Consider the following 56,695-nt stretch of genomic DNA (forward strand, 5'->3'; position numbering starts at 1 on the left):
CCGGACAGTACAACCGGAAGACAGCCCAGCAGGGCGTCAGTCAGACCCTGAGCCACGGCCACCGGAACCTCAGTATCAGCATCAATGTCAGACCCCCGCCGTAGCGTTTTCCATGTGGCCGGCACAGCGGGTGCCGACCTGGAGGGGAGACGTCTGTGTACCGGCAGGGCGATGTGCTGATCATGGCGCTGGAGGAGTCCGAGGTGCCCCCGAACCTCCTGGACGCGCCGGGCGAACTGCGCGACGGGCGGGGCCGGCTGGTGCTCGCGCTCGGTGAGGTCACCGGACACGCACACGCGGTGCCGGGGCCGGGACGGCTGATCCGGGAGGGCGGGGTGTTCGGCCCGATGCTGCTCCACCTGCCCGACGGCGGACGTGTGGTGCACGAGGAACACGCGGTGATCCCGCTGCCGCAGGGCTGGTTCCGCGTGGTGCGCCAGCGGGAGTACGCACCGGGGGCGGTCCGCATCGTGGCGGACTGAACGGCCCGGCCGGCCGGGCTTCCGGTGCCGGGCACGGGCAGCGAAGAGTGATCCGAGAACGCGGAAATCAGGGAACAGGGGACGGGGAGACGATGCAGTACGTGGACTCATGGCGGGCCGTGGCGGCGGAGACCGGCGCGGCGGACCGGGCGGCAGCGCAGGACGGGGTGCGGCTCGCCTACCGCAGCGCGGGGCTGGCCGAGCCGGAGGAGTTCGTCTGGGCCGACTCGCCCAGGGAGGCCGTCGGGCTCGTGAAGCAGCTGGCCGACGCCGGCCGCTCGGTCCGGGAGGAGGTGAGGACCCGGCCCTGGGCGGAGGAACGGCGCCGGATGTACGACGAGTTGGGTCCGGCCGGCTGGTCCGCGCTCTGGTCCGCCACCGGTGCCCAGCTGTGGGAGAGCACGGCGGCGCTCGCCGACCGGATACGGGCGGGGGTCGTCGCCGGACTCGCCGAGCGGCCCGAGGACGAGCCGGAGGTGCGGCTGCTCCTCCTCGACGCGGTCCTGGGCCAGCACGACGCGGCGTGGCTCGCCGCGTTCGACGGGCGGGGCGACCGGCTCGACGGACTGTCGGCCGTGGCCAGGAACGCGGGCTGGTGGTGGCCCTACGAGCGCGCCGTGGTGATCAGCGAGCGCCCGGAGGTGCTGCACCGCGACGAGGCGGGCAGGCTCGACCGCGGCGACGGGCCCGCCCTCTCCTACCGGGACGGGTTCGGGCTGTACGCCTGGCGCGGCATGCCGGTGCCCGCTGGATTCCTGGCGGAGCTGACCGCGCTCACCCCCGAACGGATCCGGGCCGAGGAGAACGCCGAACTGCGGCGCGTGATGCTGGAGTTCTACGGATACGACCGCTACCTCACCGAGTCCGGCGCGGAACCTGTCCACCGGGACGAGACGGGCATCCTCTGGCGGATCGCGCTCGACGGCGACGAGGACGTGGTCATGGTCGAGGTGGTCAACTCCACCCCGGAGCCGGACGGGACGCGTCGCACGTACTGGCTGCGGGTGCCGCCCGCGACCCGGACCGCGAAGGACGGCGTCGCCTGGACGTTCGGACTGCGGGGCGAGTCCTACATACCCCTGCGCCAGACCTGACGGGCCCGCCGGAGGGCGCTGCCGGGTCCGGCGGTCAGGCCGTCAGCATCGCGTGGTCGATGCCGAGTTCACGGGCGAGTGCCTGTTCGGTCCACTCCAGCATCGTGGCCCGGGAGAGCGGACCCGCGTACGAGGTCATCTGCACCGCCAGGCCGTCCAGCAGGGCGGTCAGCCGCCAGGCCACGGACATCGGGTCGTCGCAGTGGAACTCGCCCGCGGCCGCGCCTTCCTCGATGACCTCGGCCAGCTCCGCCTTCCACTGCTGGTCGAGATCGCCTGCCACATTGCGCAGCGCGGGGTCGCGGAGCGAGGCCGCCCAGCCCTCGATCCACAGCCGCCAGCCCTTGGCCTGGCCCGTCGGGGCGTACCAGCGGACGGCGGCGCGCAGCCTGCGCACCGCCGTGGTCCGGCGGGTCAACAGCTTGCGCAGCTGGGTGAGATCGGCCTCGGCCGCGTGCGCGAAGGCGGCGGCGACCAGTTTCTCCTTGGTCGAGAAGTGGTAGAGGACGAGTGCGTTGCTCACGCCGAGGACGGAGGCCACATCGGCGATCCGCACCGCCGCGACACCTCGCACCTCGATCTGCTCGACGGCAGCGCGCAGCAGCTCCTCGCGTCGCTCCGCCACACTCAACCGCACTCTTGCCACGGCGTCACCCTAACCAATGCCCGCCCCCGGGCAGGCCGGGGGCATCGGGGTCCGGTCAGCGGTACCAGCCGAAGCGTTCCGTCATCACCGGCAGCCGGTCGGCGACGACGGCGTGGGCCGCCGCCCGCGGGGTGCAGCCGTCCGCCGCGGCCCGGGTCAGCACGAGGTCGACGAGAGCGCGCATCGAACTCCGGGTGTGCGCGAACGCCTCGTCGGCGTCGGCTCCGATGTCGCCGAACAGCGTCCACCACCACCAGGCGTTGGTGCCGGAGTTGACGACGACGTCGGGCAGGACCGTGATCCCGCGCTCCGCGAGCAGCGCCTCGGCCTCGGGCAGCACCGGCATATTGGCCGCCTCGACCACCCAACGGGCCTTGATCCGGGCCTGGTTCGCCGCGTCGACGGCGTAGGAGACGGCCGCGGGTACGAGCACCTCCACGTCCTGGTCCAGCCAGGCCCCGGCGGGCAGCTCACGGTCCGCGGCGCGCAGCGCGCCGCGGTCCACCGTCCCGTGGGCGTCCCGGGCGGACAGCAGGGCCTCGATGTCGAGGCCGGCCGGGTTGGCGATCGTGCTCTGGACATCGGCGACGGCGACCACCCGCAATCCGGCCCGTGACAGGAACCGGGCCGTCGCGCCGCCCATGGTGCCCAGCCCCTGCACGGCGACCCGCGCCCCGTCGTACGCGACCCCGTCCCGGTCCAGCGCGGCGAGGGCCGACTCGGCGACCCCGCAGCCACCGACCAGCTCGTCCAGGCCGATGCCGTCCACCTCGACGGCGAAGGCGTCGGCCAGTCGCTGCCGGGCCGCGGTCTCGTCGTCGAGCAGCGGATAGACGGCCTCGATGGAGGAGACGAGCCCGGCCTCCGCCGCCGCCCGGTCGACCAGGTCCTGGCTGAGCCCCAGATCCTCGCCGGTCGTCCAGATGTTCTCGATGTAGGGACGCACCGCCCGCAGATAGCGCACCAGGACGCCGTAGGCGGCCGGGTCGCGGGGATCGCAGTCGATGCCGCCCTTGGCACCGCCGAGCGGTACGTAGCGGGCCCCGGTGCGGTCCGCGTCGAAGTGGAGGGCTTCCTTCATCGTCATGCCGCGGGCCAGTCCGGTCACCTCGTCGAGCGTGCAGCCCGCCCGCATCCGCAACCCGCCGCTGGACACCCCGCGCACCAGCCGGTCGACGACCAGGTGCCCCTGGCGTCCGGTGACGTGGTCCGTCCAGGTCAGGGAGATCAGCGGGGCGGGCGGGGACACCGGAGGCGTCGTCATCGGGAGTTCTCCTCGGTCACTGCGATCGGGGCGGGCCCGGGGACGATGCCGCGGAACCCGGACCGCGCCGGCCCGGATTCCGCGCGGCCGCGATCTGTTACTGAATCGCGAGTCAGTATCGGGAGGTGGGGCGCCGCTGTCAATGCGGCCAGGCGCCGAACCACCGCCCCGCGGCCGGATGCGTCCCGGCGGGGCGGTGCGGCGGATACCGGATGCCGGATGCGGAATCCTGCGCACGGTCCGGACGTTGGATTCGGCATGACGGGATTCGACGCACAGCAGGATGCGCTTCTTCGGTTGTTCTCCGAAGGCAACAGCGGCGTACTGGTTACGCTCAAGCGGGACGGCAGGCCCCAGCTGTCCAATGTCAACCACTTCTACTACCCCGAAGAGCGCATCGTCAGGGTCTCGGTCACCGAGGACCGTGCGAAGACCCGGAACCTGCGCAGGGACCCGCGGGCGAGCTACCACGTCACCAGCGATGACCGCTGGGCCTGGACCGTCGCGGACGGCACCGCGGACCTCACCCCGGTGGCCGCCGACCCCGAGGACGCCACCGTGGCGGAGCTGGTCGCGCTCTACCGCGACGTCCAGGGAGAACACCCGGACTGGGACGACTACCGCCGGGCCATGGTCAGGGACCGCCGGGTCGTACTGCGGCTCCATGTCGAGCACGTGTACGGGCAGCCGCGTGGCTGAGGCAGACCCTGCCGGCCGCCATCCCGTTGGGTGTTCTGCTCTCGCACTGTCGTACCGCCCGACCATAATGAGACGACACCGACTCCCTCAGGAGATCTTGTGACCGGCGCTGACTCCAGACTTACGCTCCGCACCAGGCTGCGTGCGCTGCGGCCCGCCGACTTCGGGGCCGACCCGGGCGGCACCCGTATGGAGCGCATTCGTCGTTCCCCCAACTTCGCCGACGGAGTGTTCCAGAACCCGGTGGGGGCACGGACCAGGCCGTCGGGGTCCGCTCTGGAGTTCGCGAAGACCTACTTCCGCAAGGAGGAGCGGGCGCTCAGATCGCCGACCGGTGATGTGCCGGTCCACGCCACCACCCTGGCCGATCTCGCCACGCCCCCCGTCTCCGGGCTGCGGCTCACCTGGATGGGGCATTCCAGTGTGCTCGCCGAGATCGACGGCAGGCGGGTGCTGTTCGACCCGGTCTGGGGTGACCGCTGTTCGCCCTTCGCGTTCGCGGGGCCCAAGCGGCTGCATCCCGCTCCGCTGCCGCTCGCCGTGCTCGGCCCGGTCGATGTGGTGGTGATCTCGCACGACCACTACGACCACCTCGACCTTCCGACGATCCGGGCGCTGGCCGGTACGGGCACGGTCTTCGCGGTGCCGCTCGGGGTCGGAGCGCACCTGGAGCGCTGGGGTGTGCCCCTGGAGCGGATCCGTGAGCTCGACTGGAACGAGACCACGGAGGTCGCCGGGATCAGCCTCACGGCCACCCCCGCCAGGCACTTCTGCGGCCGTGGCCTTCGCAACCAGCAGCACACCCTCTGGGCCTCGTGGGTCGTCGCGGGACCCGGGCACCGGATCTACCACAGCGGCGACACCGGATATTTCCCCGGCTTCAAGGAGATCGGCGCCGAGCACGGGCCGTTCGACGCCACCATGATCCAGATCGGTGCGTACAGCCAGTACTGGCCCAAGGACCACTCGAACGGCAAGCCGGAACCCGGTGCCTGGCCGGACATCCACATGAGCCCCGACGAGGGCGTCCAGGCCCATCTGGACCTTCAGGGCGGCGACCCGGCGGCGGGCGTCATGCTGCCGATCCACTGGGGGACGTTCAACCTCGCACTGCATCCGTGGGCCGAGCCGGCCGAGTGGTCGATGCGCGCCGCCCAGTTCGTGGGGGCGATCATGGTGGCTCCGCATCCGGGCCTGCCGTTCGAGCCCGCCGATCCTCCGGCGGTCGAACCGTGGTGGCGTTCCGTGGCGGCGGAGCCCGCGGCGGGATGGGGCAACTGGCCCCCGGTCCACGTACAGCTCCCCGGCGGTGCCATGACACCCGACCCCGGCCGTGACCGCGACCGGGCCGCCCAGGCCTGACGGGCGCGATGGCCGTGCGGCGCCCTCGCTCGGTGCGCACGCCCACGGGCACTCTCCCTCCGGGGCGGCCGGCCGGGTTCACGCCGGGGGGTGGAGGTGGGTGCACTGCCCGTCGCGGTCGAGGATGCACAGGACCTCGGCCGGTCCTCCGTGCGCCTTGATGGCGTGCGGGATCATGGTGGAGAACTCGGCCGCCTGGCCCGTTTCGACCCGGATGGCGCGCTCGCCGAGGATCAACATGATGGTTCCCGACAGGACCGTGAACCAGTCCTTGCCGGGGTGCACACCGAGCTGGTCGGCCCCCGGGCCCCGGGACTCGTCGGTGATGCGCATCTTGGCGACGGTGCTGCCGGGCGGGCCGGACCCGCGGTTCAGTACCCAGGTGGTCAGCCCGCGCTGCTCGTCGCGCTGCGGCCTGATCACGACATCGTCGTCGTTGACGGTTTCCACCAGCTGGTCGAGCGAGGTCCCCAGGGCGCGGGCCAGTGCCGTGAGCTGGTCCAGGCTGATGCGCCGGTGACCGGTCTCGATGCGGCTCAGGGTGGAGGGGCTCAGGAAGGCGCGTTCGGCGAGGCTGTCGAGCGACCAGCCGCGCGCCTTCCGCAGGCTCCTGATGCGCATGCGGACCGTGCTGTCCACATCGCTTTCTTGCGTCATACGCAAGACTGTACGCGTTGTGCGCAACCCAGGGCTACGGTCGAAGCATGAACACCGCAGACATGAACGCGCCTCATCCGAAACGCACCGGGGCCGACGCCGGAACAGCCGCCATGGCCGAGATGCTGGAGCTCGACGCCGAGGTCCTGCGGACCTTTCTGACCGGGCTGACCACCTGGCTGGGTGAACTGTCCGACCGGGAACCCGGCCGCGTCGTCGACCTGGGCAGCGGCACCGGGACCGGTGCCGTCGCCCTGGCCCGGCGCTTCCCGCGGGCCGAGGTCTCTGCGGTGGATGTCTCCCCGCAGATGCTCCACCGGCTGTCGGCGAAGGTGTCCGCGCTCGGACTCACCGACCGGGTCCGCGGCGTCCTGGCGGATCTGGACGAGGGCCGGCCGGCCCTCGACACCCCTGACCTGGTCTGGGCGGCCGCTTCGCTGCACCACATGGGCGACCCCGACCGGGTGCTGTCCCATGTGTTCGACGCCCTGCGGCCGGGCGGCCTCCTGGCCGTCACCGAGATGGACTTCTTCCCCCGCTTCCTGCCCGAGGACGTCGGGGTGGGCCGGCCGGGCATGGAGGCCCGTCTCCATGCCGCCCTGAACGGGGGACCCGCCGCGGACTGGACGGACCACCTGGTCCGCGCGGGCTTCGTCCTGGAGGCCGAGCGCCCCTTCGTGATCGACCTGCCCGCCCCGCTGCCGGCCGCCACCGCCCGCTACGCCCAGGTGTGTCTGCGCAAGCTGCGCTCCCACCTCGACGGCCGGTTCCCCGCCGAGGACCTGGCCGCACTCGACGCCGTCACCGATGACGAAGGCCCGTACAGCGTCCTGCGGCGCGACGACCTCACGGTCCGGACCACCCGGACCACCTGGGTGGGCCGCCGCCCCTGACCGCCCGAGGGGCGGAGGTGCCACGTCCGGGAGATGGCGGTGCCTGTACGGCCGGGCGGCGGCCGAACGGCGGTACGCTGCCCGCGGGAAGCGGGTGCGGTGCGGTGCTGCGGCTTCCCGGTGCACCCCCTTCCACCGGCTCGCTGATCCGCCGGGCGCGGCCGTGGCCGGCATCGGTGCACCTTCACCTTCGAGGGAGCGACCACAGGGGGCGGCCATGCTGCGGGTGTACTTCACCTCCGAGGACCTGGCGCGGGTCCGGGTGGCCCCAGGGCCGGACTTCCTCTGGGAGATCAGCAACAGCGTGCAGACCCTGCAACGGCGCGACGGCGAGAGGGTGTTCGGCGCGTGGCGCCGCTGGGTACGGCCCCGGCTCTCCGCGAGTCCCCGGCTGCTTTCCTCCCTGCTGCCCCCGCGCGGGTACTCGCCGGACTTCCTCACCCCCACCACCGGCGACCGGGCCACTCTGCAGGCGGCCGTCGACACCCTGATGAGCACCCCGCGCCCACGCCTGCGAACCGATCTGACGCAACTGGCCGCCACACTCCAACTGCCTGGCTGGGTAAGCTTATTGGCCGGGGGAGACGCCGAAACCCTCCGGCAGCTCGGCGAGGCGCTGCGCACCTATCAGCTGGAGGCGCTCGCACCGTACTGGCAGCGCGTCCACGCCCACATAGACGCCGACCGCGCCCTGCGGCTGCGCAGTCTCCTGGACGGCGGCACCGAGGGGCTGCTGGCCGGGCTCGGGCCGCAGTTCCGCTGGCGCCCGCCCGTGCTGGAGGTGACGTACCCCGTCGACCAGCAACTCAGGCTGCGGGGACGGGGACTTGTGCTGCAACCGTCGTTCTTCTGCTGGCCCACCCCGATCACCCTGGCCGACGGGGACCTGCCGCCCGTTCTCGTCTACCCCATCCACCACAGCACGGACTGGGCCGGCCCCGCCCCCGCCCGGCCCTCGGAGGGAGCCGGACCGCTGGGCCCGCTGCTCGGTCACACCCGGGCGGGCCTCCTGCGCGCGACGCGTACCGGATGCACCACGGTCGAGGCCGCCCGGCTCCTGGACGTGACCCACCCCGCCGTCAGCCAGCACCTGAACGTGCTCCGTGCGGCGGGCCTGGTCGCCACCGTGCGCAAGGCCGGACGGTCCTTCCACGTCGCGACGGCGGAAGGGCGGGCCCTGCTGGCCGCCGAGGAGCGGACACGGCGATAGCCGGAGTACCCGGACCCGCTCGACTCCACCGGTAAGCCTGAACTTTCATTCCTTGCGCCCTTCGCGGGCGAGGAACCACGCTGACTCCTGCCGTCGCACCCGACCGTGCCGCGCGGAGCCGTGGCGCTCATCGGCCGGGCGCTTCCGCTGAACGCGTTTCTTCCCGCAAGGCCCGTCCCCCCACCCTCAGGAGCCTTCATGCGCAGGAGACTTGTGTCCTCCGCGATCGCCGTCGCCGCCGTCGGTGTTCTCCTCCACCCCGGCACGGCCCAGGCGTCGCCCGCACCGCACACCCCGGCCGTGTCCGTACTCGCCCACGGAACGAAGGCCGGTACGGCCGTCGTCAGCGGGCACAACCGGCCCGGCACCCGGCTGGAGGTCGACTCCGGCCGCACCCTCAGCGCGCACTGGCTGGCGATCGACTACCAGGTTCAGGAGACCGGGTACTGGTGCGGTCCGGCCGCCACCCGCATCGCGCTCTCGGCCCGGATCGCCCCGCCCAGCCAGGGAGTTCTGGCCGGGCAGCTCGGCACGACCCAGGCCGGCACCGACTACATCGGCCAGGTCACCGGCGTACTCAACGCCAACCTCGGCGGGGGCTGGTACGAGACCAAGAACATGCCGAACGACCCGCCCACCCAGGGCCAGCGGGACCTGCTGTGGAACGACATCGTCTTCGACATCGACCGCAACTACCCGCTGGTGACCAACATCGTCGCCCCGCCCGGCAACCAGCCGCCCGGCTACCCGTCGGACCAGACGATCTATCACTACTTCACCGTCTTCGGCTACGACGAGGTGGACCGCACCGTCCTCATAGCCGACCCCGCGTCATTCAGTGGCAACCAGATCTACTGGATCTCCTTCGATCTGCTCGCCACGCTGATCCCGCCGAAGGGCTACTCGGCGTGACGTGTTCCTTTCCCACCAGGAGGCCGTGTTGAGCAGCTACCGTCCCACCCGCAGAAACGTCATCAAGGCCGCCGGCGGAATCACCGCCGCGATGGCTCTGGGCACCGGGGGCATCCTCGCGGCCGCGTCCCCGGCCAGTGCGGCGGGCGACGGCTTCGGTCTGCGCATCGTGGAGCGCAACGAGGCCGATCCGCGCATGTGGTACTACCGGTTCGCCACCGACGCCATCGGCTGGAACCCGGGCGTCAACATCCTGCTGCCCGACGACTACCACACCGCCGGACGTACCTACCCGGTCCTCTACCTCTTCCACGGGGGCGGTACCGACCAGGACTTCGTCACCTTCGACCGCGCGGGCATCCGGGACTGGACGGCCGGAAAGCCGGTCATCGTCGTGATGCCCGACGGCGGACACGCGGGCTGGTACTCCAACCCGGTCAGCTCCAACACCGGCCCCCGTAACTGGGAGACCTTCCACATCGACCAGCTCCTTCCCTGGGTCGACGCGAACTTCCGTACCTACGCCGAGTACGACGGCCGTGCCGTCGCCGGGTTCTCGATGGGCGGCTTCGGCGCTCTGAAGTACGCGGCCAAGTACTACGGTCACTTCGCCTCGGTGAGTGCCCACTCGGGGCCGGCCAGTCTGCGCCGGGACTCCGGACTGGTCGCCCACTGGGCCAACGCGTCCTCGGCCGCCCTGGACCTGGGCGGCGGAACGATCTACGGCATACCGCTGTGGGACGAGGCCAGGGTCAGCGCCGACAACCCGGTCGAGCGGATCGAGAGCTACCGGAACAAGCGGATCTTCCTGGTGGCCGGCACCAGCCCCGACCCGGTCAACTGGTTCGACACGGCCAACGAGACCCAGGTGCTGGCCGGCCAGCGGGAGTTCCGGGCCCGCCTCGGCGACGCCGGAATCGCGCACGAGTGGTACGAGGAGCCGGGCGGACACATGATCCGCGACTACATGGTCCGCCGCGACCTCGACGGCATCGTCGCCCGGCTCCGCAAGGCGTAAGGCCCGCACGGACACCCGGGCTCACCATCGCCCCCCCGTACGGCCTGGCTCGGCGGACAGGCCGTACGGGGGAGCGGGACATCGCTCCCCCGTACGCCAGGACAAGCCCCCTCGATACCCATCGAGGGGGCTTGTCGCGTGCGGCGCCGGATCCCCGCCACCGGTCCGGTAGTAATCGGTCGCTCGTGCGAGAGGTCATACCAGAGCGGGACGGATGGCGGGCAAGTTCCACAACTGCCCGTCGCACCCTCGCCTCGGGCGACTACCGTGTGTGTCCGGTGATCAACGGTGGGCTCATATTCCCAGGGCCTGCCCGGCCGATGATCCGAGAATGACCGACCACCGTAGATGCCACCACATGAATACCGATTCCCGGGGCCCCACGTACCAAGGACGCTGATGTCTCAACTTCGCGCACCCGACGCGCGACCGGAACGCCGAGAGGGCGGGCGGCACGGCCGACCGGGTGCCCGTTCCCACTCGGCCGCGGCCAGGCCGCGCGCTGCCCAGCCGTCCCCCGAGGCGCGTATACGCCCCCAACTCCTGCGCACCGCGGTGCTGCCGGCCCTGGCCGTCATGCTGACCGGCGCCGCGGCCGTCATCCTCACGGTCCGCTCCACCGGCGCCGCGCCGTCCACGGAGCTCTGGACCGCGTTCGGCGCCGCCGCGGCGCTGGCGGTCGCCGCCGTGGCGGCGGCCTTCCTCGCCGCCAACCGCGTCGCCACCACCGTCCTCGGCCGCTGCTTCGCCCTGCGCCGGGCCAGCGCGCAGGGCCAGGCCGAACTGCAACAGGTGGTGGAACAGCTCCGCAACGGCGAACCCGTACCCACGCGCCGGCCGCCGCAGCCCACCGCCCCCGGCAGCGACGCCTTCGAACTGCTGGCGCAGGAGCTCGGCCGGCAGCAGGAAGGGGCCGTCGCCGCCGTCGTGCAGGCGTCCCGGCTCTCGGAGCACAGCGGCGAGGACCAGAAGGTCGAGGTGTTCGTCAACCTCGCCCGCCGGCTCCAGTCGCTCGTGCACCGCGAGATCCAGCTGCTCGACGAGCTGGAGCACGAGGTCGAGGACCCCGATCTGCTCAAGGGCCTCTTCCACGTCGACCACCTGGCCACCCGGATCCGCCGCCACGCGGAGAACCTCGCCGTCCTCGGCGGCGCCGTCTCCCGGCGGCAGTGGAGCAACCCGGTCACCATGACCGAGGTGCTGCGCTCGGCGATCGCGGAGGTCGAACAGTATCCACGCGTCAAGTTGGTGCCCCCGATCGACGGCACCCTCCGCGGGCACGCCGTGGCCGACGTGATCCACCTCCTGGCCGAACTGGTCGAGAACGCCACGGTGTTCTCCGCCCCGCAGACCCAAGTGCTGCTGCGCGCCCAGCACGTCACCGCGGGTCTCGCGCTGGAGGTCGAGGACCGGGGCCTCGGCATGCCGGGCAGCGAGCAGAAGCGGATGAACGCCCTGCTCGCCGACCCCGACCAGGTCAATGTCGCCCGGCTGCTCCAGGACGGCCGGATCGGACTGTTCGTGGTGGCCTCGCTGGCCCGCAGACACGGCATCGCCGTACGGCTGCAGAGCAATATCTACGGGGGCACGCAAGCCGTGCTCGTGCTTCCGCAGTCCCTGCTCGGCGCCGAGGACGACGCCTCCGCCGGAGCCGGCGGCGCACCGGCCCCGCCCCCCGGCCCCGTGCACCGCCCACCGCCGCTGGACGAGGCCGCCGCACACCGGGACCTCGGTCCGGGCCCGGCGCCCGCTCCCGAGCCGGAGCGCCGGCCGTACGTGCCGAACCAGCAGCTGCGGATGCACCAGCCGCCGCAGCAGACCCGGCGCCAGGGCGAGGGCCCGCCGCTCCCGCTGCGCGCCGAGCGCCTCGACCGGCCCGTCCCCGCCGAGGCCGGCCCCGGCATCCGGCCGACGGAGGAGGCGGCACCGGCGCTCTCCGCGGAGCCCGGAGTCGTACGCGGCACGATGGGCCGGCCGCAGCTTCCCAGGCGTGCCAACCAGGAACATCTGGTCCCTCAGCTCAGGGACGCCCCCGTCCCGCGCACCGAGGACGAACCCACCCTGCACGACCCGGGCCTGGTGGCGGCCTTCCGGCGCGGCATCGACCTCGCCGAGGCCCGTGCCGAATCGGAGCCCGAACCGGCTTCCGGCTCCGGAGCGGAGGCCGGGTTCGGGACGGCTCCGGGCCCGGTGACAGCGGCCGCGGCACCACTCGATCCGCTTCCGGTCCGCGGCGCCGCGGCGCCCGGGGAACTCCTCCGGGCCGGCCCCCACCACAGCGATCAAGACCCACTCGAAGCGAACACTTCCAAGGAGTAGATGCACCATGGCGACCGATATGCCGTCCGGTCAGGTCTCGGACCTCGACTGGCTGCTGGGCGGGCTGGTCCAGCGCGTGCCGTACACCCGCAGCGCGGTCCTGCTCTCCGCCGACGGGCTGGTGAAATCCCTCCACGGCATGGACGCCGACAGCGCCGACCACATGGCGGCGCTGGCCGCCGGCCTGTACTCGCTCGGCCGCAGCGCCGGGGCGAGGTTCGGGGACAACGGAGAGGTCCGCCAGGTGGTGGTGGAGCTCGACTCGACGTTGCTCTTCGTCGCCACCGCCGGTTCCGGTACCTGTCTGGCCGTGCTCGCCGGGCGGAGCGCCGATGCCGCCGTGCTGGGGTACGAGATGACCATGCTGGTCAAGAGCGTCAGGCCCTATCTGATGACCCCGACCAGACATGCGGCCGGGGTGCCGGGCGCCACGGGGCTGTGAGCGTGTCGGCCACCCAGGACGCGCCGTTGCTCGACGATGCGGCAGGCCGCCTCATCCGCCCGTACACGGTGAGCGGCGGCCGCACCCGTCCCACCACCGTGCTCGACCTGCTCTCCCTGGTCATGGCCACCGGGACCGTTCCGCAGGACCACCTCGGCCCCGAGCACTCCGTGGCGCTGGGACTGTGCGGCGGCCCCACCTCGGTGGCCGAGATCGCCGCGCATCTGCGGCTCCCCGCGGTCGTCACCAAGGTGCTCCTCTCCGACCTGGTCGACTGCGGAGCGGTCACCGCGCACCCACCCGCCTTCCATGACATGCCCACTGACCGATCCCTGCTGGAGGCAGTGCTCGATGGCTTACGACGACAGCTCTGACGGTTTCGACAGCTCCGCCCCGTACCCGGGGACCGGGGGCCCCGGAAACGTCGGCTACGCGGACGGCCCCGGGAGCGCTGGTCACGCCGAGGTCCCAGGGCACGTGGGGTACGCGGACGCCCCCGGACCCATCGGCCACGCGGAAGCCCCCAGCAGCCCCGAGGGGTTTCCCGTCGCGCTCAAGGTGCTGGTGGCGGGCGGTTTCGGTGTCGGCAAGACGACCTTCGTCGGCGCGGTCAGCGAGATCGCGCCGCTGAGCACGGAGGAGCTGCTGACCCAGGTCAGCGCGGCGACCGACAGCCTCGAAGGCATCGAGTCCAAGACCTCCACCACGGTCGCCATGGACTTCGGCCGCATCACACTGGACGAGCAGCATGTGCTCTACCTCTTCGGCACACCCGGCCAGGAGCGCTTCTGGTTCATGTGGGACGAGCTCTCCCAGGGCGCACTCGGAGCGGTGGTCATCGCGGACACCCGCAGACTGGAGGAGTGCTTCGCGGCCGTCGACTTCTTCGAGCGGCGCGGTATCGGATTCATCGTCGCCGTCAACGAGTTCGACGATGCCTTCCGCTACGGCCCGGAGGAGGTGCGGGCCGCGCTCGACCTGGCACCCGCGGTACCGGTCGTCCTGTGCGACGCGCGGATCGCCAGCTCGGGAACCGGCGCGCTGGTCACCCTCGTCCAGCACCTCATCAACGCCACCATCGAGCCGGCCCCGCTCTCCGGCCACGGCAGTTTCGGAGTCCGTACGTGATCCCGCACGCCATCGGGCGGATGCTGCTGACCCCCGTCGACAGCGACGCCCCCGTCCGGACCCAGCGGCTGCGCAGCCTCGGCCTGGGTGAGCGGTCCGACGCCTCGTTCGACAACTTCGACGCCTTCGCCGACCGGGTGGCCGAAGTGACCGAAGTGCCCTTCTCGATAGTCAACTTCATCGACGGCAACCGGCAGTTCTACGCCGGGCTGCACACCCCGGCGGGCACCCGCAAGGGCGCCGACCTGGGAGCCACGGCAGCGGGCAGCGGCCGCAGCGGCCGCTATGTGGCCCTCGACCACGGCTACTGCCCGCACGTCGTGGTGCGGCGAAGGGCGCTGGTCCTGGAGGACGTCTGCGACTATCCGCGGTTCGCCGGGAACCCGGTCGTCGACGACATAGGCATCCGCTCCTACCTGGGGGCGCCGCTCATCGACCGTACGGGGATCGCCCTGGGCGCCGTCTGTGCCGTGGACACCGTGCCCCGCCCGTGGGGGCGGGCCGGGCTCGACACGATCAAGTCCCTGGCGCAGGAGCTGATCGGGCACATCCACCGCCGGGAGGACAACAGCATCGGAATCTGACCCCGGTCCGCCGCCGGTCAGACCTCGACCCGGCTCCCGTCCAGGAAGGTCATGACCACCGCGTCGCCGTCCACCCGCACACGAACCGCCGTACGGAGCGCCTCCGGATGGACACGGTCGCGGGAGAGCACGACGAGCGACACATGAACGCTCCGGCCGCCCGGACGGGGCGCGCTGCGCAGGTACGGGACCGCCGAGTGCGGTCCGTACGCGTTGGACTCGACATCGCGCGCCACCGCGGCCCCGTCGGCGCCGCCGTCCCACCCGTACAGGGCGACCACCGCGCTGGTCAGCCCCTCGGCCGTGCGGGCGAGTGCCCAGTCCGGCCCCGACGAGGCGAACGGGCCCGTCCGGTCGGCGACCGCGTGACCGCCCTCCCGGACCACCGCCCCCTCGGGCGACTCGACCCGGTGCACCCGGATCTCCCACGGGCCGTGCAGCACGCTCGTCGTCCCGATCCGGTACGCGCGCTCGTCACCCGGCAGCCGCGCCGCCGACCAGGAGGCGGCGACGCGGCCCTCGCAGCGCAGCGGATGGATCCGGCGGCGCCGGGACGGGGTGCCGTCCGGGGCGACCAGGGCCAGGTGGCCGTCGACATTGCGGACCAGGGCGTGCGGCGCGGACTGCGGCGCGGTCGCCGTCGAGTACCCGAGCTTCGCGTAGTGCGGGTCGTCCTCGCCCGCGCCCCGGTCCGGATCGGCGTCCGGACCGGCGCCGGGGGCGGGCGGGTTGTGGTCGCTGCCGTGGTTGACCAGCCGGACGATCCCGTCGTGCCGGGTGCCGTGCAGCAGCCAGCCCGGCGCGGGCAGCGCGGTGTACGTGTCGGACTCCTCGACGGGCAGCGGGAGTTCACGCGCCGTCCACACCGCGTGGTCCGCCGGGAGCAGCAGCCCGAGGAAGCCCTTGCTCGCCCAGTACGGGGAGGCCGGACCCGAGTAGGGCTGGGTGGACGGCAGGAAGGTGTCGTACCAGCCGAGCGTCAGCAGCCCCCGCTCGTCCGGCACCCCGCGCTCCGCGAAGTGCCGCAGTACGCCCGAGGCGAGCCGGCGGGTCAGTCCGGGCGCCAGGGGCGTGCAGTCGCCGAGCGCGCCCATCCACACCGGGGCGAGCGCGGCGAAACGGTAGGTGAGGGAACGGCCCTGGTGGACCGGGGCGCCGTCCGAGCCGAAGAAGTGCTGGTAGTCCTCCAGGAACCGGCTGAGCCGCTCCCGGTACACCGCGACCCGGCCGCCGTCGCCGTCCGGCCCGGCGATCCGCGCCCACAGCAGCGGGTACAGATGCATGGCCCAGCCGGCGTAGTAGTCGAAATTGCGGCCGTCCCCATCGGTGTACCAGCCGTCACCGACGTACCAGTCCTCGATCCTGTCCAGTCCGCCCTCGATGTCGGACCGGCTGTACGGGGCGCCGACCGAGGCGAGGAACTGCTCGGACACCACCTGGAAGAGCCGCCAGTTGTTGTCCCAGGTGCGGCCGCCGACGAACCCGGAGAACCAGTCGACCACCCGCTCCTGGACCCCGGCGTCCAGCCGGTCCCAGATCCACGGGCGGGTCTCGTGCAGCGCGACCGCGATCGACGCCGCCTCCACCATCTGCTGCGAACAGTCCGTCAGGCGCGGCCACGCCTCCCCGCTGCCCGGATCGGTGCCGGCCGCGAGACCGGCCGCGTAGCGCTCGGTCAGCGGGGGGTCGACCGCCCCGCCCGCGCCCGCGATCCGGCAGGCGGCGAGCAGGAACGACCGGGCGAATCCCTCAAGTCCGTCCGAGACGACCCCCGACCAGCTGCCGCGGCCGGGCAGCCGGTACTGCGCGAAGCCGGGAGTGGCGTACGGCGTCAGTGCGTCCAGCATCCGGTCGGCGGTCGCCTCCCAGTGCGCCCGGGTCCAGCCGGTACGTGACGACAGGACCCGGTCGGTCGGCGGCAGTTGCAGGTGCGGGGCGACGGACATGGTGGCGCTGCTCCTCGGGATGGGTGTTCAGAGGGTGGGTTACTGGACGAGTTCGGCGTGGTGGGTGTGGCCGCGGGAGCCGCCGGTCTCGACGGTGAGGACGGTCCCGCGTCCGGGAACGACGCTCACGGTGGCATCGGACTGCGCCACCGACCGCACACGGAAGGGGAGTTCGACCGTGAGGGAGGTCTGTGTCCGGCCCGGGTCGGCGACCGCGACGGACACCCGCGCGCCCCTTCGCCGCACGAGCACCGACGCCGGGCCGGACGAGGTGATCCCGGCCGCGGACCCGGCGCCCCAGAAGTGCACGGCGGTCAGTCCGGCCCGGCGGTCCTCCACCGCTTGCGTGACCGCGTCGTTGGCGACGATCCGGACCGGCCGGGAGTGCGACCAGACCGCCGTGGCGGCGGCCGGGACACCGGGCAGCAGCACATAGGCGTAGCCGTCGTCGGTGGGCGAGATCCCGTGGTCCAGCCCGAGTGTGAGGTAGCGGCGGGTGACGGGATCGGCGCTGCCACCCGTGTCCGCTCCCGTGTCGATGTCCCGCCAGGTGCCGGTGCGCTCCTCGCGCAGGGCGTGCAGCGCGGCGCCCTCGGGGAAGACATAGCCGCCGACCCCGTCGAGATGCGCCCACCGGGCCCGGCCGAACTCGGCGGACCGGCCCTGCTCCACGGGCTGCGGGACACCGTCGACCACCAGCCGGTTGCGGCCCCGCGCGCCGAGGTTGCGGTTCTCGACGATCGTCTCGACCGCCCGGCCGTCGCTCGCGGTGATGCCCGCGCCGAGTGCGACCACCGCGTTGTCCAGCAGGAACCAGGCCTTCCTGGTCCGAAGCGTGCTGCCCGGGGCGCCGATCACCTCCATCGCGGCCACCGTGTACCGGCTGTCCAGGTCGGCCCCGCCCGCGACGGTATTCGTCGGCCGGTAGGTGGACGTACCGGCGCCGGTACCGAGATTCTCGCGCCGGCGGGTGTCGACCGTGGTGCCGGGGAGCCGGTACGGATCGACGGTCGGCCAGAAGCCGTCGTTGTACTGCCCGAGGTCGTCGCCGTCGTACAGATAGGTCATGCCGTCGCCGGTGTACCAGCCGTGCAGGTTCTCGCCGTTGCCCGCCTCGTACGCGGAGATCCGCTTCGACGACAGCGACAGTGCGCAGGCCCAGCCGGGGCGGCGGTGCACCACGCGGTCCATGTCGGCGAGGACGAAACTGCCCGTCGTGCGTGCCCCGGCGTGGATGTCCCGGTCGTCGAGCACGGCCCTGGCCAGGGCCAGTTGGGGCAGTGTGGCGAGATCGGCGAACGGGGTGGTGCGGTTGCGGGTCAGCCAGCCCTTGGCCAGTGCCCGCCAGCGGTCCGCGTAGGAGGCGGGTGCTCCGGACGCGAGCAGCAGGATCGCCGCGACGGCCGCGGCGCCGTCCCGGTGGTCACCCGCGCGCTCCCGTGAGACGGCCCGCCCGCGCACCGCGTCCATCATCAGCCCGTCGAAGACCACCGGTGCGAAGCTCCGCTCCACGGCCTCGTACATCACCGATACCTTCGGGTCGGCGACGGCCCACGGCGAATCCGCCAGGAGCGAGATCAGCCAGGCCGCGCCGCCGAGCAGCACGGTGCCGTACGAGCCGGTGTAGGCGACCACGTCGTGCTGGACGAACGAGCCGTCCTCGTAGAACCCGTCACCCGAACTCGTGTACCGGAAAAGGCTGTTGCGGCCCGAGTCGCGCACGTCGGAGAGCGCGTCACGGGCGGACGCCACCTTGTCCCCGTCCTTGCCGAGCAGTCCGCGCAGCGCCACGATCACGGCCTTGTCGGTGCGGTTGGCACCTGTCTCGGACAGCGTGGGGGAGTCGGTCCGGCGGTCCGCGTCGGGGCAGAACCGGTCGACGACGCTCAGATAGTCCGTGAGATCACCGGTGGACAGCAGCCCGCGCAGCAGGACGCAGCAGTCCATCAGCGCACGGGGAGCGCCGATCTCCCAGAACCACCAGTTGCCGCTCTCGCCCGCCTGCGGATGGTAGGCGGTGTCGAAGGTGAAGCGCAGCGCGCCGAGCAGGGCGTCCGCGGTCTCGCTGTCACCCGCCGGTGCGGCGCCGGGCGTGGCCCACGCGGTGGCGAGGGTGCGCAGCCGGGTGTAGGTCTGCCCGAAGTTGCCCGGATCGGTGACGGGCGAGAGGTCGGCCCACAGCGCGGTGCGTCCGGTGCTGCGGTCCAGGGTGTCCCACAGCTCCCGCGCCTCGCTCTTCAGGGCCGCGAGGGCGGCGGCGAGGCCGGGGTCGGACGGGTCGAACCGGCCTCCGGTGATCAGGGTCTCCGCCCGCAGGAGAAGCCCGTCGAAGTCCTGGTCCGCATCCGGTGCGCTGTCCGGTGCCGTGCCTGCCGCCGGCTCCGCGGCCGCTGCCTGTGCGGCGCCCGCCGCGGGGGCGAGTGCCGCTCCGACGGCCGTGGCGCCACTCGTGGCGAGAAGGGTCCTTCTGCTCAGTCGCACGATGACTCCCTGTCCTGTGCGTGCTCTGCTTTCACTGTGTCCGCTGCGTTTCGCTGCGTTCAGTCGGAGAGCGTGCTCGGGTCGACGGGCGGCTGGGGCAGGTGCAGGGCGGCGAGTTCGGCCCGCCCGGCGGCGTCGATCGGGAAGGCCCAGGTGTTGACGAAGAAGTCCGTGAGGTCGTGGCCCGCGACGCGGCTGGAGTAGGTGGCCAGTGCCCGGTAGCGTTTGTCGTTCTCCGTGGAGTCGGACTGCGGGTTCTCCTCGCGCACCAGCTTGTGCAGGCGGGGCCAGAAGTCGTCCCCGAAGGCCAGCTCCAGCTGACGCAGCGGCACGAGCTTCTCGTACGCGCCGAAGGACTTCTCGTACGTCAGCCCGGTCGTGCCGAACTTGGCCCGTGAGGTCTGGAAGGCGGTGAGGCCGGTCGCCGGATCGACCGTGAGCAGGTTGGACGGCTGCTCAAGGGTGCGCTGCGCCGCCAGCGAGTAGATGTTCACCGTGACCTCGGTCAGACCGCCCGGCTTGTAGGCCATCTGCTGATGCAGGTGACCGAGTTCGTGGTAGAGCCCCCAGCCGCGGGTCCGCAGCCCCTCGACGGTCGTGGCCCGGTCGAGGTAGGCGCGTGGGAAGCCGTTGTAGCCGTGCGTGGCGTACGCGCCGACCCCGGTCGGCACCTTGCTGACCTCGGTGAAGTGGTACGGCCCCGCCTTGCGCCGGTGCACCGGCCGGGAGCCGTCCAGCCCGCTGATCCGGGCGTGCGAGTCGATGATCGTGCCGACCAGCCGGAGCAGAGCGGCGTGGTCCTCGCCCCGGTACTGGAGCGCGCCGTCACGGGTCAGCGTCATGATCGTGTCCGGGCCGTGGAGTTCGACCCAGGGCGATGCGGTCAGCGTGTCGAGCTGCCGCTGGAAGTCGGCCTCGGCGGTGCGGCCCAGCGTGAAGACCGGCATGGGGACGGCCCCGGAGCGGATGAGCACCTGCGCCCGCTCGCCGTGCCCGGCGAGCGTCAGGTAGACCGGGCCGCCGTGCGGGTCGGTCACCGTGTTGGCGCCGGCGGTCAGCGGGTAGGAGCGCGGTTCGGTGATCTCGCCGTAGTAGTCCCAGGCGCCGATCCAGAGCGTGGGCAGCAGGCCGTCGTGGGGCCTGACGGTCAGCGAGAGGGGGGCGCCGGCGGGAACGTGGAGGCCGGTCGGCTGGAACTCCGAGCCGCGCAGGGCCTGTGCGAGCCGCAGCCGCTCGGCCTCGGCGGCGGGACGGGCGGTGAGGGTCAGGGCGACCGGGCGGGCGAGCGGCCGGCCGGGGGCGGCCTGCGCCGAGGGGACGGGTCCGCCGAGCGCGGCCACCGCCCCGGCGCCGGCCGCGGCGGCGAGGACGGAGCGGCGGCCGACCGGGGTGGAGGACATGGCGGAGGGGCTGTGCTGACGCATGCGGAACTCTCCCTGCAGAAACGAACGAGGGGCGGAAGCGTGCGGAACGGGGTGAGGCGTGCCGTCAGCATGTAAGCGGTTGCTGTCGAGCCGCAAGAGGAGTCGGGAAGTTACTGTGATTTTCTATGGCCAACTGCGGATTTCTAAGGCCAACTGCGGACAGGCGGGAAGTAACCGGTCACTTGCGCGACGGTCGGCCGGCCCGGGGCCCGACGGAATCGCGTACCACGATGTGGGTGCCGAGCCGCAGCGCACCCGTGGTCGGCTCCCGCCAGTCGTCCTCGTCGCCGCCGGAGACGGCCAGCCGCACCGCCTGGCGCCCCATCTCCTCCAGTGGCACATGGACCGTGGTCAGCCGGGGACGCAGCTCCTGGGCGACCGGGATGTCGTCGTACCCCACCAGTGAGACGTCCTTCGGCACCCGCAGCCCGGCCTCCTCCAGCGCCTGCGCCGCACCGGCGGCGACCACGTCGTTGGCCCCGAAGACGGCGGTGAACTCCAGTCCGTCCCGGATCAGTTCGCTCATCCGCCGGTAGCCGAAGTTACGGCTGAAGGCGCCCGGCTGCACCAGTTCGGGATCTGCGGGCAGTCCGCGCAGCTCCAGGGCCCGCCGGTGCCCGGCCAGCCGGTCGCGGGTGGTGGAGAGCTTGGGCGGGCCGCCGAGGTAGAGGATGCGTTCGTGGCCCTGCATCAGCAGGTGGTCGGTGATGGCGAAGGCGCCGCCCTCGTTGTCGTACTCGACCGCCACGGTCGGGGCCGCCTCGCCCAGCGGCGGCCTGCCGCACAGCACCAGCTTGGAGCCGCCCGCGTCCAGCTCACGTGCCCGGCGGGCCAGTTCGGAGGTGTAGCCGCGGTCGGCGATGGAGCCGCCGACCACCACCACCGCGTCGGCCCTGCGCTCGTGCATCAGGTCGATGAAGGCCAGCTCGCGCTGAGGGTCGCCCTGGGTGCAGCACACCAGGCAGAGCCGTCCGCCGAGCGCGGCCTCGCGCTCCACACCCCGCGCGATATAGGCGTAGAAGGGGTCGATGACCTCGTTGACGATGATGCCGACGGTGCGGTTGGAGACCCCGGCCAGCGCGCGGGCGTGCGCGTTGACCACGTAGCCCAGCTCGCGCATGGCCGACTCGACGCGTTCCCTGGTCGCTTCTGCGACGGGGTAGTTGCGGTTCAGTACGCGGGAGACGGTGGCCGTCGAGACGCTTGCGCGCCGCGCGACATCGGTGACCGTCGCCCGTCGCTGTCCGTCCGCGGCCGTGCTCTGCCGGCCCATCCGGCTCACCCCCTGGTGGCTGTTGTGTGACGCTGAGCCTAGAGCCTGTGGCGGGACCTGGTTCATGCGATTCTCCCCAGGTCGGCCCGGTGCACCGGGTGGCCGAAGGGCTCGCCCCGCGCGTACCGGGCCAGCTCGTCGACGGCGAGCTCGCCCAGCCGGCCCACCTCGTTGCCCTGGGCGCCCGCGAGATGCGGGGTCAGGAAGACGTTGGGCAGGTCCCACAGCGGGTGGCCGGCCGGCAGCGGCTCGGGCGAGGTCACGTCCAGGACCGCGTCGAGCCGCCCGCTGACCAGGTGGGCGGTCAGCGCCTCGGTGTCCACCAGCGGACCGCGGGCCGTGTTGACGACAAGGGTGCCGGGGCGCATCAGGCCGATCCGGCGGGCGTCGATGATCCCCCGGGTCTCGGGTGTGTCCGGGGCGTGCACGGTCACCACGTCGCTGGTCGCCACGAGCGTGTCCAGATCGGCCGGGGTGACGCCCATGAGCTCCGCCTCGGCCGCGCCCACGTACGGGTCGTACAGCAGCACCTCCACGTCCAGGACCCGCAGCAGCTCGATGACCCGGCGGCCGATACGGGAGGCGCCGACGACGCCGACGGTCAGCCCGTGCGTGCCGAGCCAGTGCTGCCGGTCGAGGTCGGCGCCGGTGCGGTGGGTGCGACGGGCGCGGTAGAGCCCCGCCAGCGGGAACACCCGCTTCGCGCCCATGATGATCGCGGCCAGGGTGAACTCCGCCACCGGTACGGCGTTGGCGGAGGCAGCCGAGGAGACGGTGATCCCGCGGTCGAAGGCGTCCGGGGACAGAAACGTCTTCACCGTGCCGGCCGCGTGGATCACGGCCCGCAGCCCGGGTGCCCTGTCGAGCAGTGCGGCGTCCACGGGCGGGCAGCCCCAGCCGGTGAGCAGTACCTCGGCGCCGGACAGTGCCGCGGTGGCGGCGGGGGAGTCGAACTCGCTGATCACGGACGGGTCGAGGAGGTCCGCCGTCTCCTCCAGCCGGGACCGGACGGGAGGCGGGAAGACCTCGTCCAGCAGTCCGGGGCTCATGACCAGAACCGTGCGCGGCCGCCTCCCGGGCGGGGTCGCGGCATCGGTACCGGATCGAGCCGGTGCCTCTTCGGTGGTTCGCACCCTGCCTCCGGACAGTAATCGCGTTCTATGGAATGACCGGCACGCTAGGGAGCGTGATGGCCGACCGTCAAGCTCTCTCCACATGCAACTATCCATCTCTGTCCATGTATCAGGCGATTTTCTGGCCTGGATTTCCTTCGAAGAGCACTGCGAAACAAAGACGTTCGCCTGAATCTCTTGACGCTTGGGTTAACCGCTTACTAACTTGCGGCCGCAGAAGGCTCACTACGCGCCACCCGGCCGGACAGGACGCACCATGGCTGACACAGCACCCCCGTTGCCGCGGGAAAAGCGGCGGCAGCGGGCCGATGAACCCGCCCCGCCCGATGCCCGTGCCGCTGCCGCGCCACACCGGCTGACGCTCGGGCAGCGGATCAAGCGCGACCGGGTGATGCTGCTGCTCACGCTGCCCGGCCTGCTCTACTTCGTCGTCTTCCACTACGTGCCGCTGCTCGGGTACGTGGTGGCGTTCCAGGACTATCAGCCGTACCTCGGATACATGCACAGCGTCTGGGTCGGCTTCGCCAACTTCTCCGCGGCGTTCGGCGAACCGGCCTTCTGGAGCGCGACGTTCAACACCCTGGAGATCGCCCTCGTCCAGCTGGTGTTCTTCTTCCCGATCCCGGTCGCCCTCGCCCTGCTCCTCAACAGCATCGCGAGCGACCGCATCAGGCGCTTCGTGCAGAGCGTCGTCTATCTTCCGCACTTCATCGGCTGGGTCATCATCGTCTCGATCTTCCAGCAGATCCTGGGCGGCGCCGGACTGCTGCCCGATGTCCTGGGAGGCCTGGGGCTGCCGCGCTACGACATGATGAGCGACCCCGACGCCTTCCCCTGGCTGCTGACCCTCCAGGTGGCCTGGAAGGACGCCGGCTGGGGCACGATCATCATCCTGGCCGCGCTCCTGAACATCGACCGGCAACAGTACGAGGCCGCCGCGATCGACGGCGCGGGACCCAGGCGCCGGCTCTGGCACGTGACCCTGCCGGGCATCGCCCCCGTACTCATCCTGCTGCTGATCCTCAACCTCGGGCAGATCCTCTCCGTCGGCTTCGAGCAGATCCTGCTCCAGCGCGACGCGGTCGGCCCGGACGCCGGTGAGGTCCTCGACACCTACGTCTACTACCACGGCATCAAGGACAACGACTGGGGCGTCGCCGCCGCCGTCGGACTCGTCAAGGCCGTCATCGGCACCGTACTCGTGCTGGGCGCGAACAAGCTCGCCCACCGGCTCGGCCACGAAGGGGTGTACCGCGGTGCTGACCGCTGAGAAGACTCGCGCCACGTCCGCGACCACCGCGACCGCGCCCCGGCCCGCGCGCAGGAGCAGGACCGACGGCAGACCGCCGTGGATGGAGCGCCCGACCCGCATGGGGCAGACCGCCAAGGCGGTGGCCGTCGTCGTGGTCGTCCTCGCGGTGGCCTATCCGCTGGTCGGCGTCATCGGCACGAGCTTCGCCTCGCAGACCGACATCATCAAGGTCTCCGGCCTCGTCCTGTGGCCCGACCACCCCAACCTGGACGCCTACCGCACGATCTTCACCGGCGGCGTCGTTACCCGGGCACTGATCGTCTCCGTCGGCATCACCGTCCTCGGCACCCTCGCCAGCCTGCTCGTCACCGTGGGCATGGCGTACGGACTCTCCCGCCGCGAGGTGACCGGCTCCCGCGTCATCCTGATGATCGCCCTGTTCACCATGCTGTTCAACGCGGGCATCATCCCGAACTTCCTGCTGGTCAAGGGGCTCGGCCTGTACGACACCTACGCGGCGCTCGTCATGCCCACCCTGGTCAGCGCCTTCAACCTGGTCGTCCTGCGGTCCTTCTTCATGAACCTGCCGGACGAGCTCTACGACGCGGCGAAGGTCGACGGCGCCGGCGACTTCCGCATCCTGCTGCGGATCGTCCTGCCGCTGTCCAAGGCCGTCCTCGCCGTGATCAGCCTCTTCTACGCGGTGACGTACTGGAACGCCTTCTTCAACTCGCTCCTGTACCTCAACGACTCCGACAAATGGCCGCTGCCCATGGTGCTGCGGACTTACGTCCTCCAGGGCCAGAGCCTGAACTCCGCCTCGGCCGGCGAGGTACTCGCCCCACAGCAGGCCGTTCAGATGGCGGTCCTGGTGATCGCCGTCGTACCGATCCTCTGCGTCTATCCGTTCCTCCAGCGCTACTTCACCAAGGGCGTGCTCACCGGCGCCGTCAAGGGCTGAGCGCAACCACCGCCCCCCACTCCTCCCTTCCCCCTCTCCCAAGGAGACTCAGGTGCCGAGCTCAACCCCCGTCAACCGCAGAGCGCTCTTCCGCATGGGTGCGGGCATCGGTCTGGGACTGGCCGCCGCCCCGCTGCTCGCCGCCTGCGGCGACGGCGGCACGACCGCCAAGGCCGAGGCCAAGAGCGCCTCGCTGCTTCCGGACACCGCGATCCGCAACATCGGCCTCAAGCCCGATCTCGCCGGTACCGCGGCCGGCGTTCCGCAGGGCTTCTTCAGCTATCCGGCCAAGCCGCTGAGGGCCACCAGGGGCACACCGCTCAAGGGCGCCGAGCCGGTCAGCGCGACGATGGAGACCTTCTCGCCGCCGCCACCCTCGCGCGGCGGGAACGCCGCCTGGCAGGCGATCGAGAAGCTGCTCGGCGGCCGGGTCGACATCACCGCCGTCCCGGCGGACGACTACGGCACCAAGTTCTCCACCATGATCGCCAGCGACAGCCTGCCGGACCTCTTCATGTACCCCGAGGTCGGCGGCGTCGACAACAAAGCGGCCTTCCTGCGGGCCAAGTGCGCCGACCTGACCCCGTACCTCGCCGGCGACAAGGTCAAGGACTACCCCAACCTGGCCGCGATACCGCAGGGCGCCTGGCAGTCCGCCATCTTCGGCGGAAGGCTCTACGGCATCCCGATCGCGCGCACCGGCACCGGTGGTGCGGGCTTCTACCGGCACGACCTGTTCGAGGAGATCGGCATCACGAGCCTCGACCAGATCACCGGCCTCGACCGGTTCGTCGAGGCGTGCAAGGAGCTGACCCGCCCCAAGAAGGACCAGTACGCGATCATCGCGGGCGCCACCAACGTCCTCGCCATGTCGGCCGGTGCGCCGTACGCCTGGCGGATGGATCCCAGGACCGGCAAGTTCACCACCGACCTGGAGACACCGGAGTTCCGCCGGGCGGTGGAGACCGCCCGGTCGCTGTACAAGGCGGGCTGCTACTACCCGGGCACCCTCCAGATGTCCGGGGCGCAGAAGGCGCAGTACACCGACATGTTCAAGAACGGCAAGGGCGCCTACGTTTACGACGGCATGCCCACCTATCTGGCGCCCGGGGTCGGCTACATCGCCGCGATGAAGGCGATCGACAAGAAGTACGACCCCAGGCCCTTCGTGCCGTTCGGCTCCGCGCCCGTCGCCTGGATGGACAACGTCAAGCTGGAGAACACCTATGTGAAGAGCGGGTCCGAGGAGCGGGTGCGGCAGATCCTGGCGCTGGCCGACTTCGCCGCGTCACCGTTCGGCAGCGAGGAATACACGCTCATCAACTACGGCGTCGAGGGCAAGGACTTCACCCGCGACGCGAAGGGCAACCCGGCGCTCACCAAGCAGGGCACCCAGGACGTCACCGTGCCCTGGAAGTTCATCTCCTCCGCCGTCCCGGCCGTCTTCAGTGCCGACTCGGAGCAGGGCGTCCGCCATGTGCACGAGGCGTTCACCAGGATGATCCCGATCATGGAGCAGGACCCGACGCTCCAGTACTCCTCACCCACCTGGGACTCCAAGGGCTACGGCAGCCTCTACACGTTCAAGCTGGACGCCCTCAAGGACATCATCGCCGGCCGCAAGCCCATGTCGGCCTACGACCGGCTGGTCAAGGACTACCTGGCCAAGGGTGCCGAGCAGGCCCGCGGCGAATTCGAGGAAGCGGCCCAGAAGGGGAAGAAGTGACGACACGACGCACGGCTCTCGGACTCGGCGGGGCGGCGGTCGCCGCAGCCGTCGCCATACCGGCCCTCGGCCGGACCGCCGCCGCGCAGCCGCACCGCTTCGACCCGAAGCCCGGTTCGAACGGCGTTGGCGACCCGCTCTTCCCGACGCTCGGCAACGGCGGCTACCAGGTCCTCCACTACGACCTGACCTTCGACTTCACCCCGGTGACATACGACTTCACCGCGAGGGTGAAGATCAACGCCAGGGCCACCCAGGACCTCTCCGCGTTCAACCTGGACACCGACGGCCACACCATCGACGCGGTCACCGTCTCCGGCCGCCCGGCCGTCTGGGCGCTCACCCCCGGCCAGAGCGGCCAGGAGTTCACGATCACCCCGGCCCGGCCGCTCCACGACGGACAGGGATTCACCGTCGAGGTCCGCTACCGGGGCAACGGCAGGGCGCCCCGACTCGGCCTCACCGGCTGGAACTTCGGCACCGACGGCGGGTTCGCCTCGGCCGCCCAGTCCTCGCGCGCCGACACCTTCCTGCCGTGCAACGACACGCCGTCCGACAAGGCGACCTGGACCTTCCACATCAGCGCCCCCAAGGGCTTCGTCGCCACCGCCAACGGTGAACTCACCCACAGGTCCCGGCGTTCCGACGGCTCCACGGTCTGGCACTTCGCGCTGCGCGAGCGGATGGCGACCGAACTCATCGGCATCGCCGTCGTCAAGGGCACGTACCTGTACGGCACCAGCCGCCGAGGCCTGCCCCTGCGGCACATCGTCCCCCAGGGCCAGGAGGAGAAGTACGGCCCGGTCGTGGCCCGCACCCCGGACCATCTGGACTGGCTGGAGGCGAAGTTCGGCCGCTACCCGTTCTCCGTCTACGGCGTCCACATCTACGACGGCTACACCGACGCCCTGGAGAACCAGACCCTGTCGCTGTTCTCCACCAACTGGTTCAAGCCCGACGCCAACGGCCGGCCCGGCTACGAGACCACCATGGTGCACGAGCTCGTCCACCAGTGGTTCGGCGACTCCGTCACCCCGCACGACTGGCAGCAGGCCTGGCTGAACGAGGGCCCCGCCGTGTACTACGCCGGTCTGTACGGCGAGGAGCGCGGCTGGTCCGTCCTCGAGGACAAGATGCGGGCGACGTACGAGAAGCTCGACGCGGTCCGCGCGGCCGACGGCCCGCCCGGACTGCCGAAGGCGCTCGGCGGCACCAACATCTACGACGGCGGCGCGCTCGTGCTCTACGCCCTGAGTCTGCGCGCCGGGCAGCGGAAGTTCGACAAGGTCATGCGCGAGTGGGTCCGGCGTTTCAAGGACTCCACGTACACCAGCGAACAGTTCATCCGGCACACCGTCGACGTCACCGGCGACCGGACCCTCGACCCGTTCCTGCGCGACTGGCTCTTCGGGGCCGTCAACCCGCCGATGCCCGGCCACCCCGACTGGAAGGCCACTGCGTGAACCTCCCCATGAACGCAGTACGGGCAACCGCCGCTGTCGCCACCACCGCGTTCCTGACCGCGCTCCTCGCCGCCCCCGGCGCCCAAGCGACCCCCGGCGCACGCTCGTTGTACGTCTCTCCGGACGGCCGGGGCTCCTCCTGCACCGCCGCCCGGCCCTGCGCCCCGGAAGCCGCCCGGGGCCTGGCCCGCACCGAGACCGGGCGCGACGTCCGCGTACTCCTCAAGGACGGTACGTACAACCGCGACGAGCCGCTGAGGCTGGGCGCCGCCGACTCGGGGAAGAACGGCCACACCATCACCTGGACCGCCGCCCCGGGCGCCCACCCCGTCCTCTCCGGCGGACAGGACATCACCGGCTGGCACCGTGAGGACGACGGCACCTGGACCGCCCACGTCCCCGCCGGCGTCACCCCGCGCCAGCTCTTCGTCGACGGCAGCCGCGCCACCCGCGCCCGCGGCGAGGCCTGCGCGGCGAGCACCTGCGACGCCACCGCGACCGGCATGACCGGCGCCACCGCGACCGGAATCGACCGGTGGCAGCGCCCCACCGACGCCGAAGCCGTCATCCGGGTCCGCTGGCGCGACTACCACTGCCGGATCGCGGGCGTCAGCGGCGACACCATGACGTTCGTCCAGCCCTGCTGGACCAACTCCGCGAGCGGCACCGACCGCACCGGACCCGCCTGGGACTCCACCGCGGTCGACTCCACCCGCTACAGCGGCGTCGCCTTCTTCGAGAACGCCACCGAACTCCTGGACCAGCCGGGAGAGTTCGTATGGGAGTCGAAGAGCCGCACCGTCACCTACCTGCCGCGCAAGGGCGAGAACATGCGCCGCGCGCGGACCGTCACCCCGCACACCGAACAACTCCTCGTCGTCGACGGCGCCCACGACGTCACCGTCAGCGGGATCGGCTTCGCGTACGCGGCGTACCGGCAGCCCGGCACCGATGAGGGCTACGCGGGCATGCAGGCCGGTCTCACCCTGACCGGAGCCACCGGCCCCGTCGACCATGCCGGCCGCTACTACACGAAGCCGTCCGCCGCGGTCACCGTCCGCGGCGGACGGCGGGTCTCCATCGAGAGCAGCCGGTTCAGCCACCTCGGCGGGGCCGGTGCGATCCTGGAGGCCGGTACCAAGGACAGTTCCCTGACCCGGTCGTCCTTCACCGACCTGTCCTCGGGCGCCGTGTACGTCGGCGACACCGAACCGATGCCGGACGCGTCGCTCGCGGGGGAGCGGAACACCGTCGCGTACAACACCATCACCCGCTCCGGCGTCGAGTACACCGACTCGGTGGGCATCTGGGCCGGATACGAGGCCGGGCTGACCGTCGACCACAACAGCCTGGACCACCTCCCGTACTCCGCGATCTCGGTCGGCTGGGGCTGGAACCAGCCCGAGGCCCGGAAGTCCGTGCTGCGCGACAACAAGGTGACGGACAACCGCATCACCGACGTCATGGAGGTCGCACAGCAGCAGCACGACGGCGGCGCGATCTACACCCAGGGCGCGCAGCCCGGCACGGTCCTCAGCGGCAACTACATCAACCGCTCCGCGTACGGCAACACCGAACGCGACGGCAACGGCATCTACCTCGACGAGCAGTCCTCGCACATCACCGTCGAGCGGAACGTCATCACCCGCATCGGCTACAAGTGGGTCTCGAACTGGGCGGACTACGGAATCCAGAACACCGCACACGGCAACTGGACCGACACCGCGGCCCCCGCGCTCGGCGGTTCCGGCTCGGTCATGACGGACAACCTCACCGGCCTTGACCGGTTGCCCGCCGAAGCCCTTGCCGTCGCCGCACGGGCGGGCGCCCGGGGCGGCCAGGTCGAGCAACTGCGCACCGACCTGGCCCGCACCGGCACCGCCACCCAGTCCTCGACCGAGGGAACGGCGACGGCGGCACTCGCCCTGGACGCCGACACCAACACGGACACCCGCACGCTCTCCGAGGCGGGTGCCTGGTGGCAGGTGGACCTCGGCGCCGTCCGGCACGTCCGGCAGATCGAGGTCTGGAACGACGCCTCCTCCACCACGGCCGGCTTCGACGTCGTCACGGACGACGGGACGGTGCACGTCAGCGGGAAGGCGCTGCGTCCCACGCTGGTGAACCTGGACAGCCACACCCGTACGGTGAAGATCGTGACCTCCGGAACGGGCCGGGTGGCACTCTCCCAGGTCCTCGTCCACCCCTGACACACCGCACACGCCACACCCGCACGCGCGACACACGGATCGCCGGACCGGCCCCCGGGCCCGTCCGGCGATCCGCGTTGCCCGCGGGAACCTGCGCGGGCTCCCGCCGGCGGCCACTGGACAGGCGCTCACTCCAGCCCGAAGGCGTCCGCCAGCATGCCGATCTGCGCGTCCAGCAGGGTGTCCACGCTGTGCCCCATTCCGGCGAACTGCCCAGCCGTCTCCAGACCCACCGATCCGTGCAACTGCGCCCATGCGAGCAGCGCGCCCGCCAGCGCCCGTGCGGAGGCCGCGGTGTCGGCGGCGGTGTCCGCCGCGTACTCGGCAACCCAGCCGCCCACGGCCGGGTCCGAGCCCAGCCAGGCCGTCATCTGCTCCACCACCGGGGCCACCCCCGCTCCGGGCGCCCCGCCCGCGAACACCGGAAGGAACGGCCCGAGCACCGCGCGGGCCCGGTCCAGCGTGTCGGCGGGCGCGACATATCCGGGCACCGGAGAGCCCTGGATCAGGAGATAGCGGTGCGGTTCCCCGACCGCCCAGTCCCGGTACGCGGCGGCGAGGGAGCGCAGCCGCTCGCGCGGGCTCGCCGCAGCCGCCGATGACCGGGCCGCCGCCCCCCCGATGGCCGTCGCGGCATCGTCGTACGTGTCCCTGATCAGCGCGTTCAGCAGGTCATCGCGGCTGGCGAAGTAGCGGTAGAGCGCCGGCCCGGACAGCCCCATGTCCTTGGCGATCCGGGTGAGGGCGAGCGCTGCCACACCCCCGTCGGCCAGCTGTCGCAGGGCCGTCTCCTTGATCTCCGCCCGGGTCTGCTCCCGGTACCGGGCCCGTGGACCCGATTGCACCTCGGCCATTCCCGGCCCCTTTCGTTAGGCAAGATCACGTCAGTTACGGAGTCTAACGGTCGCGCTTGCGATGGCCAATCGCAAGAGTTACTGTCCATAACAGAAGTGACGATGTGTAGCGCCGGTCGCAGGGTCGGGCCGTGGCGCCAAGTCGTGACGTCAGGTCGTAGCGATCACTCCGAGTCGTTCCGAGTCACTCCGAATCACAGGGAGCACCCATGGCCGCAGCACGTGATCTTCAGACAGTTCTGGGCGCCGGTCCCGCCGGCACGGCACTCGCCGTCGCGCTCGCCCGGCGCGGCCACCCGGTCCGGCTCGTCGACCGGGCGGGCAGCGGACCGGCGCTCGAAGGCGTCGACCGGTTCGCCGCCGATGTCGCCACCGCGGGGGGCGCCCGTGCGGCGGTCGACGGCGCGGCCGTCGTGTACCACTGCGTGAACGTGGCCTACCACCTCCAGGTCGAGGTCATGCCGCGGATCCAGCAGGCCGTAGTGGCGGCGGCCGAGGCCGAGGGGGCTCGTCTCGTCGTGCTCGACACGCTCTATCCGTACGGCGAGACGCACGGCGCGGTCATGACCGAGGACACCCCGTGGAACGCGACCACCCGCAAGGGCCTGATGCGTGCCGAGCTCGACGCCCGCTACCTCGCCGCTCATGCCGAGGGCCGGCTGCGGGTCGTGCTGGGCCGGTCGGCCGACTTCGTGGGGCCCGGTGTCCTCAACTCCACGCTCGGCGGCGCGGTGTTCCCGGCCGCGCTGACCGGGGGAGAGGTCCCGGCGTTCGGTGACATCGACCTGCCGCACAGCTACACGTACATCGGTGATGTCGCGGCGGGCCTGGCGACACTGGGTGCGAACCCGGACGGTGACGGCCGGGTCTGGCACCTGCCCACGGCCCCGGCGCTCACCACCCGTCAGATCCTGGCCATGGTCGAGGAGCGCGTCGGCCGTCCGCTGTCCCTGACCGTCGTCGCGGAGCCGCGGCCGTTCGGACCGTTCGACGAGGTGTTCATGGCGGAGTACGCCGAGATGTTCTACCAGCACACGGAGGCGCAGACCGTCGACTCCTCCGCCATCGAGAAGGCGTTCGGCCTCGTGCCGAACCCGCTCTCCGCCACCGTCGACGCCACGCTGGCGTGGTACCGGGAACTGCTGGCCGCGCAGCCGCAGTGAGCGCGCGTCTGCCCTCAGGTCACCGATGCCGGTCCGGCGGCCCGGGAGCATCATCCGGTCGCCGCGGGCTGCCGCCGGCACCCGGGCCGTTGAAGCGGAGCCAGTCCAGCGCGAACAGGTCAGCCGTATCCGCACTCCACGCCGGATTGCTGAACACGGCGAAGAGGCGCACGCCGTGTCCCGGACCGGACAGCGCGGCCGTCGGTGACACGGGCCGGTCCCAGCCGCCGGTGAACGGGATGACGACCTCTCCGAGGAGCGGCCCGGCCGGGGAGCCGGACCGCAGTTCGAGGGTGCCGCCGATGCCGCCGGAGGCCGCGCGGACCGTCATCGAGGCGATGTTCTCCAGGGACACCGTACCGAGGCCGATCCAGTCGCCGTCCTCGATCTCCACGGCCCGCCGTCCGCCGGAGTCACCGGAGTGGCTTCCCGTCGCCGCGCCCCCATGCGTACCGCCGGTCGCCGTGAACCACTCCGCCTCGCAGAAGGCCGCTCGGAGCGTCACCGAGGCGGACCCGGTGAGCGCGGGCGCGCCCGGGGCCCCGTCGTCCTCGTACCGGGCGGAAAGGCCGAACGCGACACCGCCCGACACCGCGCGACCGGTCACCAGGGTGCCCGTGCAGCCGGAGCGGCCGCCGAGCCGGCGCAGTGCCGGGACGCGGCCGAGCGGTGACTCCACGACCACCCGCGAACAGTCGACGGACCCGCCCCGTCCGGCCTCCGCGTCCGCCACGCCCACGGTGAGCGAAAGCGTGTCCCCCATCCCGAACACGCTGTGGTCCAGGGGCTGTTCGATCGACACGACCGGCCTGCTGTTACCCACCACGATCCTGCGCACCGCCCGGGTCGTGATCCCGCCGGGCCCGGTGACGGCCAGCCGGGCGGAGTGCGAACCGTTGCTGCGGTACGTGTGCGAGGGGTTCGCCTCCGTCGAGTCGGTGCTGCCGTCGCCGTCGAAGTCCCATGCGTACGCGAGGTGCCGGGCGGGGTGCGCAACAGCGTCGGCGTCAACGCCGCCCTCGGCTGCGCTGCCTTCGATGCCTCTGTCGCCTTCGACGCCTCCGTCGCCTTCGTCGGCGGAGAATCTGACGGTCAGGGGCGCCGGACCACTGTCCCGGCCGACGGATATGTGGACGTCGCGCGGCTGCCGCTGGGGCCCGTGCAGTCGGCAGGGACCACGCCCGGCCCGACCTCGCCGAGCAAGTGTCTGCGGGAGAGCTGGGAGGAGTGGGCGAGCCGGGAGGGTCTCTCCCCGGATTCGACGGGTGCCCGGCCGCCGGCTGCCGGGCACCCGTCGGTGAATTCCCCGTCCCGGACCGGGTTCCGCTCGTCGGCCGCGGGAGCCCGGTCCGGCGAGGGTAACGACACCGCCGCCGGCCCGGTGGGCTGCGGGTGGACGGCCGCGTGCGCCCGGGGCGGCGAGGTCACCAGGAGGGCGAGGATCAGGACCGGGCCGGACGCGAGGGCGGCGAGCGGCAGCAGGCCGCGCGCCGGGCGTGGACGCCCCGAGGCATGGCGGATCGACGGTCGGCGACTCATGGGCGCTCCCTGTGCGGTAGATGCCGACGTGGGGGTTGGAAAGCGCTTTCTGAAGTGCGCCGTTCAGATTAGGTTCACGTCTTCCGTGCGGTCAATGGGCCGGTGCCGCCCGGCCGCCCTGCCGTCGCCTCAGTGGCCGAGAAAGTCGCTGATCCGCTGCCGCAGGCCCCTCGGGTCCAGACCGTGGGCGGTGAGATGCTCGTCCATCCGCCCGTACCGGCGCAGTTCCTCGCGGGCGACGCCGAGTCCCAGGATCCGGTGCGGGAGTGCGGTGAGCGCGTCGTTGGCCGCGGCCGTGGACGTGCCCGCCAGATACGGCTCGACGAGCACGACATCGGCGGCCGGCCGGTCGCCCACCGCCCGGCGCAGGCCGTCCCCGTCGAACGGCCGCACCGTCGTCGCGTACAGCACGGTTGTGTCGAGCCCCTCGGTCGCGGCCAGGACGTTGTCGAGCATCGGCCCGACGGCGATCACCACGCCGCCCTTCCCCTCGCGCACGGTGGTGAACCCGCCCGCCCCGCCGACCGGGCGCGCCCGGTCGTTGGACTGCAGCGACAGCCGCACATAGACCCGGTCGTCCCCGGCGGCGGCTTCCCGCAGCAGCGCCTCGGCCTCGTCGGGGTGTCCCGGAACGTGCACCGTCCAGCCGTCCAGGGTGTCCAGGAGTGCGACGTCCCCGGGCGCCATGTGGGTGAAACCGCCGGCCGGCCAGTCGTACGAGGCTCCGGCACTGACCAGCACCCCACCCACGCCCTGATGGCCGAAATCCAGCTTCACCTGTTCGAAGGGGCGCTCCACCAGGAAGCTGGCGAAGGTGTGCACGATCGGCCGCAGTCCGGTGAGCGCCATCCCGGCACCGGCCCCGATGAGCAGCTGCTCCCGGATGCCGACGTTGACGACGCGGTGGGGATGGGCCTGCTCGGCCCGGTCGAAGCCGTCCCGGCTGATCTCCGCCAGCACGAGTGCCAGCCGGGGGTCCTCGTCGAGCAGGCGCGAGGTGGTGGCGATGAATCGGTCGCGCATCGTGTCCATGTGAGGTGTTCCTCTTCTTCCGTCCGTCGTTGCGGTGGGTTGCAGAAGCGGGGGCTCAGCGCTTGGGGGCGACCCGGGCGACCACGGCCCGCGGCTGCCCGGGATGCGGTGCGGTGAAGGCGTTGTGCAGCGCCTCGTGGTCCCGCCCGTCCACGGAGTCCACCGACCAGCCCGCGGTCGCGAACCGGTCGGCGATGCCGCCGGGACGGCCGTACGACGCCGAAGCGTTGTCGATCACCACGGTGTGCAGCTGATCGATACCCGCCGGGCCCGCGTAGGCGATCGCCTCGTGGTTGCTGCCCTCGTCCAGCTCGGCGTCCCCGGTCAGGACCCACACGCGAGGACCGTGCAGCCCCTGCGCCCGCAGTCCCAGCGCGGTGCCTACGGTCAGCGGCAGCCCGTGCCCCAGCGAGCCGCTGCCGATCTCGGCGCCGGGCACCAGCAGCCGGTCGGGGTGGTGGCCGAGCGGTGAGTCGTACGAGCCGAAGCCCGCCAGCAGCTCCTCGTCGAAGAACCCGTGCGCGGCGAGGACGGCGTAGTACGCCATCGGCCCGTGCCCCTTCGACAGCAGGAAGCGGTCGCGGTCGGGAGCGTCCACTGTTTCCGGTGTGACCCGCAGCACCCGGTCGTACAGCACCCACAGGGCGTCGAGCGTCGAGGTGGCGGCGGGGCCGTGCTTCTCGTCGCCGGTCATCAGGCTCATCAGCCGGTGCAGATCGCGGTATGCGGGCGTGGGGGAGGCGGTCGATTTCGTCATGTGCCACAGCGTTCAACATCAACCATGGTTGAGGTCAAGCACCCAAAGGCGTTCGTAACCACCCGTTGAAGTGCGGTATTGTTCTCATGCACGTTCGGCCACGGGGAAACCCCAGGTCAGACGGGTATCGGGACGTGGCGCAGCTTGGTAGCGCACTTGACTGGGGGTCAAGGGGTCGCAGGTTCAAATCCTGTCGTCCCGACTGGAGACAGTCGTAGATCAGGGCCGGTTTCGGAGCAATCCGAAACCGGCCCTGATCATTTTTGGGGACCAGTTGGGGACCAGCGTCCTTGACCGGGTCAGCGGGTCATGACGATCGGGCTCGGCAGCGAGCGTGGTGCGCGCAGCACGCTGAAGTGAGCCGAGAGCGCCGCCGCGGCCGCCGTGATCTTGTGTACGTCGGGGTGCAGGTAGCGCTGGGTGGTGGTCAGGGAACCGTGGCCGGCGATCCTGCGAAGGACGCGTGTAATGGGCGTCGGGATTGGGGCCGGCGAACAGGATGTGCTGGGCGATGAGGGGGCGGATCTCCTCGACGATGGAAACCTTGCGGGCCCGCTCGCCGTTGGTGCCCTTGTCGGTCAGTCCGCCGGGCGCGGGTGTGGTCCGACGCCGCACGGTCCGGATCCACTGGGTGGTGTCGATGTCTCCGACGCGGCATCCTGAGATCTCTCCGATCCGTGCGGCGGTGCACGCGGCGTAGATGACCGCGTCTCCCCAGCCCCGGTACTCGTCGTGGGAGGCGGCCACGAGCGCGTCGGCCAGTGCGACGAGTGTCGCGCTCGGGTGACCTGCACCCGCGGCGGAGACCGCGGGCTGATTTCCCGGCCAGGAGGAAACGCGGACGGCCGGTATCTCGCCCCCGAGGTACCGGCCGCTCCCGAACTGCTCACAGCCTGGAGGCTGCCTGTTTCTTCAGTGACGTCAGGTGGGCGAAGACGACGACGTTGGCCGAGTAGCCGTTCTTCTTGTTGAAGCGCCCGCCGCACGTAATGAGTCTCAGTTCCGGACGGTTGCTGGCCTCGTATACCTTGTCGTCCGGGAACTTGTCCTTCGTGTACGTCTTGACCTCATCGATGGTGAAGAGCGCGGTGAGCCGGTCGGCCCGGCTGACCTTCACCGTGTCGCCCCGGTGCAGCGCGTTGAGGTTGAGGAAGATCGCCGGCCCTGTTTCGGTGTCGCGGTGACCGACGATCAGAGAGGTTCCCGCGTCACCGGGTGATGGGCCGTTCCGATACCAGCCCACCACCCTCGGTTTGCTCAGCGGCGGGGCGCCGAGGTGCCCTTCGGCGTCGAGCCCGAGACCAATGACCGGGGCCTCGATGAAGATCCCGGGCACCGTGATCTTCATCGGCCGTGCGGGCGACAGGGGTACGTGCGAGACCCGCTGGGTCGGGAGGTCTCCGCCGCCCGCGGCGTCGCCGCCGTGGGCGGCGGAGACCGACGGGTCGTCGGACGAGTCCGAACTCGCTGAGACGATGCCCGCCACCAGCGAGGAGAGCACGCACAGTGTCATCGTGAGACGGCACGCCCGACTCGGCCCCCGTCGCCGTCGCCGTCGGCTGTGCGCGCGAGGGCGTGTTTCGAAAGTCCCGCCTGCCCGGTGGCGTCTGGCACGCACGCTCGCCGCGTTGTCGGGATCGCCCCGGTACAACCAGTATCGGGGCGATCCTCCGCCTTGCGATCGCACGCACCAGACACCGCCGGGCCCGCCCTTCGGGCGGACGGCGCTACTTTCGAAATACGCCCTAGGCCTCGTTGCGGGCACGACGGCGTGCGGCTCGACGGACCACGATCAGCCCTGCGGCCCCGACCGCTCCTGCAGCCAGCGCGGCAGTGGTCCCCATGTTCCCGTCGCTCTCGGCACTGAGGTTGGTCATGTCGGGGACGCCGCCGCCGCCGGCCGGCACCGCACCGGACGGCCGGTCGTAATTCGATTCGACACCCGACGCGGACGAGTCCCGGCCGCCGTTCTCGGCACGGCCGCCGTTGGTCGCCGGCTTGGAGCAGTCGACTCGGAAGCTCTTCTGCTTCGGACCCGCCGGGGCGATCCACACCAGCTGGTACGTGCCCTCCGGGAGGAGGTACTCCTGGCTGCGCGCCGAGCCGTTCACGAGCGGCAGGGTGCTCTGCAGCGTGTCGCCCGGGGGAACGGTCGGGGGCTGCGCGGTAATCGTCCAAGGAACGGCCGGGAAGGACTCGAAGTTGCTGGCGGCGAGGACGAACTTGCATACTTCGACCCCGGCACCGCCGCGTGAGTTCCAGCCGACCGAGCGGATGTCGATGTCACCGCTGTCGCCGGGGACGGCGTAGGCGGCGGACGCGCCGGCCAGCGTCGCTCCGGCGATGACGACCGCGGCAGCCACGGAGCCGCCCACACGGACACTGCGGGCGCAGACGGAAGCGGAAATGCGCATGCTGAACTCCCTCAAGCCGAGATGATTGTCGTACTGATCGATTGATCGCCTAAGAAATGGCATGGATCGGCGGAGAAACATGTCGTAACACTCTAAAAAAGCTGACAAATACCCTGAGTAGCCGATAACGGGCCAGGACGGGGCAGGGGTGGCGAGCCGACCGATCCGCGGCTGCCCTGTGTGCCACGTGACCGACGAACCCCGCGATGGATTGCCTGACGGGGCCCCGTGCGAACGGTGCGCAGACGCGTCGGTCCCGGATGCGGGCTGGGGGAAGAATCCGCTCGGTGAGATCACTGAGCGGCGGATGGCGTGCAGGCCCGGTTGAACGAGGTCCGTGGCACCTTCGAGCAGGGCGATGAGGCGGACGCGCCGCCATCTGAAGGCCATGAGCTCCCAGTGGCGGGCGTTGCCGCCCGTGAGGATCGCGGTGATCGTCCTCGCCGTGCTCCGGCATGACCAGTGCCTGGCCGACGTGGCCGGTGGCAACGACGTCTCCGCCACCACAGTCCGCCGCCGGCGGGACGAGCTGATCGCCCTCCTCGACGCGAGGGCCCCGCGTCTGGCCCGCGCCTTGAAGAAGATCGCCAAGCGGGGGATGGGGAGGTCGTCCTGATCGACGGCACCCTGATCCCCACCCAGCGCCGTACCGGAGAGGCGAACCGCCGGAACTACTCCGACAAGCATCGCCGCCACAGCCTGCACGTTCTCGCGCCGACCGACGAGCGGGGCCGTCTGGTGTGGACATCGGCCGCCCGGCCCGGCCGCACCCACGACGTCACCGCCGCCCGCCGCGACCATGTCCTGGCCCTCCTGCGTGCTGCCGGCCCCGGCGCCCTGGCGGACCTGGGCTCTGTCGGCCTGGACGACGACGGGGACGATCCCGTGGTCGTCACCGGCTTCAAGGTCACCCGTGTCCGCAGGCTCGCATCCGCCGAGCAGGAGGCCACCCGGGTCCTGGCAGCCGGACGCGCCCCGGTCGAACGCGGCTTCACCCATCTGAAGAACTGGCGGGTCCTCACCAAGCTCCGCACTGACCCCGCTCGCGCCACCCACTTGTTTCGCGCGCTGCTCGTCCTGACGAACATCGGGGCCGTTACAGGCAATTGATCTCTACCGCAGGCAGCCCACGACCAGCACATGCCCGGGAACAGCGTCACCGGGCCGGGATCGGCTGTGTGAGGTTCACCGGGTTGCCGTCGGGGTCCTGGACGAGGTCGTGCCGCCCCGCTGACCAGCCACTTCAAGATGGCGGAGCTTCAGTGGTGCAGCAGTGATTCCTGGCAATGGCATGACACCATCCGCGAGCTCAGGCGCAAGGTTGCCAGGTTTCACGCCGTGACAAGCCCTGGCGAGCCAGCCACTTGACGTGGCGGCAGCCCTTGGACGCGCGCGTCAGGGACATGCGTCGTGGGGGCCAGACGGTATCCGCGCACTTGAACGGCATGCATGGCACCGCACGCTGTATACCATTATTTCTGTCTTTATATGCGGACAAAAGGGATGGTTGCTACTTCTGGGGTCACAGGGTCGCAGGTTCAAATCCTGTCGTCCCGACTGGAGACAGTCGTAGATCAGGGCCGGTTTCGGGGGTATCCGAAAGCGGCCCTTGGTCGTGAACGGGTCTTCCGTCTCCGGCTGGTGGGAGGCCGCCCCGGCAGGAGGCACGACCCGGCGCTTGTGTCGATCCCCTCCGGGAGCGACAGCGCTTCCGGCCGGAATGCTCCAGGCCGAGCCGCTCCCGTACCAACGCCGCAAGGAGATAGCGATCCAAACGCTGATTTACTGGCTTGTTTCATGCAAGAACAAGTATTCACCCCCTGTATCGGCTCGTCGGACCACCGAGAATGGCAGCCAACACCGGTTCGACGAAGGGGATTTGGTCATGGCGGATTGGGTGAAGGTCGCGGGAAGTCTCACTGCGGTCTCGGCGGGCTCCAGGACGACGGTATGGGGCGTGAACGGGGCAAGCGCCATCTACCGGTACACGAACTACGACGCCAACCCGTGGATCAACATCCCGGGCGCACTGAGTGACATCGGTGCCGCGGCCGACGGCACGGTATGGGGCGTCAACGGTGGCAACCAGATCTTCCGGTACGCCGGGGACCAGGGGGCCGCGAACCCGTGGACGAGCATCACCGGCAGCCTGGTCCGCATCGACGCGGGCTCCAGGACGAACGTGTGGGGGGTCGACTCCGCCAACGCCATCTACCGGTACACCAACCATGACGCCAACCCGTGGATCAAGATCCAGGGGGCGCTGAGTGACATCGGCGCGGGCGCCGACGGCACCGTGTGGGGTGTCAACGGTGGAAACCAGGTCTTCCGGTACACCGGGGACCAGGACAGCTCGAATCCGTGGAAGAGCGTCTCCGGGAGCCTCAAGCGCATCGCGGTGGGATCCCGGACGAACGTGTGGGGTGTCGATCCCGCCGGCAGCATCTACCGGTACACCAACAACGACGCCAGTGGCGCCAACCCGTGGATCAGGATCCCCGGCACCGCCACCGACATCGCCGCCGGCGCCGACGGCACCGTATGGCACATCAACAGCGGCGCCGAGATCTACCGGTACACCGGGGACCAGCCGAGCTGATCGCCGTCGGCCGGGCCCGGCAGCGCTGTACCGGCCTACGACATGACGACATGGGGACATCCACAGCGTCCGTCCTGCTTCTCCTTTCGTCTCGTTCGCGAGGCGTGCGGGACAGTGCGAGAGGCCGTCGATTCCCGAATGGCCGTACTCGGCGGCCCTGCTGAAGCAGGTCTGAAGGACGCCTGCCGCGGACCGCGGCGGTGCGCGTGGGTCAGCGGCCGGCGGGCGGCCGCAACCCGTCGAAGACGACGCTGAGGGTCTTGGCCTGTACGGGCGTTTCCCACCCGGCGCAGGCGGGGGCGCGCGACGCTCCCACCAGCAGTGCCAGCAGTGTGGTGACGCCGATGTCACCGCGTACGGCGCCGGTCTCCTGCGCACGGGCGAGAAGGATCTGCGGCGCGTGACGCAGGCTGGCGCCGATCTCGGCGGTGGCCGTCTTGGTGTCGGTTCCGGCGTCTGCCAGGGCGTCCGCGTCGCACACGCGGCGCAGTACGTGCTGACCGAAGGCGTCCGGAGTGCCTTCACCGCGGTGGTGTTCCTCGTCGGATGCGCCCTGCTCGTCGCCCTGTTCGTGGTCAAGGACAAACGCCGGTCCGCACCGTCCTGATCCGGCGGGACGCGAGGCGGCGGCGTCCCGCACCCGACGCCGCGGCACTGTCATCGCCCGTCAGCCCCGACGGCGACGGGCGGCACCGGGGGTCTCACAGCGTCGAACCGCCGCACCAGGCGCTGGGGTCCCTGGTCGGTGCCGAGTGCTGCGGCACTCCTCACGAGGGTGCCGCAGTACCTCTTGAGCCGACGGGTCCGTCGGCGGCGGTGCGGGCCGCCGCGGGGGACCCCATCAGCCTGGCGGTCTCAGCGATCAGTCCGGCGCGGTCGATGGCGTCGCTCCCGGTGGCCGGGACGGTGCAGGCGTACGCGCCTGCCACCGAGCCGTAGAGGGCGCAGCGGCCCAGGTCCTCGCCCGTCAGCCGGCCGAAGAGGAAGCCGGACGCGAAGGCGTCGCCCGCCCCGTTGGAGTCGACCACCGGCTTTCGCGGCTCGACCGCCGGAACGTGGGCCGGCCCGTCGGCGGTCAGCAGGTACGCGCCCTCGGCCCCCGCGGTGGCGATCACGGCCTCGGCCCGCCCCCGCTCCAGGATCCGGTGCATGGTCTTCTCCTTGTCGGCCAGGGCGGCCGTGGACACGAAGACGATGTCCGCGCCGTAGGCGAACGGCTCGTGATACGGGTTCTCGCCGTCCCAGTCGTGGAGGTCGGTGGAGACGGTGAGACCCGCTTCGCGCAGTTGGGGGAGGGCGAAGGCGCACGGATGCGTGATGGCGACGTGTGCGTGGCGGCTGGCCGACGCCAGGGAGCGGACCAGTTCCTCGGGCAGGCGGTCGGACTCCTGGGAGCGGCTGTCGTCGTAGAGGGAGAGCCGCCGCCCGTCGGGGCCCACGAGATTGACGGCCCGCTTCGTCCCGCCGGGCAGGGGCACTTCGGTGAACCCGATGCCGTGGTCCCGGTGGAAGGCCCGGACAAGATCGCCGCAGGGGTCGTCCCCGATCATGTCGAGGTGATGCGTACGCAGGCCCAGCGCGCTCAGGCCCAGCGCCACGAAGTCGCCGGTCTGTCCGGCGCGGGTCTCGATGCCCGGCCGGATCATGTAGCTGTCGGCGTACGGAAGCGGCAGCTCGGGGACGTACACGATCGTGTCGACGCCCGACCCTCCTAGGACGAGGACGTCGTATTCGCTGCTCATCGCTGTTCCTCTCGCACAGGGGGGGCGGGCCGGTAACCACCGTTGATCGCAGGTGAGTCAAGCAGCCGACCGCGATCGGGGCAAGAAGTTGCAGGGTTTTTCAGCAAAGACTTGCGGCCGGGCCGGGACGCAGTCGTCGTCGGGACACAGCCGCCGTTCCGTCTCTCCGGACCCCGCGCGCGAGGCCTTCTCGTGATTCAGTTGGCCGGAAACCGCTGATCTCAGCCCATGAGAGCCAGAGAAATCGGCCGGCGATGTCGAGAACCCGCGACCGGCTCCGTCCCCGCAGTGAACGCGACCGCAAAGACGGTTCGCACCGGCGCCGAGGAGAACACCATGGCCAAGTACCTGCTTCTCAAGCACTATCGCGGCGCCCCGGCCGCGGTCAACGACGTCCCCATGGACCAGTGGACGCCGGAGGAGATCTCGGCCCACATGCGGTACATGAACGACTTCGCGGCCCGGCTGGAGGGGACCGGCGAGTTCGTCGACGGCCAGGCGCTCGCCCCCGAGGGGACGTTCGTCCGGTACGACGGCGAGGGCCGCCCGCCGGTCACCGACGGGCCGTTCGCGGAGACCAAGGACCTCATCGCCGGCTGGATGGTGATCGACGTCGACAGCTACGAGCGCGCGCTCGAGCTGGCCGGGGAACTGTCGGCCGCCCCCGGGGCAGGCGGGAAACCCATCCACGAGTGGCTTGAGCTGCGCCCGTTCCTGACCGCGCGGCCCACCGTCACGGAGTGACCTCGTCGATGAACGAAGCCCTGCTCCGGAGCCTCACGCCGAGTGTGCTCGGGATCCTCGTCCGCCGCGGAGCCGACTTCGCAGCGGCCGAGGACGCCGTGCAGGACGCGCTGGCCGAGGCCGTCCGCGTCTGGCCGGCCGACCGGCCGCGGGACCCGAAGGGCTGGCTGGTCACCGTGGCCTGGCGCCGGTTCCTCGACGCGGCGCGGGCGGACACCGCCCGCCGACGGCGTGAGGATCTCCTCGGCGAGGAGCCGGCGCCCGGACTCGCCTCCGCGGTGGATGACACGCTCCAGCTCTACTTCCTGTGCGCGCACCCGTCGCTGACGCCGTCGTCCGCCGTCGCGCTCACGCTGCGTGCCGTCGGGGGGCTGACCACCCGCCAGATCGCCCAGGCCTACCTGGTGCCCGAGGCGACCATGGCGCAGCGCATCAGCCGGGCCAAGCGCACCGTCTCCGGTGTGTCGTTCGACCGGCCCGGTGACGTCGCCACCGTGCTGCGTGTCCTCTACCTGGTCTTCAACGAGGGCTACTCCGGCGACGTCGACCTCGCCGCCGAGGCCATCCGGCTCACCCGGCAGCTCGCGGCCGCGATCGACCACCCCGAGGTGGCGGGGCTGCTCGCACTCATGCTGCTCCACCAGGCCCGGCGCGCCGCCCGGACCGCGCCCGACGGCAGCCTGGTCCCACTGGCCGAGCAGGATCGCGGCCGGTGGGACACCGAGCTGATCGCCGAGGGTGTCGAGATCCTCCAGGCGGCCCTCGCCCGTGACCGGCTGGGCGAGTTCCAGGCCCAGGCAGCCGTCGCGGCGCTCCACGCCGACGCGCCCACCGCCGAGGAGACCGACTGGGTGCAGATCGTCGAGTGGTACGACGAACTCGTCCGGCTGACCGACAGCCCGGTCGCCCGGCTCAACCGTGCCGTGGCCGTCGGCCAGGCGGACGGACCGCGCGCAGGCCTGGCGGCGCTCGCGGCGCTGGACGACTCACTGCCCCGGTACGCCGCGGTGGCCGCGTACCTCCATGAGCGCGACGGCGACCACGCGACGGCGGCACGGCTGTACGCCGAGGCTGCCCGGAAGGCGACCGATCTCGCCGAGCGCGACCACCTGACGTACCAGGCCGCCCGGCTCAACGCCCGGAGCCCCGGCTGCTGACGCGAGGGCGGTCGCCGATGCCCGGCAGCACGGTTCAGTGCGCGATCAGCGTCATCTCGAACGAATAGCGGGACGCCCGGTAGAGGTGCGAGCCGAACTCCACCGGCCGCCCCGCGTCTCCGAGGACCGTGCGCTCCATGGTGAGCAGGGTGCCGCCGCGGGACTCGCCCAGCAGCCGGGACTCCGCCGCGGTGGCCCGGCGTGCCCCGATGGTCTGGTCGGCGGTCCGCAGGGCGATACCGGCCCGCCTGAGCAGTTCGTAGAGGCCGTGCCCGGTGAGTTCCTCCTCGGTCAGACCCAGGAGGCCCGCCGGCAGGTGGTTCTCCATGACCGCTATGGGCTCGTCGTCCGCGTAACGCAGCCTGCGCAGCGCCACGGTGTCGGCGCCGGGATCGAGCTTGAGGGCGGCCGCGACCTCGGCGGAGGCGGGCACGGTCCGCATCGACAGCAATTCGGTGCGCGGCCGCCGGCCGTCGCGCCTGAGGTCCTCGAACAGACTGGTCAGCTCGATCTGCCTGCGTACCCGGTTGTTGACGACCTGGGTGCCCACGCCCCGCTTGCGTGCGAGCAGCCCTTTGTCCACCAGGTGCTGCATGGCCTGGCGCATGGTCGGGCGGGAGAGTCCGAACTGGTCCGCGAGAGAGATTTCGTTCTCCAGCCGCGTCCCCGGCGCCAGCGTGCCGGACTCGATGAGTTGTTGAAGCTGCTGTGCGACCTGGAAGTACAGCGGCACCGGGCTGCTTCGGTCGATGGTGATCAGCCTGGCGATCGACTCCATGTGGGCTCCTCAAGACGTTGTGCCACGCGTTCATTATGCCGCACATTCGACTCAAGCTCTGTACGTGTATATGTCAGAACAAGTGCTTGGCGGAACCCACCCCGCCCCGGTGACGCCGTCAGCCGGCCAGGTCCGTCCCCGGGAACACCACCTCATGTCTGCCCGTGTGTACGCGATCCAGGGCGGCGGACGGCCGTGGGTGACACCGTTTGGATGATCGAAACAACAGCGGGTTACCATATGAGCGCCCCCTAGCTCGAAAGATAAACCTGTGACTGTCAATGACGACTCGTTCACCAACTGGAAGAACCGCGAGGAGATCGCGGAGTCGATGATCCCGATCATCGGGAAGCTGCACCGGGAGCGGGACGTCACCGTCCTGCTGCACAGCCGCTCCCTGGTGAACAAGTCGGTGGTCAGCATCCTCAAGACCCACCGGTTCGCCCGGCAGATCGCCGGTGAGGAACTCTCGGTCACCGAGACGCTGCCGTTCCTGAAGGCACTCACCACCCTGGATCTAGGCCCTTCCCAGATCGACATCGGGATGCTCGCCGCGATGTACCGGACCGACGACCGCGGTCTCTCCGAGGCGGAGTTCACCGCCGGAGCCGTCGCCGGCGCCACGGGGGCCGACAAGATCGAGCGCCGCGAGCCGCGCGATGTCGTCCTCTACGGATTCGGCCGCATCGGCCGCCTTCTCGCCCGGCTGCTCATCGAGAAGGCCGGCTCCGGCAACGGCCTGCGACTGCGTGCCATCGTCGTCCGCAAGGCGGCCGGCCAGGACATCGTCAAGCGCGCCTCACTGCTGCGCCGTGACTCGATCCACGGCCAGTTCCAGGGCACGATCACCGTCGACGAGGCGAACAACAAGATCATCGCCAACGGCAACGAGATCAAGGTCATCTACTCCGACGACCCGACGACGGTGGACTACACGGCGTACGGGATCAAGGACGCCGTCCTCATCGACAACACCGGCAGGTGGCGCGACCGCGAGGGACTGTCGCAGCACCTGCGCCCCGGCGTCGCCAAGGTCGTCCTCACCGCGCCGGGCAAGGGCGACGTCCCCAACGTCGTCCATGGCGTCAACCACGACATGATCAAGCCGGACGAGCAGATCATCTCCTGCGCCTCCTGCACCACCAACGCGATCGTCCCGCCGTTGAAGGCGATGGCGGACGAGTACGGCGTCCTGCGCGGTCACGTGGAGACGATCCACTCGTTCACCAACGACCAGAACCTGCTGGACAACTACCACAGCTCCGACCGTCGCGGCCGCTCGGCGCCGCTCAACATGGTCATCACCGAGACCGGTGCGGCATCCGCCGTGGCCAAGGCGCTGCCCGACCTCGACGCGACGATCACCGGAAGCTCGATCCGGGTCCCGGTGCCGGACGTCTCGATCGCGATCCTCAGCCTGAAGCTGGGGCGCGAGACCACCCGCGCCGAGGTCCTCGACCACCTCCGCGAGGTGTCGCTCACGTCGCCGCTCAAGCGCCAGATCGACTTCACCACCGCCCCGGACGCGGTCTCCAGCGACTTCATCGGCTCGCGCCACGCCTCGATCGTCGACGCCGGCCCCACCCAGGTCGACGGCGACAACGCGATCCTCTACCTCTGGTACGACAACGAGTTCGGCTACTCCTGCCAGGTGGTCCGGGTCGTCCAGCACGTCTCCGGGGTGGAGTACCCGACCTTCCCCGTCCCCGTGATCTGACCCGGCCGTCCCACCCCGTGTGCGGGCAGCCCTGGAGGTGCCCGCACACAGGACCGGTCGCGCGGACTACCGTGCCGGCGCCGTGCTCGGTGCCGTCTTCGGCGCCGGGGCGTAGCCCGTGGCCCGGGTGGTGAACGTCCCGCGTCCCTGGGTCCGGCTGCGCAGCCGGGTCGCGTAACCGAACAGTTCGGCCAGCGGCACGGTCGCCGTGATCACTGCCGTACCGGGCCGCGCGGTGGAGCCGGACACCTGGCCACGCCGTGCGGCCAGGTCGCCGAGCACCCCGCCGACGGCGTCGTCGGGCACGGTGACCGTGACCTCGGCCACCGGTTCCAGCAGCACCATCGCGCAGGCACGCAGCGCCTCCCGGAGCGCGAACCGCCCGGCGGTGCGGAAGGCCGGCTCCGAGGAGTCCTTGGGGTGGGTGGCGCCATCGGTCAGCGTCACCCGCACCCCGGTCACCGGATGCCCGCCCACCGGACCCTCGACCAGGGCGTCCCGGCAGCCGGCCGCCACCGCCCGGACGTACTCCTGTGGCACCCCGCCGCCGACGACGGCCGAGCGGAACACGAACTCCGCCCCGCCCTCGCCGTCCTGACCATCGGCGGACCCCAACGGCTCGACGTCGAGGACGACATGGGCGAACTGCCCAGCGCCGCCGTCCTGCTTGACGTGCCGGTACGCCAGACCCGACACACCGCGCACGACCGTCTCCCGGAAGGCGACCTGCGGCCGGCCGACCCGGACCTCCAGCCCATGGGCGCGGCGGATCTTCTCCGCCGCCACCTCCAGATGGAGTTCACCCATGCCCGAGAGCACCGTCTGCCCCGTCTCGGGGTCCGTCCGCACCGCCAGCGACGGGTCCTCCTCGGCCAGCCGCGCCAGTGCCGACATCAGCCGCTCCGTGTCGGTGCTCCGGCCGGCCTCGACCGCGACCGACACGACCGGATCGGCCACGCCGGGCGGCTCGAGGACCAACGGGGCATCCGGCGCGCACAGGGTGGCGCCGGCGCGGGCGGCCTTGAGACCGACCACCGCGACGATGTCCCCGGCCACCGCCTCCTCCACATCGACATGCCGGTCCGCCTGGACCCGCAGAATCCGGCCGACGCGCTCGCTGCGCCGCGCACCCGCGTCCAGCACTGTGTCCCCCTTCCTGAGCGTGCCCGAGTACACCCGCAGACTGGTCAGCCGTCCCGTCGCGGTCGCGGTCACCTTGAACGCCAGCGCGGCGAACGGAGCCGCCGGATCAGCGGCCCGCTCCCGCACCTCGTCGCCGAGTGTGCCGCGTACGGGCGGCACGTCCAGCGGAGAAGGCAGATAGGCCACGACCGCCTCCAGCAGCGGCTCGATACCGCGGTTGCGGTAGGCGGAACCGCACAGCACGACGACCCCCTCACCGCTGTGGGTCAGATCGCGCAACGCCGCGGCCAGCGTCCCTGCGGAGAGTGTGGACCGCGCGCAGAACTCCTCCAGGGCGACCGGATGGAGCTCCGCCACCGTCTCCTCCAGCAGCCGCCGGCGCCGTTGGGCTTCCTCCCGCAGCGCATCGGGCACCTCCCCCTCCTCGTACGTGTCACAGCCGTCGGCCCAGACCAGTGCCCGCATGTGCAGCAGATCCACCACTCCGGTGAACCGCTCCTCGTCCCCGATCGGAAGCTGGACCACCAACGGGACCGTGTGCAGCCGTTCCCGGATCGACGCGACCGCCGCGTCGAGATCGGCGCCCACACGGTCGAGCTTGTTGACGAAGGCGATGCGCGGCACGGCGTGCCGGTCGGCCTGACGCCACACCGACTCGCTCTGCGGCTCCACACCCGCGACCGCGTCGAACACCGCGATCGCACCGTCGAGCACCCGCAGCGAACGCTCGACCTCGTCGGCGAAGTCGACGTGCCCCGGGGTGTCGATCAGGTTGATCCGGTGGTCCGCCCACGTACAACTCACCGCAGCGGCGAAGATGGTGATGCCCCGGTCGCGTTCCTGCGAGTCGAAGTCGGTGATGGTCGTGCCGTCATGGACCTCGCCGCGCTTGTGGGTGGTGCCGGTGGCGTAGAGGATGCGTTCGGTGACGGTCGTCTTGCCGGCATCGACGTGGGCGAGGATGCCCAGGTTGCGAACGCCGTTCAGTGCGCTGGTGAGATGACGGTTCAGTTCGGTACGCACGGTCCGTGGCCCTTCGGGATGATCCGGAAGAAGACGGCGCGATCACCGGACGAAGAGGCCTGTGTCCAGGCCCGCGGAACCCTTGGGCGCGGCGCGCCGCACGGGGCGTCGCCGCAATGACGGTCCGTCAGAAAACGGACAGGGTTCAGGTGTTCGTCACGGGTGTCCGGGGCCGGCCGCGCAGCCGGCGCCGGGCCGGGGTAGACACCAGGATCACCTCGTACCGCGACAGGGGAACGACGACAGCGGTGCGGTAGCGCACGGCGGGTCTCCCCTCACTGGTCACGGTGCGCGCCGGGACGTGATGAACGGCGCGCGATTTCACGGCGAGTCTAGTGAAGCGGGTACGGGTGAGGGAACCGCTTTTCCGGGGGAGGCCGGTGCTGTCGCCGGGCCGTAGCCGTCCGGGGACGGATCCGTGTCACAGCGGAGCGAACTGGGAGGCGTCGTCTGCTGTGCCGCAGCGAAGGGCACCGGGAGGCGTTCGGGGCTTCCGGGTCCTGCGGCACCGCCGGAGCGCGCGCCGGCCGCAGCCGCGCCACTCGGCGGGCGAGATGCCCGCGCCCCGGCCGCCCCGGGTGATCAGCGCGTTCACGGGCGTATGGGGGTCCAGGGCCATCGTCCGGGCCAGCAGGACCCCGATCACCAGCGGAGCCAGGGTGACTGCCAGCGTGGTGCCGGCACTGGTGACGTGCTGCATGCGGGGGCGCGGTGCGTCGGGAGCCATGGTCCCATTCGAGCAGCGACGGACCGGTGCCGGATCGGTCGGCGTACTCAGTCCGGGCGGCCCGGGTACTCACCCGGGCCGTTCGGCGCCCCCGCGGGAGTGACTATGCCGTGGTGCCGGGGCCGGAACCCGTGCCCGAAGCGGCCTTGATGCCCTTGGTGATGTCGTCCAGGACGGACAGGGCGGGCGCCTTGGTGTTGATGTCGAAGCCCGAACGGACGACGATCAGCATGTTATCGGCGTGCGGGGAGGGGAAGGCCAGCGACTCGACGTACCCGTCGTCGCCGTCCTTCGTCACGACCTTCCAGCGCACCCGGTAGCCCTGCTGACCGGCAACCGTGACCGCCTCGGACTTCAGCTCCTGGTGCGAGGTGATGCCGCCGTAGACCTTCTCGCCGTACGATTCCTTCGCGTTGGCGGCGATGTCCTTCTCGGCCGTGGCCTTCGCGGTCTTGGTGGTCAGCTTCAGCGCCTCGGCCGGTACGGAGAACACTCCGCCGCGGACGCACTTCTGCTCGGTGTCCCCTGGGCAGGCGTACGAACCCGTGGTCACCCCCGCGCCCATGCCCGACTCGCCCTTCCAGCCGTCAGGGACCGGGATGCTGATCCCGCTCGCCAGGTCCGTCGCGTAACCGTCCTCGATCTGCGGCTGCTGCTCGGGGCTCTCGTTCCCGCCGCCGTTGCTGCCACCGCTGCCGCCCGGTGCGCCGGGCTGACGGCTGGGCGCGGGGGAGGGCGAGGTGGACGGTGAGGTGGCCGTGTTCTCCGTCTTCTTGCCGGAGTCGTCGGTCAGCAGGTACACGCCGCCGCCGATGGCGGCGAGTACCACCACGCCGGCGGTTATGCCGGCACCGATGCGTATCCGGCGGCTGCGGACGGTCGCCGGCGGCACGCGGAGGTGATCGGTCCACTGACTGCCGTCCCACCAGCGTTCCTGGATGGGGCCAAATCCTGTGTACCCGGGGTCTGGATGCCAGCCGGGCGGGCTCGTCTGCGTCACGGCAGCCACCGTAGCCGGGTTGCGTGAGAATCCGATGAACCAGGTGAACCGGATGAATTGGATGAGCGGTTCCGGCCCGACCGACCCCGCTCCGGACCTGATTATGGTCTAGACAATTGATGGCGAAGCTCGCTAGCATCCGCGACGGAGCGAGGTGGACCTGAGGCAGTGATTCGCCCGGTCCGTCGGCCACGCCAGGATTGAGGGCACATGGAAGCGACTGCTCCAGACCGTCGGTTCGCCGAGGAGTACCGGACCGCCCGGGAGGTACCGCGCGACGGACTCACCGCATGGCGCGCGGCCGTCGCGACGGAGGTGCCACTGGCGCCGGGGGCGGTCGTCCTGGACGTCGGGGCCGGCACGGGGGCCTTTTCGGCCGCGTTCGCCGACTGGTTCGGGGTGCGGGTGCTGGCGGTGGAGCCGGCCGCCGCCATGCGCGCGCTGATCCCGCGGACCGCGGACATCGAGGTGCTGGACGGCCGGGCCGAGGCGCTGCCGGTGCCGGACGGATGCGCGGACGCGGCCTGGCTCGGATCGGTCGTCCACCACATCGACGATCTGCCCGCCGCGGCACGGGAGATACGCAGGGTAGTGAAGCCGGGGGCGCCGGTGCTGATCCGCAACTCGTTCCCCGGCCGGTGCACGCGGGACTTGCGAGTGCGGTTCTTCCCCGGGACCGCGCGCATCGTCGACGGCTATCCGACCGTCGAGCAGACCTGCGCGGCGTTCGCCGCCGCCGGCTTCACCCGGGTCGCGCTGCACGCGGTGCCGCAGGAGAGCGCGCCGAGCCTGTCCGTCTTCGCGGACCGGATCCGGCGCGACATCGACACGAAACTCCGAGCCCTGACGGACGAGGAGTTCGAGTGCGGGATGCGGCGGCTGAGGCGGGCCGCGGCGCAGGAGCCGGACCGGCCGGCCGTCAGCTGGATGGACCTGCTGGTGCTGGCCTGACCGCAGGGGGAATCGGCCGTGCGGGCCCAGGGGATCGGGACGAAAGGCCCTAGGGTTTCCGTATGAGCGGAAACGATGAGGAGGAGCGGTCCGTGCGGGCCGCGATCGAGGGGGAGCTGCGGCTGCTCGATCCGCGGGTGCGGGCCCGGCCCGACGCGGTGACCGAACTCCTCGACCCGGAGTTCACCGAGTTCGGCGCGTCCGGGCGGCGGTACGACAGGGTGTCGATCCTCGTCGTCACCTCCGCCGACGCCGACGCCGACGCCGACGCCGACGCCGACGCCGACGCCGACGCCGACGCCGACGCCGACGCCGAGGGCGTTCCCGTCCCGGCCGCCGCCACCGGCATGTCCGGTGTGCTGCTGGCCCCCGGCCTCGTCCATCTGACGTTCACGACGGAGCGTGACGGCCGCAGGGTGCGGCGCAATTCGATCTGGCGGCGGACGGGGTCGCGCTGGCGGCTCTACTTCCACCAGGGCACGCCGATCAACTCCCCTTAGCGCACAGGGAAATTCGGCGGACGATCGTCGGCTCGCCGTCTACGTTCCGCGAATGAGGACCCCTGACTATCCCGCCAAGCCCCGGCCGGGTGACCGCGTCGCCGTGCTGTCCCCCTCGTCCGGGCTTCCCGGCATCCTCCCGCTCCCGCACGAGCTGGGACTGCGCAGACTCCGCGAGGAGTTCGGGCTGGAACCGGTGGAGTACCCGTGCACCCGGAAGATGGGCTCCTCGCCCCAGGAGCGGGCCGCCGACATCCACGCGGCCTTCGCCGACCCCGGGATCAAGGCGGTCATCTCCAGCATCGGCGGCGATGACCAGATCACCGTGCTGCCGTACCTGGACCGGGAACTGCTGCGGGCCAACCCCAAGCCGTTCTTCGGCTACAGCGACTGCACCAATCTGCTGGTGTTCCTGGAGGACCTGGGCATCGTCGGCTACCACGGCGGATCGGTGATGGCCGAGCTGGGACGCCCCGGCGCGATGCACCCGCTGACGGCCGACTCGCTGCGGGCGGCGCTCTTCACCCACGAGGACCGTGAGCTCACCCCGGCGAAGGAGACCGGCAGCGTCAACGGCCGCTGGGAGAACCCGCGGACCTTCGACCGCGAACCCGGCATGCTGCCCGCCGACGACTGGATCTGGCACAACGCCGGCCGGGTGGTCGAGGGGGCGAGCTGGGGCGGCAATCCGGAGATCCTGTCCTGGCTGCTGATGGCGGGCCGGGTGCTGTTCCTCGAGACGTCGGAGGAGATGCCGGGTGCTGACGTGGTGTACCGGATCCTGCGGAACATGGGGGAGCGGGGACTCCTGAAGCAGTTCCCCGCGCTGCTGATGGCGCGGGCGAAGAACTGGTCCTTCGAGAGCCCGCTGGGAGCCGAGAAGGGGGCGGAGTACCGCGCACTGCAACGGCAGTCGGTCCTGCGGGCGTTGGCGGAGTACGCCCCCGAGACCATGGCCGTCCTCGATGTCGACCTGGGCCACACGGACCCTCAGCTGATCATTCCCTACGGCGGCCGGGTGCGGGTGGACGGTGTGGCCCGCCGCATCGTCGTGACGTACTGAGGGACGCCCGGAGGGGGGCGGTACTCGTTCTGGTCCGACCACATGTCCTGTGTGACATAGTTGGAGATTCGGACAAGAGCGGCCGGCCCGGTGAACGGCTCCGGCCGCGGCAGGGGGTGACGGATGCCCGTCGAATGGCAGCCCGTACGGCAGGCGCGCACGCATGAGCTGGTGCTCCAGAGCATCGAGCAGCGGGTGTTCGCCGGCGAGCTCAAGGCCGGCGACCGGCTGCCGCCCGAGCGGGAGCTCGCCCCGGTCCTCGGCGTGAGCCGGTCCGCGCTGCGAGAGGCGCTGCGGGTGCTGGAGACCATCGGTGTCCTGGTGGCCCAGCCGGGCCGGGGTCCGGACGCCGGGGCGCGGATCGTCCGTAACCCCGAAGGCGCCCTCGGCCGGCTGCTCAGGCTCCACTTCGCCCTGGGCAGCTACAGCCTGGAGGACGTGTTGGAGGCGCGCGTGGTCCTGGAGCGGTCCAGCTTCGAGGCCGCCGCGCGGCACGCCTCCGCGGCCGATCTGGACGAGGCCGAGGCGCTGGTCGTGCGGATGGGGGAGCCGGATGTCGACGTGCCGGAGTTCAACGACCTGGACACCCGGTTCCACGTCAGGATCGCCCGCGGCTCCGGCAACGAGCTGACCTCCACGCTCACCTCCGCGGTGCGGGAGTCGGTCCGGCCGCTGATCCTGCGTGCCCTGGAGGCGGCGGAGGACTGGCCGGCCACGGCCGCCGCGCTCAACGCCGACCACATCGAGCTGCTGCGCCTGGTGCGCGCGGGCGAGGGGGCGCGGGCGGCCGATGTCGTCGAGGCGCACATCCGCGGGCTGCACGGCACGCTGGTCGACGAGAAGCCCGCCGACTGACCCCTGACTCCCTGGCCCCTGACCCGAGCCGTCACTCCCTGACCCCTGACCCGAGCCGTCGCGATGCCCCCTGGGGGCGCCGCGGCGGCTTCTGCGTGGGCCGGCGCGAGCGGAGACCAGCCGTCCGCGCGGGTTGACCTCTTATCCGTTCCGGCTTGAGGATAGTATGGTCGGACCATAAAGCAAGCGGTACGTCATGCACCGCGTCACGCGACAAACGCCACGCACTCAGCGCCACGCACCGCACATCACGCCGAGAAACGATCGGGGAGACCCATGCGCATCGGACTCTTCGCCACCTGTCTGGGAGACACGCTCTTCCCCGAGGCGGTGAAATCCACCGCGGTGCTGCTGGCCCGCCTGGGGCACGACGTGGTGTTCCCGCCGGGGCAGACCTGCTGCGGCCAGATGCACGTCAACACCGGCTACCAGCGCGAACCCGTCCCGCTCGTCCGTAATTTCGCCGAGCAGTTCGGTGACGCCTCCATCGAGGCCGTCGTCATGCCGTCCGGATCGTGTGCCGGCTCGGTCCGCCATCAGCACGAGATCATCGCCGAACGGTACGGTGACGCGGCGCTGCGCTCGGGTGTCGCCACCGTCAAGGCGAAGACGTACGAGCTGTCGGAGTTCCTCGTCGACGTGCTGGACGCCACCGACGTCGGCGCGTACTTCCCGCACCGGGTCACGTACCACCCCACCTGTCACTCCCTGCGCATGCTCAGGGTCGGTGACAAGCCGCTGCGGCTGCTGCGGGCCGTCGACTCGATCGATCTGGTCGAGCTGCCGGAGGCCGACGCCTGCTGCGGATTCGGCGGCACCTTCGCCCTGAAGAACGCCGACACGTCGACCGCGATGCTCCAGGACAAGATGCGCAACATCGCCACCACCGGGGCCGGCGTGTGCACGGCCGGCGACTCGTCCTGTCTGATGCACATCGGCGGCGGACTCTCCCGGATCAGCTCCGGCACCCGCACCCTGCACCTGGCGCAGATCCTCTCCGCCACCCGCACCTCGCCGCATCTCCCGATGGAGGCCGCCCGATGAGCAGCACCTTTCTCGGCATGCCCGCGACACCGCCCCGCTCCCCGTACGGGACGGGCAATCTCCGCGGCGACCGCACGTTCCCCGCGGCGGCCCACGACGACCTGGGCAACGAACAGCTGCGCCGCAACCTCGGCCGCGCCACCCACACCATCCGCGCCAAACGCCTCAACGTCACCGGCGAACTACCCGACTGGGAGGAGCTGCGCGACGCGGGATCGGCTATCAAGACCGACACCATGAACCGGCTCCCCGAACTCCTTGAGGAGCTGGAGCGCAAGGTCACCGAACGCGGCGGCACCGTCCACTGGGCACGGGACGGCGCCGAGGCCAACGAGATCGTCGCGCGGCTGGTCAAGGAGACCGGGAGCGAGGAGGTCATCAAGGTCAAGTCGATGGCCACCCAGGAGATCGGTCTCAACGAGCACCTCGAATCCATCGGCATCACCCCGTACGAGACGGACCTCGCCGAGCTCATCGTGCAGCTCGCCCACGACAAGCCCTCGCACATCCTGGTGCCCGCGATCCACCGCAACCGGGACGAGATCCGGGAGATCTTCCTCAAGGAGATCCCGGGCGTCGACCCGTCCCTGGACAACGTGCCCGCGCATCTCGCCGCCGCGGCCCGCGCCTATCTGCGCGAGAAGTTCATGACGACGAAGGTGGCCGTCTCCGGAGCCAACTTCGGTATCGCCGAGACCGGCACCCTGTCCGTCGTCGAGTCGGAGGGCAACGGGCGGATGTGCCTGACCCTGCCCGACACCCTGATCACCGTGATGGGCATCGAGAAGGTGCTGCCGCGCTATCAGGACCTGGAGGTCTTCCTGCAACTGCTGCCGCGCTCCTCCACCGGCGAGCGGATGAACCCGTACACCTCGATGTGGACCGGGGTCACCCCCGGCGACGGGCCGCAGACCTTCCATCTGGTGCTCCTCGACAACGGGCGCACCGCCGCTCTCGCGGACCGGATCGGCCGCGAGGCGCTCAACTGCATCCGCTGCTCGGCCTGTCTCAACGTGTGCCCGGTGTACGAACGCGCCGGCGGCCACGCCTATGGATCGACCTACCCCGGGCCGATCGGCGCCGTCCTCACTCCGCAGCTCGCCGGTATGCACGCCGCCAAGGACGACCCCAACAGCTCGCTGCCGTACGCCTCCAGCCTCTGCGGGGCCTGTTTCGACGCCTGCCCGGTCAAGATCGACATCCCGTCGCTGCTGGTCGAGCTGCGCCACCAGCACACCGAGCAGTCCGGCACCACGGCCGAGAAGCTCGCCATGAAGGCGGCGGCCGGGGTGATGAGCAAGCCGAAGCTCTTCA

The 56,695-nt window shown here is 71.1% G+C and carries 52 protein-coding genes, 1 tRNA gene and 2 pseudogenes (1 of these 55 cut by a window edge); 32 read left to right on the top strand and 23 right to left on the bottom strand.

The annotated features are described in order from the left end of the window. Positions 1 to 155: 155 nt before the first annotated feature. Entirely contained in the window at positions 156 to 482 is a 327-nt protein-coding gene (locus tag AB0I52_RS22320) for a hypothetical protein (RefSeq protein ID WP_362952698.1), read from the top strand. Positions 483 to 574: 92 nt separating this feature from the next. Continuing rightward, entirely contained in the window at positions 575 to 1,576 is a 1,002-nt protein-coding gene (locus AB0I52_RS22325; protein WP_363075150.1) for a DUF6745 domain-containing protein, read from the top strand. A gap of 34 nt (positions 1,577 to 1,610) precedes the next feature. On the opposite strand, the gene AB0I52_RS22330 is transcribed toward AB0I52_RS22325, so the two are convergent. Next, on the bottom strand, positions 1,611 to 2,201 hold the full coding sequence (locus AB0I52_RS22330) for a TetR/AcrR family transcriptional regulator (protein WP_363075299.1): 591 nt from the start codon (positions 2,199 to 2,201) through the stop codon (positions 1,611 to 1,613). A gap of 76 nt (positions 2,202 to 2,277) precedes the next feature. Beyond that, positions 2,278 to 3,486, bottom strand: a complete 1,209-nt coding sequence (locus AB0I52_RS22335; RefSeq protein WP_363075152.1) for a Glu/Leu/Phe/Val dehydrogenase dimerization domain-containing protein — start codon at positions 3,484 to 3,486, stop codon at positions 2,278 to 2,280. A 258-nt stretch (positions 3,487 to 3,744) separates the two neighbouring features. Here AB0I52_RS22335 and AB0I52_RS22340 point away from each other — a divergent pair, with 258 nt between their 5' ends. Together AB0I52_RS22340 and AB0I52_RS22345 are read left to right on the top strand one after the other, a co-directional pair. Continuing rightward, complete coding sequence (locus AB0I52_RS22340; RefSeq protein ID WP_363075154.1) at positions 3,745 to 4,185, top strand: PPOX class F420-dependent oxidoreductase; 441 nt, start codon at positions 3,745 to 3,747, stop codon at positions 4,183 to 4,185. 99 nt (positions 4,186 to 4,284) lie between these two features. Then, a complete protein-coding gene (locus AB0I52_RS22345; RefSeq protein WP_363075156.1) occupies positions 4,285 to 5,547 on the top strand; it encodes an MBL fold metallo-hydrolase in 1,263 nt (420 codons plus the stop codon). A 78-nt stretch (positions 5,548 to 5,625) separates the two neighbouring features. Here the strand turns inward: AB0I52_RS22345 and AB0I52_RS22350 are convergent, their stop codons facing one another. After that, positions 5,626 to 6,204, bottom strand: a complete 579-nt coding sequence (locus AB0I52_RS22350) for a helix-turn-helix transcriptional regulator (RefSeq protein ID WP_363075158.1) — start codon at positions 6,202 to 6,204, stop codon at positions 5,626 to 5,628. Between the two features lie 47 nt (positions 6,205 to 6,251). Here AB0I52_RS22350 and AB0I52_RS22355 point away from each other — a divergent pair, with 47 nt between their 5' ends. The 9 genes from AB0I52_RS22355 (at position 6,252) to AB0I52_RS22395 (ending at position 14,710) form a co-directional block, all read left to right on the top strand. Next, positions 6,252 to 7,097: a class I SAM-dependent methyltransferase gene (locus tag AB0I52_RS22355; protein WP_363075160.1), complete on the top strand. Its 846-nt coding sequence runs from the start codon at positions 6,252 to 6,254 to the stop codon at positions 7,095 to 7,097. A 217-nt stretch (positions 7,098 to 7,314) separates the two neighbouring features. After that, a complete protein-coding gene (locus AB0I52_RS22360; RefSeq protein ID WP_363075162.1) occupies positions 7,315 to 8,307 on the top strand; it encodes a winged helix-turn-helix domain-containing protein in 993 nt (330 codons plus the stop codon). Positions 8,308 to 8,505: 198 nt separating this feature from the next. Then, positions 8,506 to 9,219, top strand: coding sequence for a C39 family peptidase (locus AB0I52_RS22365; protein WP_363075164.1), 714 nt, complete (start codon positions 8,506 to 8,508; stop codon positions 9,217 to 9,219). 28 nt (positions 9,220 to 9,247) lie between these two features. Then, positions 9,248 to 10,237 carry an esterase family protein gene (locus AB0I52_RS22370; RefSeq protein ID WP_363075166.1) on the top strand — a complete coding sequence of 330 codons (990 nt, stop codon included), beginning with the start codon at positions 9,248 to 9,250 and terminating at the stop codon, positions 10,235 to 10,237. A 399-nt stretch (positions 10,238 to 10,636) separates the two neighbouring features. Then, positions 10,637 to 12,556, top strand: a complete 1,920-nt coding sequence (locus AB0I52_RS22375; protein ID WP_363075168.1) for an ATP-binding protein — start codon at positions 10,637 to 10,639, stop codon at positions 12,554 to 12,556. A 7-nt stretch (positions 12,557 to 12,563) separates the two neighbouring features. Next, positions 12,564 to 12,998: a roadblock/LC7 domain-containing protein gene (locus AB0I52_RS22380; protein ID WP_363075170.1), complete on the top strand. Its 435-nt coding sequence runs from the start codon at positions 12,564 to 12,566 to the stop codon at positions 12,996 to 12,998. A 2-nt stretch (positions 12,999 to 13,000) separates the two neighbouring features. After that, the gene (locus tag AB0I52_RS22385; RefSeq protein WP_362952724.1) at positions 13,001 to 13,372 is read left to right on the top strand and encodes a DUF742 domain-containing protein; all 372 of its coding nucleotides are present in this window, start codon (positions 13,001 to 13,003) and stop codon (positions 13,370 to 13,372) included. Positions 13,373 to 13,502: 130 nt separating this feature from the next. Then, entirely contained in the window at positions 13,503 to 14,126 is a 624-nt protein-coding gene (locus tag AB0I52_RS22390; protein WP_363075301.1) for an ATP/GTP-binding protein, read from the top strand. Then, positions 14,123 to 14,710 carry a GAF domain-containing protein gene (locus tag AB0I52_RS22395; RefSeq protein WP_363075172.1) on the top strand — a complete coding sequence of 196 codons (588 nt, stop codon included), beginning with the start codon at positions 14,123 to 14,125 and terminating at the stop codon, positions 14,708 to 14,710. The genes AB0I52_RS22390 and AB0I52_RS22395 overlap by 4 nt, the downstream gene beginning before the upstream one ends. 17 nt (positions 14,711 to 14,727) lie before the next feature. Here the strand turns inward: AB0I52_RS22395 and AB0I52_RS22400 are convergent, their stop codons facing one another. The 5 genes from AB0I52_RS22400 to AB0I52_RS22420 form a co-directional block, all read right to left on the bottom strand. Further along, positions 14,728 to 16,656, bottom strand: a complete 1,929-nt coding sequence (locus AB0I52_RS22400; RefSeq protein WP_363075174.1) for a DUF2264 domain-containing protein — start codon at positions 16,654 to 16,656, stop codon at positions 14,728 to 14,730. 39 nt (positions 16,657 to 16,695) lie between these two features. Further along, entirely contained in the window at positions 16,696 to 19,137 is a 2,442-nt protein-coding gene (locus tag AB0I52_RS22405) for a polysaccharide lyase 8 family protein (protein ID WP_363075176.1), read from the bottom strand. 59 nt (positions 19,138 to 19,196) lie between these two features. Then, complete coding sequence (locus AB0I52_RS22410) at positions 19,197 to 20,561, bottom strand: M60 family metallopeptidase (RefSeq protein ID WP_363075178.1); 1,365 nt, start codon at positions 20,559 to 20,561, stop codon at positions 19,197 to 19,199. 178 nt (positions 20,562 to 20,739) lie between these two features. Next, complete coding sequence (locus tag AB0I52_RS22415) at positions 20,740 to 21,834, bottom strand: LacI family DNA-binding transcriptional regulator (RefSeq protein ID WP_363075180.1); 1,095 nt, start codon at positions 21,832 to 21,834, stop codon at positions 20,740 to 20,742. Positions 21,835 to 21,896: 62 nt separating this feature from the next. Further along, on the bottom strand, positions 21,897 to 22,883 hold the full coding sequence (locus AB0I52_RS22420) for a hydroxyacid dehydrogenase (protein WP_363075182.1): 987 nt from the start codon (positions 22,881 to 22,883) through the stop codon (positions 21,897 to 21,899). A 340-nt stretch (positions 22,884 to 23,223) separates the two neighbouring features. Between AB0I52_RS22420 and AB0I52_RS22425 the strand changes: the two genes are divergently transcribed. From AB0I52_RS22425 to AB0I52_RS22445, 5 genes are all read left to right on the top strand, one after another. After that, positions 23,224 to 24,237 carry an ABC transporter permease subunit gene (locus AB0I52_RS22425; protein ID WP_362952738.1) on the top strand — a complete coding sequence of 338 codons (1,014 nt, stop codon included), beginning with the start codon at positions 23,224 to 23,226 and terminating at the stop codon, positions 24,235 to 24,237. An 82-nt stretch (positions 24,238 to 24,319) separates the two neighbouring features. Then, positions 24,320 to 25,180 carry a carbohydrate ABC transporter permease gene (locus AB0I52_RS22430; RefSeq protein ID WP_363075303.1) on the top strand — a complete coding sequence of 287 codons (861 nt, stop codon included), beginning with the start codon at positions 24,320 to 24,322 and terminating at the stop codon, positions 25,178 to 25,180. Between the two features lie 52 nt (positions 25,181 to 25,232). Continuing rightward, entirely contained in the window at positions 25,233 to 26,906 is a 1,674-nt protein-coding gene (locus tag AB0I52_RS22435; protein ID WP_363075184.1) for an extracellular solute-binding protein, read from the top strand. After that, positions 26,903 to 28,369, top strand: coding sequence for a M1 family metallopeptidase (locus AB0I52_RS22440; protein ID WP_363075186.1), 1,467 nt, complete (start codon positions 26,903 to 26,905; stop codon positions 28,367 to 28,369). Before AB0I52_RS22435 ends, AB0I52_RS22440 begins: the two co-directional genes overlap by 4 nt. Continuing rightward, positions 28,366 to 30,579 (top strand): right-handed parallel beta-helix repeat-containing protein, encoded by a 2,214-nt coding sequence (locus tag AB0I52_RS22445; protein WP_363075188.1) that lies wholly within the window; start codon positions 28,366 to 28,368, stop codon positions 30,577 to 30,579. Before AB0I52_RS22440 ends, AB0I52_RS22445 begins: the two co-directional genes overlap by 4 nt. Positions 30,580 to 30,707: 128 nt before the next feature. On the opposite strand, the gene AB0I52_RS22450 is transcribed toward AB0I52_RS22445, so the two are convergent. After that, on the bottom strand, positions 30,708 to 31,433 hold the full coding sequence (locus AB0I52_RS22450) for a TetR/AcrR family transcriptional regulator (protein ID WP_363075190.1): 726 nt from the start codon (positions 31,431 to 31,433) through the stop codon (positions 30,708 to 30,710). A gap of 209 nt (positions 31,434 to 31,642) precedes the next feature. Here AB0I52_RS22450 and AB0I52_RS22455 point away from each other — a divergent pair, with 209 nt between their 5' ends. Beyond that, positions 31,643 to 32,596, top strand: coding sequence for an NAD-dependent epimerase/dehydratase family protein (locus AB0I52_RS22455; protein ID WP_363075192.1), 954 nt, complete (start codon positions 31,643 to 31,645; stop codon positions 32,594 to 32,596). 19 nt (positions 32,597 to 32,615) lie between these two features. Here the strand turns inward: AB0I52_RS22455 and AB0I52_RS22460 are convergent, their stop codons facing one another. The 5 genes and pseudogenes from AB0I52_RS22460 to AB0I52_RS22480 form a co-directional block, all read right to left on the bottom strand. Next, positions 32,616 to 33,398 carry a carbohydrate-binding protein gene (locus tag AB0I52_RS22460; protein WP_363075305.1) on the bottom strand — a complete coding sequence of 261 codons (783 nt, stop codon included), beginning with the start codon at positions 33,396 to 33,398 and terminating at the stop codon, positions 32,616 to 32,618. A gap of 48 nt (positions 33,399 to 33,446) precedes the next feature. Beyond that, positions 33,447 to 33,761, bottom strand: a pseudogene (locus tag AB0I52_RS22465) (PKD domain-containing protein); the annotation flags it as partial. After that, positions 33,689 to 34,135, bottom strand: coding sequence for a hypothetical protein (locus AB0I52_RS22470; RefSeq protein ID WP_363075311.1), 447 nt, complete (start codon positions 34,133 to 34,135; stop codon positions 33,689 to 33,691). The gene AB0I52_RS22470 and the pseudogene AB0I52_RS22465, both read right to left, overlap by 73 nt. A gap of 129 nt (positions 34,136 to 34,264) precedes the next feature. Next, positions 34,265 to 35,167, bottom strand: a complete 903-nt coding sequence (locus AB0I52_RS22475) for a transketolase (protein WP_363075194.1) — start codon at positions 35,165 to 35,167, stop codon at positions 34,265 to 34,267. A gap of 55 nt (positions 35,168 to 35,222) precedes the next feature. Next, a complete protein-coding gene (locus AB0I52_RS22480; RefSeq protein WP_363075196.1) occupies positions 35,223 to 35,924 on the bottom strand; it encodes a transketolase in 702 nt (233 codons plus the stop codon). Between the two features lie 128 nt (positions 35,925 to 36,052). Between AB0I52_RS22480 and AB0I52_RS22485 the strand changes: the two genes are divergently transcribed. After that, a tRNA-Pro gene (locus AB0I52_RS22485) sits at positions 36,053 to 36,126 on the top strand. A gap of 97 nt (positions 36,127 to 36,223) precedes the next feature. On the opposite strand, the pseudogene AB0I52_RS22490 reads toward AB0I52_RS22485, so the two are convergent. From AB0I52_RS22490 to AB0I52_RS22500, 3 genes and pseudogenes are all read right to left on the bottom strand, one after another. Continuing rightward, positions 36,224 to 36,698 (bottom strand): annotated as a pseudogene (locus tag AB0I52_RS22490) (site-specific integrase); the annotation flags it as partial. Between the two features lie 112 nt (positions 36,699 to 36,810). Next, on the bottom strand, positions 36,811 to 37,437 hold the full coding sequence (locus AB0I52_RS22495) for a class F sortase (RefSeq protein WP_363075198.1): 627 nt from the start codon (positions 37,435 to 37,437) through the stop codon (positions 36,811 to 36,813). Positions 37,438 to 37,669: 232 nt separating this feature from the next. Beyond that, a complete protein-coding gene (locus AB0I52_RS22500; RefSeq protein WP_363075200.1) occupies positions 37,670 to 38,338 on the bottom strand; it encodes a hypothetical protein in 669 nt (222 codons plus the stop codon). 358 nt (positions 38,339 to 38,696) lie between these two features. On the opposite strand from AB0I52_RS22500, the gene AB0I52_RS22505 reads away from it, so the two are divergent. The 3 genes from AB0I52_RS22505 (at position 38,697) to AB0I52_RS22515 (ending at position 40,937) form a co-directional block, all read left to right on the top strand. Further along, entirely contained in the window at positions 38,697 to 38,954 is a 258-nt protein-coding gene (locus AB0I52_RS22505; RefSeq protein WP_363075313.1) for a hypothetical protein, read from the top strand. 14 nt (positions 38,955 to 38,968) lie between these two features. After that, positions 38,969 to 39,448, top strand: a complete 480-nt coding sequence (locus AB0I52_RS22510; RefSeq protein WP_363075307.1) for a transposase family protein — start codon at positions 38,969 to 38,971, stop codon at positions 39,446 to 39,448. A gap of 775 nt (positions 39,449 to 40,223) precedes the next feature. Further along, positions 40,224 to 40,937, top strand: coding sequence for a tectonin domain-containing protein (locus tag AB0I52_RS22515; RefSeq protein WP_363075202.1), 714 nt, complete (start codon positions 40,224 to 40,226; stop codon positions 40,935 to 40,937). A gap of 211 nt (positions 40,938 to 41,148) precedes the next feature. Here AB0I52_RS22515 and AB0I52_RS22520 read toward each other — a convergent pair whose 3' ends face one another. Together AB0I52_RS22520 and AB0I52_RS22525 are read right to left on the bottom strand one after the other, a co-directional pair. Next, a complete protein-coding gene (locus AB0I52_RS22520; RefSeq protein ID WP_363075204.1) occupies positions 41,149 to 41,577 on the bottom strand; it encodes a hypothetical protein in 429 nt (142 codons plus the stop codon). 127 nt (positions 41,578 to 41,704) lie between these two features. Then, on the bottom strand, positions 41,705 to 42,679 hold the full coding sequence (locus AB0I52_RS22525; RefSeq protein ID WP_363075206.1) for an adenosine kinase: 975 nt from the start codon (positions 42,677 to 42,679) through the stop codon (positions 41,705 to 41,707). Between the two features lie 336 nt (positions 42,680 to 43,015). Here AB0I52_RS22525 and AB0I52_RS22530 point away from each other — a divergent pair, with 336 nt between their 5' ends. Both AB0I52_RS22530 and AB0I52_RS22535 read left to right on the top strand, forming a co-directional pair. Beyond that, a complete protein-coding gene (locus AB0I52_RS22530) occupies positions 43,016 to 43,423 on the top strand; it encodes a YciI family protein (RefSeq protein ID WP_363075309.1) in 408 nt (135 codons plus the stop codon). A gap of 8 nt (positions 43,424 to 43,431) precedes the next feature. Further along, positions 43,432 to 44,580: a DUF6596 domain-containing protein gene (locus AB0I52_RS22535; protein ID WP_363075208.1), complete on the top strand. Its 1,149-nt coding sequence runs from the start codon at positions 43,432 to 43,434 to the stop codon at positions 44,578 to 44,580. Positions 44,581 to 44,614: 34 nt separating this feature from the next. Here AB0I52_RS22535 and AB0I52_RS22540 read toward each other — a convergent pair whose 3' ends face one another. After that, positions 44,615 to 45,358 (bottom strand): GntR family transcriptional regulator, encoded by a 744-nt coding sequence (locus AB0I52_RS22540; RefSeq protein WP_363075210.1) that lies wholly within the window; start codon positions 45,356 to 45,358, stop codon positions 44,615 to 44,617. A 271-nt stretch (positions 45,359 to 45,629) separates the two neighbouring features. On the opposite strand from AB0I52_RS22540, the gene AB0I52_RS22545 reads away from it, so the two are divergent. After that, positions 45,630 to 47,075, top strand: a complete 1,446-nt coding sequence (locus AB0I52_RS22545) for a glyceraldehyde-3-phosphate dehydrogenase (RefSeq protein WP_363075212.1) — start codon at positions 45,630 to 45,632, stop codon at positions 47,073 to 47,075. A 66-nt stretch (positions 47,076 to 47,141) separates the two neighbouring features. Here the strand turns inward: AB0I52_RS22545 and fusA are convergent, their stop codons facing one another. From fusA to AB0I52_RS22560, 3 genes are all read right to left on the bottom strand, one after another. Beyond that, the gene (gene fusA, locus AB0I52_RS22550; RefSeq protein WP_363075214.1) at positions 47,142 to 49,241 is read right to left on the bottom strand and encodes an elongation factor G; all 2,100 of its coding nucleotides are present in this window, start codon (positions 49,239 to 49,241) and stop codon (positions 47,142 to 47,144) included. 421 nt (positions 49,242 to 49,662) lie between these two features. Continuing rightward, positions 49,663 to 49,968, bottom strand: coding sequence for a hypothetical protein (locus AB0I52_RS22555; protein ID WP_363075216.1), 306 nt, complete (start codon positions 49,966 to 49,968; stop codon positions 49,663 to 49,665). Positions 49,969 to 50,071: 103 nt separating this feature from the next. Continuing rightward, on the bottom strand, positions 50,072 to 50,968 hold the full coding sequence (locus tag AB0I52_RS22560; protein WP_363075218.1) for a DUF2510 domain-containing protein: 897 nt from the start codon (positions 50,966 to 50,968) through the stop codon (positions 50,072 to 50,074). A gap of 210 nt (positions 50,969 to 51,178) precedes the next feature. On the opposite strand from AB0I52_RS22560, the gene AB0I52_RS22565 reads away from it, so the two are divergent. From AB0I52_RS22565 to AB0I52_RS22590, 6 genes are all read left to right on the top strand, one after another. Continuing rightward, entirely contained in the window at positions 51,179 to 51,919 is a 741-nt protein-coding gene (locus AB0I52_RS22565; protein ID WP_363075220.1) for a methyltransferase domain-containing protein, read from the top strand. A 62-nt stretch (positions 51,920 to 51,981) separates the two neighbouring features. Beyond that, positions 51,982 to 52,419, top strand: a complete 438-nt coding sequence (locus tag AB0I52_RS22570) for a DUF4440 domain-containing protein (RefSeq protein WP_363075222.1) — start codon at positions 51,982 to 51,984, stop codon at positions 52,417 to 52,419. Between the two features lie 52 nt (positions 52,420 to 52,471). Beyond that, a complete protein-coding gene (locus AB0I52_RS22575) occupies positions 52,472 to 53,482 on the top strand; it encodes a S66 peptidase family protein (RefSeq protein ID WP_363075224.1) in 1,011 nt (336 codons plus the stop codon). A gap of 123 nt (positions 53,483 to 53,605) precedes the next feature. Next, positions 53,606 to 54,337 (top strand): FCD domain-containing protein, encoded by a 732-nt coding sequence (locus AB0I52_RS22580; RefSeq protein WP_363075226.1) that lies wholly within the window; start codon positions 53,606 to 53,608, stop codon positions 54,335 to 54,337. A 276-nt stretch (positions 54,338 to 54,613) separates the two neighbouring features. Then, entirely contained in the window at positions 54,614 to 55,381 is a 768-nt protein-coding gene (locus AB0I52_RS22585; protein WP_363075228.1) for a (Fe-S)-binding protein, read from the top strand. After that, positions 55,378 to 56,695, top strand: the 5' portion of a protein-coding gene (locus AB0I52_RS22590; protein ID WP_363075230.1) for a LutB/LldF family L-lactate oxidation iron-sulfur protein. 224 nt of this gene lie beyond the right edge of the window; 1,318 of the gene's 1,542 nt are visible here — the first part of the coding sequence; the start codon lies at positions 55,378 to 55,380; its stop codon lies off the right edge, out of view. Before AB0I52_RS22585 ends, AB0I52_RS22590 begins: the two co-directional genes overlap by 4 nt.

This window comes from Streptomyces sp. NPDC050423, from assembly GCF_040655445.1.
Lineage (GTDB): Bacteria > Actinomycetota > Actinomycetes > Streptomycetales > Streptomycetaceae > Streptomyces.

Bases quoted from the DNA above. Each gene is read 5' to 3' on its own strand.
- AB0I52_RS22325 (WP_363075150.1), top strand. From the start codon at position 575: ATGCAGTACGTGGACTCATGGCGGGCCGTGGCGGCGGAGACCGGCGCG.
- AB0I52_RS22335 (WP_363075152.1), bottom strand. From the start codon at position 3,486: ATGACGACGCCTCCGGTGTCCCCGCCCGCCCCGCTGATCTCCCTGACC.
- AB0I52_RS22340 (WP_363075154.1), top strand. From the start codon at position 3,745: ATGACGGGATTCGACGCACAGCAGGATGCGCTTCTTCGGTTGTTCTCC.
- AB0I52_RS22350 (WP_363075158.1), bottom strand. From the start codon at position 6,204: ATGACGCAAGAAAGCGATGTGGACAGCACGGTCCGCATGCGCATCAGG.
- AB0I52_RS22355 (WP_363075160.1), top strand. From the start codon at position 6,252: ATGAACACCGCAGACATGAACGCGCCTCATCCGAAACGCACCGGGGCC.
- AB0I52_RS22360 (WP_363075162.1), top strand. From the start codon at position 7,315: ATGCTGCGGGTGTACTTCACCTCCGAGGACCTGGCGCGGGTCCGGGTG.
- AB0I52_RS22365 (WP_363075164.1), top strand. From the start codon at position 8,506: ATGCGCAGGAGACTTGTGTCCTCCGCGATCGCCGTCGCCGCCGTCGGT.
- AB0I52_RS22375 (WP_363075168.1), top strand. From the start codon at position 10,637: ATGTCTCAACTTCGCGCACCCGACGCGCGACCGGAACGCCGAGAGGGC.
- AB0I52_RS22380 (WP_363075170.1), top strand. From the start codon at position 12,564: ATGGCGACCGATATGCCGTCCGGTCAGGTCTCGGACCTCGACTGGCTG.
- AB0I52_RS22400 (WP_363075174.1), bottom strand. From the start codon at position 16,656: ATGTCCGTCGCCCCGCACCTGCAACTGCCGCCGACCGACCGGGTCCTG.
- AB0I52_RS22410 (WP_363075178.1), bottom strand. From the start codon at position 20,561: ATGCGTCAGCACAGCCCCTCCGCCATGTCCTCCACCCCGGTCGGCCGC.
- AB0I52_RS22415 (WP_363075180.1), bottom strand. From the start codon at position 21,834: ATGGGCCGGCAGAGCACGGCCGCGGACGGACAGCGACGGGCGACGGTC.
- AB0I52_RS22420 (WP_363075182.1), bottom strand. From the start codon at position 22,883: ATGAGCCCCGGACTGCTGGACGAGGTCTTCCCGCCTCCCGTCCGGTCC.
- AB0I52_RS22425 (WP_362952738.1), top strand. From the start codon at position 23,224: ATGGCTGACACAGCACCCCCGTTGCCGCGGGAAAAGCGGCGGCAGCGG.
- AB0I52_RS22430 (WP_363075303.1), top strand. From the start codon at position 24,320: ATGGAGCGCCCGACCCGCATGGGGCAGACCGCCAAGGCGGTGGCCGTC.
- AB0I52_RS22450 (WP_363075190.1), bottom strand. From the start codon at position 31,433: ATGGCCGAGGTGCAATCGGGTCCACGGGCCCGGTACCGGGAGCAGACC.
- AB0I52_RS22455 (WP_363075192.1), top strand. From the start codon at position 31,643: ATGGCCGCAGCACGTGATCTTCAGACAGTTCTGGGCGCCGGTCCCGCC.
- AB0I52_RS22470 (WP_363075311.1), bottom strand. From the start codon at position 34,135: ATGAGTCGCCGACCGTCGATCCGCCATGCCTCGGGGCGTCCACGCCCG.
- AB0I52_RS22475 (WP_363075194.1), bottom strand. From the start codon at position 35,167: ATGGACACGATGCGCGACCGATTCATCGCCACCACCTCGCGCCTGCTC.
- AB0I52_RS22480 (WP_363075196.1), bottom strand. From the start codon at position 35,924: ATGACGAAATCGACCGCCTCCCCCACGCCCGCATACCGCGATCTGCAC.
- AB0I52_RS22495 (WP_363075198.1), bottom strand. From the start codon at position 37,437: ATGACACTGTGCGTGCTCTCCTCGCTGGTGGCGGGCATCGTCTCAGCG.
- AB0I52_RS22500 (WP_363075200.1), bottom strand. From the start codon at position 38,338: ATGCGCATTTCCGCTTCCGTCTGCGCCCGCAGTGTCCGTGTGGGCGGC.
- AB0I52_RS22505 (WP_363075313.1), top strand. From the start codon at position 38,697: ATGAGGCGGACGCGCCGCCATCTGAAGGCCATGAGCTCCCAGTGGCGG.
- AB0I52_RS22515 (WP_363075202.1), top strand. From the start codon at position 40,224: ATGGCGGATTGGGTGAAGGTCGCGGGAAGTCTCACTGCGGTCTCGGCG.
- AB0I52_RS22525 (WP_363075206.1), bottom strand. From the start codon at position 42,679: ATGAGCAGCGAATACGACGTCCTCGTCCTAGGAGGGTCGGGCGTCGAC.
- AB0I52_RS22530 (WP_363075309.1), top strand. From the start codon at position 43,016: ATGGCCAAGTACCTGCTTCTCAAGCACTATCGCGGCGCCCCGGCCGCG.
- AB0I52_RS22535 (WP_363075208.1), top strand. From the start codon at position 43,432: ATGAACGAAGCCCTGCTCCGGAGCCTCACGCCGAGTGTGCTCGGGATC.
- AB0I52_RS22540 (WP_363075210.1), bottom strand. From the start codon at position 45,358: ATGGAGTCGATCGCCAGGCTGATCACCATCGACCGAAGCAGCCCGGTG.
- AB0I52_RS22555 (WP_363075216.1), bottom strand. From the start codon at position 49,968: ATGGCTCCCGACGCACCGCGCCCCCGCATGCAGCACGTCACCAGTGCC.
- AB0I52_RS22565 (WP_363075220.1), top strand. From the start codon at position 51,179: ATGGAAGCGACTGCTCCAGACCGTCGGTTCGCCGAGGAGTACCGGACC.
- AB0I52_RS22570 (WP_363075222.1), top strand. From the start codon at position 51,982: ATGAGCGGAAACGATGAGGAGGAGCGGTCCGTGCGGGCCGCGATCGAG.
- AB0I52_RS22575 (WP_363075224.1), top strand. From the start codon at position 52,472: ATGAGGACCCCTGACTATCCCGCCAAGCCCCGGCCGGGTGACCGCGTC.
- AB0I52_RS22580 (WP_363075226.1), top strand. From the start codon at position 53,606: ATGCCCGTCGAATGGCAGCCCGTACGGCAGGCGCGCACGCATGAGCTG.
- AB0I52_RS22585 (WP_363075228.1), top strand. From the start codon at position 54,614: ATGCGCATCGGACTCTTCGCCACCTGTCTGGGAGACACGCTCTTCCCC.